Below are 57,671 nucleotides of genomic sequence, written 5' to 3'. Positions count from 1 at the left end.
AGAAAATCATCGTTGAGCAACTAGGTGTTAAAGAAGAAGAAGTAAAATCTGAAGCGTCTTTCGTTGATGATCTAGGTGCGGACTCTCTTGATACTGTTGAGCTAGTAATGGCGCTAGAAGAAGAATTTGATACTGAGATCCCAGACGAAGAAGCTGAGAAGATCACTACAGTTCAAGCTGCTATCGATTACGTTACAGCTCACGCTGAGTAATCAACGCATTTCTTTTAAGGGCAGCATCCGCTGCCCTTAGTCTATCTGAGACCCCCATCTTTTATTCCCTTTTTGGAGGACACCGTGGCTAAACGTCGAGTCGTAGTTACTGGCTTAGGTATGCTTACGCCGCTGGGTAATGATGTAGCGTCAACCTGGCAGGGCTTATTGAATGGTCAAAGTGGCATAGGTGCTATAACCCATTTCGATACAACAGATTTTGGTACCAAATTTGCTGGTTTAATCAAAGATTTTGATGCCGAAGCATACATGGCGAAAAAAGATGCCAAGAAAATGGATTTGTTTATCCAATATGGTATCGCCGCTGGTATTCAAGCCTTAGATGATTCAGGCTTGGAAGTGACCGAAACCAATGCCGACCGTATTGGTGTTGCTGTGGGCTCAGGGATCGGTGGTTTAACACTGATCGAAGAAAACCATGAAAAACTTTTAAATGTTGGGCCGCGCAAGTTGTCGCCATTTTATGTGCCGTCAACCATCATTAATATGATCTCAGGTCACCTTTCTATTATGAAGGGCCTGCGTGGACCGAACATTTCTATCGTTACCGCCTGTACAACCGGCCTGCACAACATTGGCCATGCGGCACGAATGATCGCTTACGGCGATGCGGATGCCATGGTTGCCGGTGGTGCTGAGAAAGCCTCTACGCCTATGGGCATGGGTGGCTTCAGTGCGGCGCGTGCCTTGTCAACGCGTAACGACAACCCGCAAGCGGCGTCACGCCCTTGGGATAAAGACCGTGACGGTTTTGTACTGTCTGACGGTGCCGGTGTTGTGGTTCTTGAAGAGTATGAACACGCCAAAGCACGTGGTGCGAAGATTTATGCCGAGCTTGTTGGTTTCGGTATGAGTGGTGACGCTTATCATATGACCTCGCCGCCAGAAGATGGCGCCGGTGCGGCACTTGCTATGGCTAACGCTATTAAAGATGCAGGCATCAATGCTGAGCAAGTGGGTTACATCAATGCTCACGGTACTTCAACACCTGCGGGTGATAAGGCCGAAACCAGTGCGGTTAAGAGCATCTTTGGCGCCGCTGCCGACAAAGTGATGGTAGGCTCGTCTAAGTCTATGATGGGTCACCTGCTAGGTGCTGCCGGTTCGGTAGAATCAATCATCACGGTACTGTCGCTACAAGACCAAAAAGTATCACCAACCATCAACCTGGATAACCCGGATGAAGGCTGCGATCTGGATTACATTGCCCACACTGCGCGTGATGTAAAACTAGACTATGCGCTGTGTAACTCGTTTGGTTTCGGTGGCACTAACGGCTCACTGCTATTTAAAAAGATCTAACAGTGAAATCAACTGCCTACCAGCGTAGACCAAGTTAGGACTAAGCTGGTAACATAAGCTCGGTTATGACCGAGCTTTTTTTATGACTAAAACTATTATAAATGGCCAGCCGGGGCACCTAATCAATATTAATGACCGCGGTTTAAACTACGGCGATGGTTTTTTTACTACGGCCAAAGTGGTCGACGCCAAGGTGCAACTATGGCCCTTACACCGTGCTCGTCTAAGTGAATGTGCCCGTCGTTTAGGCTTTGGGGATTTGGACTTTGCCGCCCTTGAGCAGGACGTGGCGCAGCTGCTCAATAGCCGCGAAAACGCCCTTGATGAGCCGGCGGTCCTTAAGGTGCTCTACACCCGTGGCAGTGGTGGGCGAGGTTATGCGCCTCCGAGTGATGTTCAGCCTACGCGCATACTTAGCTTGTTGCCTTATCCCGATGCATACCGAGAGATAGCGCAAAAAGGCCTGAGTCTTGCGGTGGCCAAAACACGGTTAGCGCAACAGCCTTTATTGGCCGGTCTAAAAACCCTCAATCGTCTTGAGCAAGTCTTTATCAAGCAAGAAGCGGCGCAGCAAAACAGCGACGATTTGTTGGTATTAGACACCACAGACAAGGTGATAGAAACATCCAGCGCAAATCTGCTGATGTATAAGCAGGGGCAGTGGTACACACCAAGCCTAGATCAGGCCGGAGTGCAGGGCGTGTATTTAGCCCATCTGCAAGAGCGTATGCCGGTGATCAGTTGTCAGCTCAATTTGGCCCAGGTATTGTCGATGGATGCGGTGTTTTGCTGTAATAGCCTGATGGGCTTGGTGCCCATTACCCGCATCGCTCACCATGATTTTAATTTGGATGTCGCTCATAGCCTGCTAGCAAAACAAGGGATCAAGATATGATAAGGGTCATTGTCGGCGTTGTATTGCTGGCGTTAGTACTTACTTCTGCTGGATATTATCAATTGCGTCAAGCCATGCTAGCGCCCTTTAATATTGAGCACACCCAATTAGTTGAAATCCCAAGCGGCACTGGTTTCAACCAGTTATGCCGTCAGTGGCAGCAAAAACAATGGGTCGAAGAGTGTTGGCCGCTGCAGGTGCTCGCCAAGCTCGATCCCACTCTGACCGATTTAAAAGCCGGCGTGTATCAGTTGGTACCGGGCACAGCGCTTGGTGCCTTTAGACAGATAAGTCAGGGTCAGGAGCATGAATTCAGCTTCACCATTATCGAAGGTGACAACCTGCGTCAGGTATTGGCACGATTGGCCCAGTCCGCATATGTGAGCGCGCCATTGCAATGGGGCGATAGCTTTATCGACCAGCCCCTGGATGAGCGTTTCGAGGGTAAGTTGTTTCCCGACACCTATCATTACCATGCTCATGAAGATGCCGAGCAGATCCTAATGCGCGCCTACAATAAAATGGAATCGCAGTTAGCCCAGATCTGGCAGCAACGTGACGAGAGCACGCCACTGAAAAGCGCTTATGAAGCCTTGATCTTGGCGTCTATTATTGAAAAGGAAACCGGTGTGGCCGGCGAGCGCGCCTTGATTGCATCCGTGTTCGTAAATCGTTTAAACAAGGGTATGCGTTTGCAAACGGATCCCACAGTGATCTATGGGATCGGTCCGGATTTCGATGGCAATATTACCCGTGCCCATTTACGCCAGACGACGCCGTACAATACCTACCGTATCCATGGCCTGCCGCCGACGCCTATTGCCATGCCATCGCGCAAAGCGCTGTTAGCAGCTGTGCAACCGGCACAGTCGGACTATTATTATTTCGTCGCCAAAGGCGATGGCAGTCATCAATTTTCCAAGCAACTCGCGGAGCATAACCGCGCCGTGCGCCAGTATCAGTTAAGAAGAGCAAATGACAGCTAAGTTTATTGTGATTGAAGGCCTTGAAGGCAGTGGCAAGTCCACCGCCATGAAGGTCTGTGCCGAGCTATTAAAGAATGCCGGCATTGACTTTATCACCACGCGGGAGCCGGGCGGTACGCCTGTGGCCGAGCAATTGCGCAGTGTGGTAAAGGAATGTCAGGGTGAGCAAATCAGCACCCAAACCGAATTGCTGCTTATGTATGCGGCGCGCTCTCAGTTGCTGGAAAATGTGATCCGCCCGGCCCTGACACAGGGCACCTGGGTGCTGGGCGACCGCCATGACTTATCGTCTCAGGCCTATCAGGGCGGTGGCCGAGAAGTTGACGCCGAGGTGATGAGTTTTCTTGGCAAATATGTATTAGACGGGCTGCGCCCGGACTTGACCTTGTATCTGGATATCGACCCGGCGTTGGGCCTTGAGCGTGCGCGAGGCCGTGGTGAGCTGGATCGCATCGAACAAGAAGACCTGTCGTTTTTTGTCCGCACCCGAGAGCGTTATCTGGCTTTGGCGCATGCGGATGACAGCATATATATTATCGATGCCAGTCAAAGCATGGAGCAGGTGCATCAGGCTCTTGCCGATGTGCTTGTGCCCTTTATTGCGGAGCAATAATGTATCCCTGGCTTAGCACAGTACAGCAACAATATGCCCAACAGCAGCAGCAAGGGCGATTGCACCATGCCCACCTGCTATACGGCGCTGAAGGTGTGGGAAAACGCGCCTTGGCCGAGCAGCTCAGTCAGGCGCAACTGTGCGAACAACCGCTGCAGATGCAGCCCTGCGGCCAATGTAAGGGCTGTAAGCTAATCGCTGCTGGCACCCATCCGGATTTACTTATGCTCAGCGGCGACGGCAGCAGCATAGGCGTGGATGCCATACGTGCGATCAGCGACTTTATCCAACACAGTGCCCAGCAAGGCGGCGCCAAATGCGTGATTATTCCCAATGCCCAGCGTATGACGGTAGCGGCGAGTAATGCCTTGCTGAAAACCTTGGAAGAGCCCAATAATCATTGTTATTTATGGTTATTAAGTCCAGGCACTGCCAATTTATCGGCCACCATCTTGAGTCGCTGTGCTAAGCAACAGATTAGGGTGCAGGACAATGAAGCCTTGGATACCTGGCTGCAGAATCATGCCTCGTTGGCGATACAGCAGCCCTTTGCCGTACATTTTAAAACTCAGCCCTTGTTATTACGCCAATGGCAGGAAAACGATGAACTAGGGCAAATCCAAACCTTATACCAGGCGCTGTATGAACAGCAATTGGCGGGTGACGAACAAAAGCTGGTTGATATTTTGGCGCAAAACTCACAATATATTGCTATCTTTAGGCTGTTCGTCAGCCAGTTTTTATTACATAAGTCTCAGCAGGGGTTAAGCTTTACGGCTTTTGAACGCTGTTATAGGCAATTACAACACTTTAGTGAGCAGGTAACGCAAACCCCAGGGCTAAATATGTCCTTAGCACTGGCAAAGCTGTTGCGTGTATTAAAGCAAGAATTAGGATAACAAAGGAGCCGTTGTGCAAGAGTTACTTGTAGAATTAGACGATCTGGACGAATTATATCGTTGTTATATGCCTTATCTAAAAACCGGTGGTTTGTTTGTACGCACAAACATGAGCTACGAAATGGGTCAGTCTTTGGCGCTGCGCGTAAGTCTACCCAATTCCCTCGAAGAAGAGGTGGTAACAGGCAAGGTAGTATGGGTGACGCCCATTGGTGCTCAGAGCTCCAACCCGCCGGGTATCGGCATTGGCTTCGTTGATGATAAAGTACATCTGCGTGATAAAATCGAAAAGCAGCTCGGAACCATGCTAAACTCCGGACATCCCACGTACACCATGTAAGGCCTTCGGCCTTACATTCATATTGCAGTAACACATGATTGTAGACTCCCACTGCCACCTGGATAGGTTGGATTTCGATAAGCTTGGTCAAGACTTGCCAAGTGTATTAGCTCAGGCACGCGCCAAAGATGTTGAACACTTCTTATGTGTCAGCGTGACCTTGCAGCAGTTTCCACAAATGTTGGAAAAAATCGCCGCTTTTGATGATGTTTCCGCTTCCTGCGGTGTGCATCCTTTAGACCAAAAAGATGCCTTGGATATCGACCTGCTGCGCCGTTTGGCGGTGCATGATAAGGTGGTTGCCATAGGTGAAACCGGGCTAGATTACTACTACAGCGGCGACACCAAACAGGTGCAGCAAGACAGCTTTGTCGGTCATATTCAGGTGGCCAATGAGCTTAATAAACCGCTGATCATTCATACCCGAGATGCCAAAGCCGACACCATTAATTTGATGCGTGAGCATAATGCTGAGCGCTGCGGTGGCGTCTTGCATTGCTTTACCGAAGACCTGGATATGGCTAAAAAGGCCATGGATCTAGGCTTTTATATTTCCATTTCAGGTATAGTCACTTTCCGCAATGCAGAGCAATTGCGGGATGTGGTCAAACAGGTGCCTTTGGATCGCTTGCTTATTGAAACCGACTCACCCTATTTAGCGCCGGTGCCGCATCGGGGTAAAACCAATCAACCGGCCTATGTGCAGGATGTGGCCTACTTTATTGCCGACCTCAAAGGGGTGAGTTATAAAGAGCTGGCCAGCGCAACAACGGATAACTTTTATCGTTTGTTTAACGGTATCAACAGGCGTTAAGGATTGATGGGGCCAATATTGTGACAGAACTTCCTCTGCTGCTGCTTGGCCCTTTGCTACGGCGCGCCGAGCCCGAGCTTATTCGTCTGCAACTGGCGACCTCTAAGGCGATTAACCCAAGATTAGAGCTCAGCGGGGTCGAGCTTTATCAGCAGGTGGATATGTGTCGCTTGGGCGAGCATTTATACCTTTACAACCTGACCATAACGCCCGTCAACGGCACCTTTGTAAGCGATCTTGCCATTGCCTACGAGTTGTTTGATGGCCTAGAGCGCATCGATTTAAATGCGTTTTGCTACCCAGGCCAAGCCAGCCCGACCTTATTAATACCCCAGCTATTACACTCAGTGCTGCACGGCTCTTGTCGCAATCCCCATCATTATAGTGACGATGCCCTGGTGCAAGCCGATGCCTTACTGGCACGCTCAATGGAGCACGGCAGTGAGACTCAGCGTCCGCAGCTGCTCCTGCTCTCTGGTGATCAGGTGTATGCCGATGATGTGGCGGGTCCCATGTTAATGGCGATTCATCAGTTGATTGCTAAGCTGGGGATTTACACCGAATCGGCGCCACTGTTAGCTGTGAGCGAGCAGGTTGTGGATGAGCTCTATAGGCGCGCCGAGTTGCTGCCGAAAACCCCTTGGCAGCAGCTGTCAAAGTGGCATAGCGGCTATTGGCTGCGCAAAGACGAGGCGCACTTTAGCAGCATTAAAAGTGCCAACCATTTAATCCACTTTGAAGAGTTTATTGCTCTGTACTTGTTGAGCTTTAGCGCTGCGAGTTGGCAATTGGTCGACTTTGCCCGCTTAGATCTTGCCGCCGAGCACCCTCAGCATGCCCAGTTTAGCGCCGAGCGTGAGCATTTGCGTAAATTTGCCGCCAGTCAGGCTCGAGTGGCGCGGCTGTTGGCCCATACCAGTACCTTAATGATCTTTGACGATCATGATGTTACCGATGACTGGAACCTCACCGCCAATTGGGAGCAAGCTGTGTATACCCATGGCGCCAGCCGCGGCATTATTTGTAATGCCATGTTGGCGTATGCTCTGTTTCAGGGCTGGGGAAACACGGATGCGAAACAGGACTGGCCATTTTTATCCTTGCTCAATAGCGCCTCGCGAGAGAATCACTGGCACTTGAAGGACGTGTATAAGCCCTTACTGCATTACGACTACTGGCATTATGAGCTTCCCACCGTACCTAAGGTGGTGGTGCTCGATACCCGCACCCATAGATGGCGTAATGAGCAGGACTTTAATGAGCCCTCGGGCTTATTGGACTGGGAGCGATTACTCGAGCTGGAGAGCACCTTGGAAGGATGTGACAAGGTCTTGCTGGTTTCTGCCGCCCCCGTATTTGGGGTTAAGTCTATTGAGGCGATACAGGCGCTCTTTACCTTGTGCGGCAAGCCGCTGATGGTGGATTGTGAAAACTGGATGGCCCATGAGGGCTCGGCGAAAAAGTTACTCGATATCTTCCGGCGTTTAGAGACACCGGTAGAAACCATTATTCTCTCCGGCGATGTTCATTACTCCTTTTGCTTTTCAGTAAAGGCGCGCTTTGGTGAGCGTGATAACCGTATTTGGCAGCTGACCGCCAGTGGCATTAAAAATGAATTTCCTCGTAAGCTGATTAACTTTTTGGATAGGCTCGACTCCATACTCTATTCGCCGCGCAGCCCCTTGAATATGTTTACTAAACGTTGGCAAATGAAGGTCGATAAGCACGATACCACCACGGGTCCACAAAAGCATTTGGTGAGCCAGGCAGCGATCAGTCTGATTGAGTTGGAGCAGGGCGAGCTGAGTCGCTATCGCTTGCTACACAGTGATGGCAGCTGCACCGAATATGAACTCGATTAAGGACGCAGAAACGCCGCAAGAATCTCTCGCAACAGCTTGAAGTTTATTGTGAAAATTTAAAAGTGGAATAAAAAACGCCCAGGACGAATCCGCATTGTCCTGGGCCTAGGGGAATGGCTCTTGATGAGCCGTGCGCTAACTAAATAAACTGTTCACATTCGTACGGGAGAAGCGAAAGTCTTCTTAATTGTAGTTAACACACTGCAAAAAGTGAAATAAATGAACAAGATTAAAATGCATTTAAAACAGTGTGTTACTGGTCTTTGTGAAAAACTGTAAAAATAACTGGTGTTTTTTTATACCCCTTATACCCAAGTTATACCCAAGTTATTAACCGCCCATCCAGCACCAAATCCCGAGCTAGGGAGTTTTTTATTTTATTCTTCTGCCACTTACCAAGACCGACACTGGCCCCATTTAAGCGGATGATCACCTCGCCTTGAGCCGCACTTGGCTCGCTTAGGCGCACATCTTTGCCATTAAAGTAGTCGGCGCCTTGCTCGGCGGTCAATTCAATGGTGTTTTTGTTGGCCAGTTTACCTAGGCAACTGCCAAACTCGTGCTCTAGGCGCACGCCATTTTTGTGTGTGGTGCCGATCAAGATACCGATGCGGGAGTATTTAACCGCCTCAAACAATTGCACATTCTCTGCATCCGGGAACAGCCATACTTCTTTATCGCGGACATACAGGGTGCCGGGTAAGGCTTTTATCCCAAACTGCTTTTTAAGATACTGCATAAATTCTTGCAGTTGTTTCGCTGGCATTGGCGCAAAAGGGAAAGCGCCTTTTTTACGTTTCGGCTCGCTGACCGCTTTGGCTCCGGTTTTCTTAAACTTGGCAATAAAGAAACCTTCGCTGTCGAACAGCTGTGGCCAGATATGCAGATAGCCTTCCTGTGTCGCCGCTTTTTCTGCGCCGGTAAACAAATCATTCAGCGGCTCTACTTCGATTAAGCCATCAAACTCGTCGAGCAGGTACTGGCACACCGCCTGATTTTCTACCGGAGTCAGAGTACAGGTGGAATAAACCAAGGTGCCGCCAACCTTAAGGGCATGGAAAGCACTTTTGATCAGCGATTTCTGTACCTCGGCGATGTCGATATTCGATTGCAACGACCAGTTTTTTAACGCATCGGCATCTTTACGCACCGTGCCTTCGCCGGAGCATGGGGCATCCAATAAAATGGCGTCGAACATCTCCGGCATATAATCGCCAAACACGGCGCCATCAAAATGCGTGAGCCCAACATTATGGGCGCCGACGCGTTTAAGGGTAGCGCTCAGTGCCTTTAAACGTGACGAGGAATATTCGTTGGCGACTAAGAAGCCCTCATTATCAAGCATGGCCACTAACTGTGAGGTTTTACTGCCCGGGGCCGCAGCCATATCCAGTACTGTATGGGTAACGCCAAAGGCATTGTCTAAGGCATCTTTCAAGGCGGTGGGTGGCAGCATGGAGCTGGCCTCTTGTACATAGATGCAGCCACTTAAGTGCAAATCGGTTCTGCCCAAAGGCAGGGCCTCTTCTTCCTGCTCGGGGCGCTCTAACCAATAACCTTCTTCACACCAGGGCACCTGGACTATTTGCCAGTTGCGCTCACTACATACTTGCTCAAACTCCTCGGTCGACATCTTTAGCGTATTAACCCGCACCGCGCGTTTTAGCGGGGTTTGGCAGGCGTTAATAAAGTCTTCTAGTTCAAGGTGATCGGGCAAATAGCTTTTAACATCTTCAATAAAAGCATCAGGGATATAGGTGTTGATGTTCATAGATAGGTTAATGACGGGCAAATAATCTGGCGATATTGTATCGCATCACCATAGTGAATGCCGATGTTTTTAAAGTGTCGACATTTTTTTTTAATTTTACACAAAGTGCTAACTTCAGCCGGTATAAACGGGATTTATGTCGACAATACAAGGTGGCTACGGTTGACAATATCCCCATCCTCTCCCATAGTAGGTGCCAAGATTGTCGACAATTTGAGAAAGGCGTGAGCAATCAATCCGTGACTAATGAATCAATAGAACCGCAAAACCAGGTGACAACCGCAGTAGACCAAGTCTTTGTGGAGCTGCGCCGCGCCATCGTTGAGGGAGACGTGGCACAGGGGTCGAAAATTTCCGAACCGGAATTGGCAAAACGCTATGGTGTATCGCGCGCAACTCTGCGCGATGCCTTAAACCGTTTAGAGGCCTGCAATCTGGTTGAGCGCAAAGCCAATGTCGGTTGTCGCGTGGTGGCCTTGACGCCGGAGCGCCTTATCGAGGTGTATCAGGTGCGTGCCGCCCTCGAAGGTTTGGCCTGTCGGCTTGCCGCGCAGAACATGAGCGACGAGGAAATTGCCAATATTAAAGCCTTGTTAAACAAGCATCTTAATGAGCAACGAGTGAAAGAGGGGGAGTCTTATTACCAAGAGGCCGGCGACCTGGATTTTCACTACCGCATCATTAAGGGTTCAAAAAACGAGCACCTATTTAATTTGCTAATTCACGATTTATATCAGCTTATTCGCATGTACCGAGTGCAAATGGGGATGACGGGCCCTCGAGTTTCCAAAGCATTTGACGAGCATTTGGCTATTATTAACGCCATTGAAAATCGTGATGGCGAATTGGCTGAGATGTTGATGAAGCGACATATCAGCTATTCAATGAATAACATAGAAAATAAATTTAACGCGGCGCAATAACCGCAACCGTTCAAAGAGCAGGAGTTTACAATGTCCGCAGGAAAAAAATTTAGAGATGCATTAACAGCCAATCAGCCATTGCAGATTGTCGGCACTATCAATGCTTACTGTGCCATGATGGCCAAACAACTAGGCCACCAGGCTATTTATCTGTCCGGTGGTGGCGTGGCCAACGCCTCATACGGTCTGCCTGACTTAGGTATGACTTCATTGAACGATGTGATTGCCGATGTACAGCGTATTACCTCGGCCTGCGACTTACCGCTAATGGTAGATATCGACACGGGTTGGGGCGGTGCATTTAACATTGCCAAGACCATCCGCGATATGGAAAAAGCCGGTGCCGCTGCGGTGCACATCGAAGACCAGGTGGCGCAAAAGCGCTGTGGTCACCGTCCAAATAAAGAAATCGTTCCCGTTGAAGAAATGGTCGACCGTATTAAAGCGGCGGTAGATGCCCGTACCGACCCAGATTTCTTCATCATGGCCCGTACCGACTCATTTGCCCAAGAAGGCTTAGAAGCCGCTATTGCACGTGCCAAGGCTTATGTGGCCGCCGGTGCCGACGGTATCTTTGCCGAAGCGGTACAAACCGAAGAGCATTACCGCGCCTTTGCCGACGCCTTAGACGTGCCAATCCTTGCGAACATCACCGAGTTCGGAAAAACCGAGCTGTGGAACTGCAAAGAGCTAGGCGAGTGGGGTGTGGACATGGTGCTTTACCCATTGTCGGCATTCCGTGCCATGAACAAGGCGGCAGAAAACGTATACAAATCGATTCTGGCTAACGGCGATCAAAAAGCCGTAATAGACACCATGCAAACTCGTATGGAGCTGTACGATTATCTTGGCTATCACGAATACGAACAAAAACTCGATGCCCTTTTTGCCGAAGGCAAGAATAAGTAACCGAGTTTCAACAGGAAAAATTCAGGAGAATTATTATGGTAGATAAAGCATTAGGTGGCGCGGGTCTGCGCGGTCAAGAAGCGGGTCAAACAGCCCTTTGTACGGTAGGTAAAACAGGTTCAGGCCTAACCTATTGTGGTTATGACATCAGCGAGCTGGCGGATAAAGTACAGTTCGAAGAAGTGGCCTTTTTACTTTCGCGCGGTGAGCTACCTAGCGCGGGTGAATTGGTTGAATACAAAGCCAAGCTTAAATCACTGCGCGGCCTACCGGCGGCACTTAAAACCGTGCTAGAAGCCATTCCAAAAGATGCGCACCCAATGGATGTGATGCGTACCGGCTGTTCTATGCTGGGTAACCTGGAAATGGAAACCGACTTTGACCAGGCTAATGATGCCATCGACCGCATGGTTGCTATTTTCCCAAGCATTATTTGTTACTGGTACCGCTTTAGCCACGATGGCGTGCGCATTGACGTTGAAACCGATGACGATTCGGTGGGTGCTCACTTCCTACATCTGTTACACGACAAAGCGCCATCGCAGTTGTTTGCAGAAGTGATGAATGTGTCTTTGATTCTCTATGCAGAGCACGAGTTTAACGCCTCAACCTTCACCGCTCGCGTATGTGCGTCAACCCTGTCTGACATTCATTCATGCGTAACCGGTGCTATCGGTTCACTGCGTGGTCCATTGCACGGTGGTGCTAACGAAGCGGCGATGGAACTGATTGAGCGTTTCAGCAATGCCGATGAAGCCGAGCAGGAGCTGATGGGCATGCTTGAGCGCAAAGAGAAGATCATGGGCTTCGGTCATGCGATTTACCGTGAAAGCGATCCGCGTAATGTGATCATCAAAAAATGGTCAGAGCGTTTGGCTCAAGAGGTAGGCGATGATGTGCTTTACCCTGTGTCTGTACGTTGTGAAGAAGTGATGTGGCGCGAGAAGAAGCTATTCTGTAATGCCGATTTCTTCCACGCTTCGGCCTATCACTTTATGGGCATTCCAACCAAATTGTTTACGCCTATCTTTGTAATGAGTCGCGTAACGGGCTGGACTGCACACGTGAAAGAGCAGCGTGCTAACAACCGTATTATCCGCCCAAGTGCGGGTTATATCGGCCCAGAAGCGCGCCCTGTACCTGAGCTAAGCGAGCGCTAAGCCACGGCTTAGCCACCTTGCCTGTCGGTGCGGCACATTCGTTGGCGCACCACATCCATTCGCAATGTAGAGATGATTATGAATACCCAATACCGTAAGACGCTGCCGGGCTCAGAGCTGGTTTATTACGATACCCGAGCGGCCGTTGATGCAATCGAACCTGGCGCCTACGATGGCTTGCCTTATACCTCTAAAGTGCTTGCCGAGAATCTGGTTCGCCGTTGTAACCCAGAAGATTTAACGCAAAGCCTAGAGCAACTTATTTATCGTAAGCGCGAGCATGATTTCCCTTGGTTCCCGGCCCGCGTGGTGTGCCACGATATCTTAGGTCAAACGGCGCTGGTGGATCTTGCCGGTCTGCGAGATGCCATTGCTGCCAAAGGCGGCGATCCGGCCAAGGTAAACCCAGTAGTACCAACTCAATTGATCGTTGACCACTCGTTGGCGGTCGAAGCACCGGGCTTTGACCCAGACGCGTTCGAGAAGAACCGTGCTATTGAAGACCGTCGTAACGAAGACAGATTCCACTTTATTAACTGGACCAAAACAGCGTTTAAAAACGTTGATGTGATCCCGCCGGGTAACGGCATCATGCACCAGATCAACCTGGAGAAGATGTCGCCGGTGATCCAGGTACGCGATGGCGTCGCCTTCCCAGATACCCTGGTAGGTACCGACAGTCATACCCCGCATGTTGATGCGCTGGGCGTAATCGCCGTGGGTGTGGGTGGTCTTGAAGCCGAAAGCGTGATGCTGGGTCGTGCCTCTTACATGCGCCTGCCGGACATTATTGGTGTTGAGTTGACGGGTAAGCCGCAGCCGGGCATTACCGCCACAGATATCGTACTGGCGCTGACCGAATTCCTACGTAAAGAGCGTGTGGTTTCAAGTTACCTTGAATTCTTCGGTGAGGGTGCCTCGCATCTGACTCTGGGCGATCGTGCCACCATCTCGAATATGACACCGGAATACGGCGCCACGGCGGCCATGTTCTATATCGATGAGCAAACTATCGACTATTTGAAACTGACGGGCCGTGAAGACGAGCAGGTGAAGCTGGTTGAGCAATATGCCAAAGAAACTGGTTTGTGGGCCGATGCCATGACGGGTGCGAAATACGAGCGCGTATTAAGCTTTGATTTGTCCTCTGTGGGTCGTAATCTGGCCGGTCCATCAAACCCGCATGCCCGTTTAGCGACAGCGGACTTGCAAGCCCGTGGTATCGCCAAGCATGTTGAGCAAGAAGAGGGCCTGATGCCGGATGGCGCGGTCATTATCGCCGCTATCACCAGCTGTACCAATACCTCTAACCCGCGCAACGTGATTGCCGCAGCCTTGTTAGCCCGTAACGCCAACAAGTTTGGCTTAGTGCGCAAGCCTTGGGTTAAAACCTCACTGGCACCGGGTTCAAAAGCGGTAAAACTTTATTTAGAAGAAGCGAACCTTCTTCCTGAGCTGGAAGCCCTGGGCTTCGGCGTAGTGGGTTTTGCCTGTACCTCATGTAACGGCATGAGTGGCGCGTTAGACCCGAAAATCCAGCAAGAGGTGATCGAGCGCGACCTTTACGCGACGGCGGTACTCTCAGGTAACCGTAACTTTGATGGTCGTATCCACCCCTATGCTAAACAGGCCTTCCTGGCCTCACCGCCATTGGTGGTGGCGTATGCCATTGCCGGTACTATACGTTTCGATATCGAAAAAGATGCCCTGGGATATGATAAGCAAGGTCAGCCTATTACCTTGAAGGATCTATGGCCAAGCGACGAAGAAATCGATGCGGTTATTGCCAAGAGCGTGAAGCCAGAGCACTTCCGTCAGGTGTACGAACCCATGTTCGATTTAGACGTGGATTACGGTGAAAAGAACAACCCATTGTACGACTGGCGCGAAATGAGCACCTATATTCGTCGTCCACCTTATTGGGAAGGGGCGCTTGCGGCACCGCGCACCATGAAAGACATGCGTCCACTGGCGGTGCTGGGTGACAATATCACCACCGACCACTTGTCGCCGTCGAATGCGATTCTGGCCAGCAGTGCGGCGGGTGAATACCTGGCGAAAATGGGTCTGCCTGAAGAAGACTTTAACTCGTACGCCACGCACCGTGGTGACCACCTAACGGCCCAACGTGCAACCTTCGCTAACCCTAAGCTGTTTAACGAAATGGTGCGCGATGAAAACGGTGAGGTGAAGCAAGGTTCACTGGCGCGTATTGAGCCAGAAGGCCAGGTTACTCGTATGTGGGAAGCCATTGAAACCTATATGGAGCGTAAGCAACCGCTATGTATCGTTGCCGGTGCCGACTATGGTCAGGGTTCAAGCCGTGACTGGGCAGCCAAAGGCGTTCGCCTAGCGGGTGTGGAAGTGATCATCGCCGAAGGTTTCGAGCGTATTCACCGTACCAACTTGATTGGCATGGGTGTGTTACCTCTGGAGTTTAAAGCGGGTGAAAACCGTAAGACCTTTAACCTTGATGGTAGCGAGACCTATACGGTGTTAGGCGAGCCAGCACCGGGTGCGGATATGCAAGTGCAGATCACCCGCGCCAATGGTGAACAGCTGACTATTACCACCAAATGCCGCCTTGATACCCAAGAGGAATTGTCCATCTACAGTGCAGGCGGTGTATTGCAACGCTTTGCGCAGGACTTCCTTGAAGGCTCAGTATAAATTGCAGAAGGTGAGAGCCCATTTTTAGAGGTGGGATCTCACCTTTTTTTGAGGTTAATAATGACACAACAGCTAAAAATACCGGCAACCTATATGCGCGGAGGCACCAGTAAAGGGGTGTTCTTTGCACTGCATGACTTGCCTGCACAAGCGCAGCAGCCGGGCGCCTATCGTGATGCCTTGCTTTTGCGGGTCATCGGCAGCCCTGATCCGTACGGCAAACATACCGATGGCATGGGTGGGGCGACATCCAGTACCAGTAAAACGGTGATCTTATCCAAAAGCGATAAGGCGGATCATGATGTTGACTACCTGTTTGGCCAGGTTGCTATCGACAAGCCGTTTATCGATTGGAGCGGTAACTGTGGCAACCTAACCGCTGCGGTGGGTGCTTTCGCCATTAATAATGGCTTGGTGGATGCAGCACGCATTTGTGAAAATGGCATCACCGAAGTGCGGATCTGGCAGGCCAATATTCACAAAACCATTGTCGCTCATGTGCCTATGTGTGATGGCTTGGTGCAAGAGCTTGGTGACTTTGAACTCGATGGTGTGACCTTTCCCGCCGCTGAGGTGAAGGTCGACTTCTTATCGCCTGTCGGTGATGGTGCAGTACTGCCAACGGGTAACCTGGTCGATACCTTAGTGGTGCCGGGCGAGGGCGAGCTACAGGCAAGTTTTATCAATGCCGGTATCCCTACTATTTTCGTGAATGCCAGCGAGCTGGGTTACAGCGGGGCAGAGCTGCAGGACGATATCAATAATGATGAGCAGGCCTTAGCACGCTTTGAGCGTATTCGTGCTTATGGTGCGGTGCAAATGGGGCTGATCAGTGATATTGAAGAGGCGAAAACGCGCCAGCATACGCCGAAAATCGCCATGGTGGCACCGGCAAGCAGCTATGTGGCATCCAGCGGCAAGCGCATTGATGCGGCAGATATAGATGTACAGGTTCGCGCCTTGTCCATGGGTAAGCTGCACCATGCCATGATGGGCACCGCCGCCGTTGCCATCGCTACCGCGGCCGCCATCGAAGGCACCTTGGTGAACCTGGCTGCAGGTGGTGTAGCACGCCAGTCGCTGACCTTTGGCCACCCTTCAGGCACGCTGCAAGTGGGTGCAGCGGTAAATATGCTTGATGGTCAGGCTGATGTGCACAGTGTCAGCATGAGCCGCAGTGCCCGCCGCTTAATGGAAGGCTGGGTGCGTGTACCAGATCCTGAATTAGGCGAGTAGACATAAAAAAAGCCGCTTTAAGCGGCTTTTTTTATTAAAGCAGAAGGTGAATTAGACAACGCCGCGCGGTAGGCGACAGTCGTGCTCTTTCTCTGCAAGCTCTTTAATCCAAAATTCTTCGGCAGTGAAACCATCTTTGTTTTCACTAACGACAGTAAAGGCAGCCTTTTTCTCAGTTGCTTTTGCCGCAGGAGCCGCTTTTTTGGTTGTTGTTTTTTTGCTTGCTTTGGCAGGAGCCTTTTCTTCTACTTTAGCGACTGTTTCTGTTTTACCAGAAGTAAGCTCTTCAGTAAGTTCAGCTACCTCAGCAAGGCGCATGTTTTTGCCGCCATCAATGCTGTACCAGCCAGGCTTGGTGGTGATTTCTGGCTTTTTGCCATTCGCCGCTTCATACGCAGCTTCAAAAGCAGCTAACACTTCTGTTTTGTCTAGTTTACTCATCAAAAGATCCTAGTCGTTAACGCAGGTTAATTTTATTACAAGTATATATTTATACCCATTTGTCCTGGGATTTTCAATTTTTTGTGGCGAAATTGCTAATTTCCTTTATTTTTTCCGCCAATGACGGGAAAATTTAGGCCTAAATTAGGTCATGAGGTGATTATGAAACGCAACGAGCTACTCGCTATTTTGAATGCCAAGCTGGCACCGGAGCAAATCAAAGACTTTTGTCCCAATGGTCTGCAGGTTGAAGGCACCGAGCAAATTAAAAAAATCGTCACCGGAGTGACCGCCAGTCAGGCCCTGGTCGATAAGGCCATAGAGCTGCAAGCCGATGCCCTGGTTGTGCACCATGGCTACTTTTGGAAGGGGGAGTCGCAAGTGATCAGTGGCATGAAAAAGCGCCGCCTAAAAGCGCTGCTGGCGGCGGATATCAACCTGTTCGCCTACCACTTACCCTTGGATGTGCATCCCGAGCTAGGTAATAACGCCCAGCTTGCTAAGCTACTGGGCATCGAGATCCTTGGCGGCATGGAGCCGGGACCAGTTAGCGTGCCGGTGTGGGGTAAGCTCAACGAGCCTGTCAGTGGCGATGAATTTGCCAAGCGCATTGAATCCGTGCTCGGGCGCACGCCGCTCAGCTCTGTGGTGCGCTCTGAGGTGATTGAAACCATAGGCCTGTGTACCGGCGGTGGTCAGGGTTATATCGACTTGGCGGCGGCGCAAGGTTTGGATGCCTACCTGACCGGCGAGGCCTCGGAGCAAACCATACATAGTTCCACCGAGCAGGGCATAGATTTCTTTGCCGCCGGGCACCACGCCACTGAGCGCTATGGTGCTAAGGCCTTGGGGGAATTTTTAGCGGATGAGTTTGGTTTGGATGTAACCTTTATCGACATCGACAATCCGGTATAAAGATTATACCAATTCACTTAAATAGCTAATCACCCTAGCGGGCTAAATATCGTGCTAACTGTGTTGAAATTTTTCTATGTACGCCTACACGGATGTAGGCGGTAGAGCGGCGCAGGAGCCAAAGCCGAGAATAACTACATAAAAAATTTCCGCCTTGTTATCACATCATTTATCCAGCGCTATATCTGATCACATACTTAACAGAATTGGTATTAAAAGGAGCCAGGGGCTCCTTTTTTATTGTCGCTGCAACAAATTATTTGCGGCTGTTATTTTGCTTACAGGTATTAAGGAAGTGGCGGTAAACCGGGTTATCCTTCATTTCTTTTTTCATCGCCAAATACATGGGGCGGTTCAATCCCAGGGCGCCTAAAGGAATTGACTTGATCAAGCCCTGAGCCTCATAGGGCGTCACCAGCCAATCCGGCAGGGCGGCCACGCCCATGCCTGCACTGACCAATTGGAAAATCAACAAGCCCTGATCCACGGTTTTTAAGGTGCCATCGAAACGGGCATTTTGAATAAAGTGTTTGAATATATCCTGTCGTTCCCGCGGAATAGGGTAGGAGATGATGGTCTCATCTTTTAAATCTAAGGCGGTCACATAAGCTTTATTGGCCAAGGGGTGGTCCGGCGCCACGATAAGCTTGAGTTTAAAATCAAACAGGTGGGCAAATTCCAAGCGATCCGGCTCACGAATGTCCGAGGTCAGAACCAGATCTAAATCCCCATCAAGCAGCTCGGGAATGGCGTCATAACTAAACCCGCGCTCATAATCTACATGGATATCCGGCCAGAAATTATTGAATTCTTTAATGGTCGGCAGCAACCAGTGAAAACAGGCGTGGCATTCCACACTTAGGCGCAGTTGCGAAATAGGCTGATTTAAACTTTCTTTCAGGCGGCATTTGGTGGCTTCGACCTTAGGTAACACATCCTGCGCCAGTTCTAATAGCAGCATGCCTTGGGGGGTAAAGCGCACCGGATGGGTTTTACGCTCAAACAGCTGACAATCCAGCTTGTTTTCCAAGTCTTTGATTTGGTGAGATAAAGCTGACTGGGTTAGAAATAATTCACGGGCGGTATTCACTAAAGAACCGGTTTCTTTCAAGGTGGCTATGGTTTTAAGGTGTTTAATTTCAATCATCTTTAGTAAATCTCATAAAAGCCAGTCACATATCTCATAATGATTGCGACTAAACCGCGCTGGATAAATCTATAAAAGTCTAGACGGCTAAAAAATTATCACTTTTATACTCAGTTGGCTATTAAAAGATAAAATTCATTGTGAAAAATGTCTATTTTCTCTGTTTTTAAATTTATTCAGCGTTGAGTTAACGCGCTGATATGAATTTAATTCATTAGCAATGTGAGTAAGCTTCGTTTGTGTCCCCAAGATCTGAGAGGTAATGTTTGGCCATCTAAACAGCTAAACGGATATTTACATCATGGCACGTATACATAACTTAGGTTTTCCCCGTATCGGCAAACGCCGCGAATTGAAATTTGCTATCGAGGCCTACTGGGCTGGCGATATTACTCAGGAAGAGCTGCGCCAGCGCGGTGCGCAAATCCGCCAAGAAAATTGGGCAATGCAAAGCGAGGCCGGCATAGAGCTTGTGCCGGTGGGCGATTTTGCCTGGTACGATCAGGTGCTATCTACCTCTATGCTGGTAGGAGCCATTCCGGCGCGCCATCAAAGCGACAGCAGCAATGCACTGGATACCCTGTTCCGTATCGGCCGTGGTCGTGCACCAACGGGCTGCGCCTGTGCCGCCAGTGAGATGACCAAATGGTTTAATACCAACTACCACTATATCGTGCCTGAGCTAAGTGCCGAGCAGCAGTTTGCCCTGAGCTTTAACGAACTTTTTGAGCAGGTAGAAGAAGCGCAGAATTTGGGTCACAACGTTAAGCCCGTGCTGGTTGGCCCGGTGACTTATTTGTACCTGGCTAAATGCGCCGGGGACGAGTTCGATAAGCTCACCTTGTTGGAGCGCCTATTGCCTGTGTATCAACAGGTGCTGGCCAAGTTGGCGGCACAAGGGGTGGAGTGGGTGCAAATCGATGAGCCAATTTTGGCCTTGGAGCTGGATACCCACTACCGCAGCGCTTTAACTAAAAGCTTCGCCGCCTTGGCAAATCAGGGCGTGAAGCTGCTGCTGGCGACTTATTTTGATGAGGTGAGCGCCTACTTAAAAGATATCAGTGAGTATGCCATCGATGGCGCGCATTTCGACTTGGTGGCTACACCGCAAAACATTGAAGCGCTGGACAAAGCCCTTGGCGAGCAGCGGGTGTTGTCTCTTGGGGTGATCAACGGCCGTAATATTTGGCGCGCCGATCTCAGTGCCATCTATGAGCAGGTGCAAGATATTGCCGCCCAGCGTGGTGATTCATTGTGGCTGGCGCCATCTTGCTCTTTATTGCATACCCCGGTGGACTTGGAGCAAGAGCAACTGCTGGACGGTGAATTGAAAAGCTGGTTGGCCTTTGCCAAGCAAAAAGGCGAAGAGCTTAATTTGCTGAAAGTGGCTCTGGAGCGCTGCAACACGCAAGATATCGACACCTATAGTGCACCGGTGAAAAACCGCCGTACTTCAAGCAGGGTAAACAACGCGCAAGTGCAGCAGCGTGTGGCTCAGTTAAGTTTGGATCACGGTCAACGTCAAAGCGAGTTTGCGGTGCGTGCTGAAAAACAGAAGGCGGCCCTGCAATTGCCACTGTTGCCGACTACTACTATTGGCTCCTTCCCGCAGACATCGGATATTCGTAAGGCCCGTCGCGACTTTAAGGCTGGGGAGTTAAGTGCCCAGGCTTATGAGCAGCAGATGCAGGAGCAAATTCAATATGCGGTGCGCGAGCAAGAGGCACTGGATATAGATGTATTGGTGCATGGTGAGGCGGAGCGTAACGACATGGTCGAATACTTCGGTGAATTGCTCGATGGTTTTGCCTTTAGCCAGTTCGGTTGGGTACAAAGTTATGGCACCCGCTGTGTGAAGCCGCCTTTGATCTGGGGTGATGTGTCTCGCGCCGCGCCTATGACATTACAATGGACCCAGTATGCGCAGTCGCTCACCGACAAGCATATGAAGGGCATGCTCACGGGTCCTGTGACTATTTTGTTCTGGTCTTTTGTGCGCGATGATCTGGATAAGCCGACCATTGCCAAGCAAATCGCCCTGGCGCTGCGTGATGAGGTGGTGGATCTGCAGGATGCGGGCATTAAGGTGATTCAAATCGATGAACCGGCGTTTCGCGAGGGTATGCCACTTAAAGCCAGCCAGTGGCAAAGTTACCTTGATTGGGCGGCCTATGCCTTCCGTGTGTCGGCCAGCGGCGTTGATGACAGCACGCAAATTCACACTCATATGTGTTACAGCGAGTTCAACGACATTATTGGCGCCATTGCCGCCATGGATGCGGATGTGATCACCATAGAGACATCGCGCTCGAACATGGAGCTGCTCGATGCCTTTGAACACTTCGATTACCCCAATGATATTGGCCCTGGGGTGTATGATATCCATACCCCGAATGTGCCTGAGGTCAAATGGATCAAGGACTTGATCCACAAGGCGGCGGCGAAAGTTCCGGTTGAGCGCCTGTGGGTGAACCCGGATTGCGGCTTGAAAACCCGAGCCTGGCCGGAAACCCGTGAGGCCCTGCAAAACATGGTGATTGCCACCAAGGAGCTGCGCCAAGAATTAAGCGCCTAGCAAAAAGAGTCATAAAAGAGCGGACGTTATAAATGTCCGCTCTTTTTTAAGCCTTTCTCACCCTTTACTTTCACAGCCTTCCCTCATAAGATCACACTAAATTTCTAGTGGATAAGCGCAATGACACATACCCCGCAACGTATTACCCTTACTCGTCCTGATGATTGGCACATTCACCTTCGTGATGGCGAGCAACTAAAAGACACGGTAAGAGACGCCAGCCGCTATATCGGCCGCGCCATCATCATGCCTAATTTGGTGCCACCGGCGACCTGTACCGACACGGCGCTAGCTTATCGTGATCGCATTATGGCTGCGGGGCCAAAGGCGCATTTTGAACCCCTGATGGTGCTGTATCTCACGGATAACACCACGGCTGATGAAATTCGCAAAGCCAAGGCATCGGGTAAAATCGTTGCTGCCAAGCTGTATCCAGCCGGTGCGACCACCAACTCGGACTCAGGTGTGACCGATATCGAAAACATCTACCCTGTGCTTGAAGCCATGCAGGAAGTAGGCATGCTGTTGTTGGTTCACGGTGAGGTGACCGATTCAAGTATCGATATTTTCGACCGTGAAAAGGTCTTTATCGAAACCAAACTGAAGAAGGTAGTGAAGGACTTCCCTGAGCTTAAAGTGGTGTTAGAGCACATCACTACCAAGGATGCGGTTGAGTTTGTAAGCTCGGCCTCGGCCAATGTGGCGGCGACCATTACCGCGCATCACCTGCTTTATAACCGCAACCATATGCTTGCCGGTGGCATTCGTCCGCATTATTACTGCTTGCCTATCCTTAAGCGTAATACCCATCAGGAAGCCCTGATCGAAGCCGCCACCAGTGGTAACAGCAAGTTCTTCCTAGGTACCGATTCGGCGCCACACCTTAAGGACAAAAAAGAAGCGGCTTGTGGTTGTGCTGGTGCATACACGGCGCACGCGCCACTTGAGCTATATGCTGAAGCCTTTGAACAGGCCGGTGCTCTGGACAAGCTTGAAGCCTTTGCCAGCCACTTCGGTCCTGATTTCTACGGCATTGCCCGCAATACGGATACAGTGACCCTGGTACGTGAGCCGTGGCAAGTGCCGCAAAGCTACCCGCTGGGAGAAGACAAGGTCATTCCTATTTGTGCCGGTGAAATGCTGAACTGGCAGGTAAAGGACTAAGCTCCAGATTACTCTTAGAAAAAGCCCGATTTGTTATCGGGTTTTTTTATGCCTGTAAGGATTAGCCGCCAAGATGGATGGCGGGGTGTTGATCTGCCGCAAGCAAGTTGCAGAGCCCTGCCTTTAGCGGACAATTGTCCTTATGATCTAAAGTGGCTTTGACTAAGCTCTGGCGCTAAAATTAAGCACAGTCAGTGCTTCTCGCGCTATAACAAACAGGTGAAATAACCATGCACTTACCGACAGTGGACTATCAATCGCCGAACGCGCCAGCCGAATTTGTCGAATCGCTTCGCAATACCGGTTTTGGGGTGTTAACCAACCATCCGATCCCACAATCGCTGGTGGAGTCAATTTATCAGGATTGGCAGGCTTTTTTTAACTCAGAGCAAAAGCATGAGTTTCTTTTTGATAAACAAACTCAGGACGGTTATTTCCCACCCGAGATAAGTGAAGTGGCCAAAGGCTGCAAGGTTAAAGACATCAAAGAATACTACCATGTCTATCCTAAGGGCCGGGTACCTGAGCAGCTGGAAGAGAAAATTCGTGAGTATTATCGCTTGGCCAATGAGTTTGCCAGCGAATTACTGAGCTGGGTGCAGGCCCATGCGCCGGCTGATGTGCAGGCTAAGTTCTCCATTGACCTTAAAGACATGATCAAAAATTCGGAGCAAACCTTACTGCGTATTTTGCACTATCCACCGATGACGGGCGATGAAGAGCCGGGCGCCATTCGTGCCGCCGCTCATGGCGATATCAACCTGCTGACCGTGCTGCCTGCGGCGAACGAGCCGGGGTTACAGGTGCAAACCAAAGAGGGTGGCTGGCTGGATGTTCCAAGCGACTTTGGTAATCTGATCATCAATATCGGCGATATGCTGCAAGAGGCATCTGGTGGTTACTTCCCATCGACTATTCACAGGGTAATTAACCCAACGGGTAAGGCTTCGACCAAGTCGCGTATCTCGTTACCCCTGTTTTTGCACCCACGCCCAGATGTGGTGCTGTCTGAGCGTTACACCGCCGACAGTTATTTGCAGGAGCGTTTACGCGAACTCGGCGTAAAATAACGCCCATAGAGTGACCACAAAAAAAGCCCGTTAAAAACGGGCTTTTTTGTTTTGGATTTGAAAGTTTAGCTTATCAGTAAGGCACGGGCCGCCAGGCCGATACCGAGTGTGATCACCACGCTGAGTAGGGTGCCTAACATCACATACTCGGTAAGTTGTTTATCCTTGGCATTGGTTAAATCGCCAAAGCGAAAGACCGACTTGGCTGCAAGCACAAATCCCACCCCAGCCAATTCATCGATTATGATAAAGGTCAGCATAAGCAGGCGCTCTAACAGGCCGATGCTGTGCCCGGCCTGTGGCAGCGTTGTTCTCTTATCAGCAGCGATGCTGGCGGGCAGGTGCCAGCGCTCCAGCAGCATACGAATGGCCACGGAACTGGGGTTAAGCACTAATAAATAGGCGAGCAACAGCACATAAGTATTACTGTGCATCAGCTGAGCGTTAAACCACAGGCCGAGTGTATCGGCATCCGTTAAATAGCAGCTTAGCGCCACAAGAATAAGAATATGCGCGCCTTGGTCGACAATAAAGGGCACAAAGCCACGGCTGCTGTAGGATTTGGCAACATCAATCAGCCAGTGGCTGGTCATAATAAGTGCGGTGGCCGCCAGCACAGGGAGCCAATCACCGAGGCCGTAATAGCACTCCCAGGCCCACAATAAGGCGCCGCTTAGTGCTCCGTGCACCAAGGTATGCAACACCAACTTAGGGGATTTAAAATGGCGTTTATTGCGCTGGTGAACCCAGCTTAAGGGTTGTAAAAAAAAGTCGGAGACCACATGGGCCAACAACAGCCCAAGCAGCAGGGCGATTTGCTCATTCATGTGTGTACTCCTTGGCGGCGACCGCTAGAAATTCATCGAGCAAATGATATTGCCCGGCATTGAGTAATTTGGTGACATTGGCTCGTGAGCTGCCCAGCTGAGCAGCAATAGCGGCATGATCCTTGTTTTCCAGCCAGTGATACCAGTACAGGGCCTGGGCTGCTTTTGACTAGTGTGGTTAATTAGATGGTCAAGGAAGCGGATGTTTAAGGCAAAGCTGGCGCTCAAGGGGCTTTGATAGAGGCTTAGACTCAGGCGCTTGTTTTTAATCGTATCCAGTCCCTTACCGGAGAGCATCAGGGCGGCGCCGGTGGCGGTTTTTACATCCTGGCGATAGTTATCAATTGGCCCTATAGCTTCGCTAACACGGGCATCAAGGGCATGGCTGCGCAAATAAAGACGTAACATCAAGGTCGCTTGTAAAGGGATAGGGGCCTTGCCAAGAATGCATTGAAAAGCATCGCCGCGGTAAATGTTGAAGTGCCCATCAAAGCGTTCGCACAGGGCGCGCAAGCCTTGCTCCAAGGTATAAAGCAGACCGTCGTATTGTGCGCCTGCCTGCTCGCTGGAGCCGACAATATCGCCGCTCAGTACTGTGTAATTGGCCGTGGACATAGATCTCCGTGCAGTTTGGTTACTTAATTGAAAGTAACTGAAAATGGTTACATCTTTATTTGTAACTAAATATAGTTACTCCCCCTTAAAAGTACAAGCTTTGCTTTTTCTTGCCAGGAATGCCTGTCTTTTTGGTGTATTTAGCCAGGTGCTTAAAATTAGCAAACCATAACGATATCAGATAGCTATACCGCAAATGGGGTTTTTGTTGATAAATTCTAAAAAAGTTAATGACAACGCTGTCATTAATTGGGTAACATAATTTCAACATGAAAGAGCAGGTGGTTTGAGGCAAGGTGCGTACAGCGTTTTTGCCCGGATTGAATTAAGGTATAGAGGTCTGGTAATGAGGGTAGACGCGGCAACGCAGGAACAGCTATTTATTGGTATCGACGGCGGGGGAACCAAATGCCGGGCGACCATTTATAGCCCCACGCATGGAGTCTTGGGCACTGGCCTTGGCGGGCCCGCCAACCCCTTGCATGGTCTGGAGCGCACCTTGGAGTCGATCATGATGTCGACCCAACAGGCGTTGCGCGATGCCTCTATGAATTTGCACAGCGTTCATGAGCTGGTGGCCGGTTTAGGCCTGGCCGGGGTTAATTTGCCAAGCTTGTATGAACAGATCAGTGGTTGGCAGCACCCCTTTAAAAAAATGTACCTGACCACGGATTTGCACACCGCCTGTATTGGTGCCCATGAAGGGCAGGATGGGGCGGTTATCATCACGGGCACTGGCTCCTGTGGGTATGTCACCGTTCAGGGCAAGAGCAAAAGCTATGGTGGTCATGGTTTTGCTCAAGGCGATAAGGGCAGTGGCGCCTGGCTCGGTCTTGAAGCATTAAAGGCAGTGTTGCTCGATTTGGATGGTTTAGGGCCCCATACCCAGCTTACGGCTATGTTTACCTTACACTTTAATACGCAATCGGCGATGGTGATTGCCGAACAAATGGCAGGCCAACCCTCAAGTAGTTATGCTAAATTGGCACGTATGGTCTTGGATGCGGCGCAACAGGGCGATCCTTTGGCCACCGAGATAGTTAAAGATGGTGCCCGATATATCAGCATGATGGCCAAGCGCTTGTTGGCACTTGAGCCGCCGCGTTTATCCATGATTGGCGGCCTGGCAGAGCCCCTGCAGCCGTGGCTGGATGCGGATATTGCCGCGCGTGTCGCAACGCCCAAACAGCCGCCGGAATTAGGGGCGGTTTACTTTGCGCAACAATCGTTGGCACAGGAATAAATCGGCGCAAGAATAAATTGGCACCACAGACTCTAAGGTTATAAATAAAATGAATACAGCCTTCCATGCTCAGCGCTTATTTGATGGTGAACGTTTTTTAACAGACGTCTATTTTCAGGTGCGTGCGGGAAAATTGCATTTCCTGACATCGCCACAAGATCAGGCCACTCGACTTGAGGGCTTAGTGGTACCTGGGTTTATCGATGTTCAGGTCAATGGTGGTGGCGGTGCGTTTTTTAATGCCGAGCCCAACCTTGCCTGTCTCAAGAAGATGGTGCATGCCCATGGTCAATTTGGCACCACGGCCATGATGCCGACCCTGATCACAGATGATATTAAGGTGATGGGCGCTGCGGCCGACGCCATTGCTCAGGCTATCAGCGCTCAGGTGCCGGGTATTGCCGGCGTTCATTTCGAAGGGCCGCATCTGAGTTTGCCCAAAAAAGGCACTCACAGTGAGCAGTTTATTCGTCCTATCAGCGCCGCAGAAATGGCCATTTACGAGCGCGATGATCTGGGTCTGAAAATGCTCACCCTGGCGCCGGAGCATGTCAGTATCGCCGACATCAAGCGTCTGGTGGCCTTGGGTGTTAAAGTCTCCCTTGGCCATACCAATGCGGATTATGCCACCACCATGGCGGCTCTCGATGCCGGCGCCGATGGCTTCACTCATTTATTTAATGCCATGTCACCTTTTACCTCCCGAGAGCCCGGTGTGGTGGGTGCAGCCCTTTGGCATGACAACAGCTGGTGTGGATTGATAGTGGATGGTCATCATCTGCATCCTGACTCTGCCAAGCTGGCCATTCGTACCAAGCAGCGCGGCAAAATCATGCTGGTGACAGATGCTATGCCGCCGGTTGGCACAGACGCCACCGAGTTTGATTTCTTCGATGGTCGTAAGGTGTACCGCACCGGCGATCGTTTGAATTCCAGTACCGGAGAGCTGGCGGGCAGTGTGCTCGATATGGCCAGTGCCGTGCGCAATACGGTCAATACCCTGGATATTAGCCTTGGCGAAGCGCTACGAATGGCCTCCCTTTATCCGGCGCACTATTTGGGCTTACAGAATACTAAGGGGCGTCTGCTGGAAGACTTTGATGCCGACTTTGTGGTGCTTGACCAGCAACTGCAGGCACAGGCAACCTACCTGGGCGGGCACTTGCTTTAAGGTTAATCCCTGGAGACCCCGCAGGCAGTAACGCGGGGCTTTTTATTGTGCCCAGCCAGAAATGCGAGCGGGCAACTAGTGAGAGTATATGACAACAACTGACACGGTTAAAAAGAAGCAACGCCTGGCCTCTTTGGATGCCTTACGCGGCTTCGACATGTTTTGGATCCTTGGCGGTCAAGGCATATTTGCCGCACTTTTGGTGTTAACGGGTTGGCAGGGTTGGAAGGCATTTGAGGCCCAAACAGTGCACTCACCTTGGCATGGCTTCACCTTTTATGATCTGATTTTTCCGCTCTTTATATTCTTATCGGGCGTGGCCATGGGCTTAAGCCCTAAACGCATCGACCATTTACCTCTTAAGGAACGACTGCCTTATTACCAAAAGGCGCTGAAACGACTGGTTATTTTATCAGCCTTTGGGGTGCTCTATAACCATGGCTGGGGCACCGGCATGCCTATGGCGCTGGATGAAATTCGCTACGCCAGTGTGCTTGGCCGCATTGCTATTGCCTGGTTTATTGCCGCCATGCTGGTCTGGCACACCTCGATGCGCACTCAGGTGATGGTGCTGGTTGGCATCTTAGTGGGTTATTGGCTTTGGCTTTGTTTTATTCTCGTGCCCGGTGGCCTTGCCGGTGACCTCAGTGCCGAGGGCAGTTGGAACGCCTGGATTGATCAGCGCCTGTTACCGGGCATTAGTTATCAGAATAGGCCGGTTGATCCTGAGGGGATATTGTCGAATATTCCCGCCGTGGCCAACGCCATGATGGGAGTCTTTGCCGGGCGTCTGATAGCTCAGGCACAGGAGCGCGGGCAGTGGCGAATAGCCGCTATTTTATTCGGCAGCGGGCTTGTTAGCCTGATGCTTGGCTGGTTATGGGATGGAATTTTTCCCGTTAACAAAGAGCTTTGGACCAGCTCCTTTGTGCTGGTGACCGTGGGCTGGAGTGCCATGCTGCTGGCACTGTTCTATGTGCTAGTGGACGTACTTGGCTTGCAAAAATGGGCGTATCCCTTTGTGATTATCGGCGCCAATTCCATCATTATTTACCTGGCCTCAAGCCTGGTGAGCTGGAGCCATATATCGAAAAGTCTGTTCGGCGGCGTAATACGTGCCGTGCCTGAGCCCTGGCAGCCCTTGGTCGGTGTAATAGCGCTGCTGGGCGTACAGTTGCTGGTGCTACACTGGATGTATAGGCGCAAGATCTTTGTCAGTGTCTAGGCCTTTATCCGGCGTAGGTAACAGCGAACAAAGCTAAATCAAAAATCCATGCCTGTTTCGTCGCTTTGGCTTTACAAGGGGAAATGAAAAAGGTAAAAATGACAACGTTGTCATAATGGTGTGACCTAATAACCATCCCTATTAGGTGCTGATCTATGGTCACGGGCCAATTGCACGGAGCGCTTGACCATAGATCCCATTTTTTTCAACTTTAACAACGAGCTAGACATGCAAATTGTGATTCTAAAAGACGCGGCGGCGGTTGCTCACTATGGCAGTGAGTTGTTTGCGGCGCAGTTAAACAAACAGCCTGCCTCGGTATTGGGTTTAGCGACCGGTTCAACGCCGGTGGCCTTGTATCAAAACCTTATCAAGCTAAACCAGCAAGGGGACATAAGCTTTGCTCAGGCGCAAAGTTTTAACCTCGATGAATACCTGGGCTTGCCCGGTGAACATCCGCAAAGTTACCGCTACTTTATGAATCAGCAGCTGTTTAATCATATTGATATAGATATTAACAACACCCATGTGCCGCCAGGCAATGCGGACGATCCCATTGCGGCCTGCGAGCAATACGAGCGGCAAATAGCAGAGGCAGGTGGGATTGATTTGCAACTACTTGGCATTGGTCGCAACGGCCATATCGGTTTTAATGAACCCTCGTCCGGCTTGACCTCGCGTACCCGGGTAAAAACCCTGACCAAAGCAACCATTGCCGATAATGCGCGCTTCTTTGCTGAAGGAGAATACCAGCCCCATTTATCCATCACCATGGGCATAGGCACCATATTGGATGCCAAGAAGGTGGTATTACTGGCAACTGGTGAGAGTAAGGCTGCGGCCATTGCCGCCACGGTCGAAGGGCCACTCAGTGCCGCTTGCCCGGCATCGGCGCTGCAAATGCATCAAAACGCCGTGCTGGTGATAGATGAGGCTGCGGCAAGTCAATTGGCGGATGTGGATTTCTACAAACATATTGAAGCCGAAAACCAAAAGCTGTTAAAGCGCCTTGGCAAAAGATAACTTCTTCATTAGCTAGATTAAAATGAGCTTTTATTGTCGCTGTCGATGGGCCGCAAATATGCTAGGGTAGGGGCATTCGATTTTTTGGCCCGTGTTTAGATTTAGATGTTGCAATACTCCCAGTTGCCCCTCGACCGTCACTCCAGTGACCGCAAAGACCCAAATTGGCTTATTAACAAGCGCCAAGGTGGGCGTTATGTGCTTATCAATAACGACCATAATTTGTTTATCGCAGACTCTCCCATCGCCGCTTTTGTCGATTACCAAGCCGTAAAAGAGTTTGATGTGGATAATGCCATCTATCTGGGCGAGCATGAGCAGCAGCATTATTTTGCCCTGGATGTAAGCGTGCCTCAGGCCGAAGAGAAGCAGTTCGCCGGCTATGAATTCGTTGATATCCGCAAATACGGGCCTGTGGTTGATGCTCATGATGCGGCCATTTTAGTGCTGGCCCGAGGTCTGTGTCACTGGCATAAAACGCATAAGTTTTGTGGTCGCTGTGGCACCCAAAACTTTATTGCAGAAGCCGGTCATGCGCGTAAATGCAGCAACAAAGACTGCCGTCATTTAACCTTCCCAAGAACCGATCCTGCGGTGATCATGCTGGTTCATTATCCCTTTAGCGATGGCGTTGAACGCTGTTTACTGGGCCGTCAGGCGAGTTGGCCCCAAGGTGTTTACTCAACCTTGGCCGGATTTGTAGACCCGGGCGAAACCTTAGAGGCTGCAGTGGCTCGTGAGGTGATGGAAGAGGCTGGAGTGGCTGTTGAAAATCCCAGGTATATCGCCTCTCAGCCTTGGCCTTTTCCAAGCTCTCTAATGCTGGGTTATATGGCTAAGGCAAAAAGCACAGATATATTTATCGACCAGGATGAAATAAGTGAGGCGAGATGGTTTTCCCGCCAGGAGCTGCGCGATTTTGGTAACTGGGGGGATGAGGGCGAGCATTTCAAATTGCCCCGTAAAGACTCCATTTCACGATTTTTAATCGACTCTTGGATAGCACAGAATGAGGACCAGGAATGAAAAAAGAAACGCAGCTGATCGCCGCCGGGCGCAGTAAAAAGTACACTCAGGGGGTTGTGAACCCGGTATTGCAGCGGGCATCCACCGTGGTATTCGACAGCGTGGCCGAATTTAAAGAAGCGGCTAAAAATCGCGGTAATCGCGCCTTATTTTACGGTCGTCGTGGCACCAATACTCACTTTGCCCTGCAAGAAGCCATTACCGAGCTTGAAGGCGGCGCTGGTTGTGCCCTGTACCCAAGCGGCGCAGCGGCCATCGCCAATACCCTGCTGTCATTTGTGAAGGCCGGGGATCATATCCTGATGATGGATACCGCTTATGAGCCGACTCGTGATTTTTGCAACAAGGTACTGAGCGGATTGGGCGTGAGTACCACCTATTACGATCCCATGATAGGCGCAGGCATAAGCGAACTAATTCAAGACAACACCCGAGTGCTGTTTATGGAATCTCCCGGTTCCATCACCATGGAAGTGCAGGACGTACCGGCCCTGGTTAAGGTGGCCAAAGATCATGGCTTAATTACCATGCTCGATAATACGTACGGCAATGGCCTGCAGTTTCGTCCCTTAGATCACGGTGTTGATATCAGCATCCAGGCGGCAACCAAATATATCGTCGGCCACAGCGATGTGATGATGGGGGTCAGCGTTGCTAACGAGCACTATTGGCCAACCTTGCGCGAGCAATCCTACCTGCTTGGTCAGTGTTGCAGCGCCGATGATGCTTATATGGCACTGCGTGGCCTGCGCACCATGGCGGTACGTTTGGCGCAGCATGAGCAGGCGGCGTTAGAAGTAGCAAACTGGTTAAGCACGCACCCGCTGGTCGACCATGTGCGTCATCCTGCATTATCAACGTGCCCAGGACATGAGCACTTTAAGCGCGACTTTCACGGCAGCAATGGGTTGTTTTCCGTGGTGATGAAAGAGGGCAATCAGGCGGCGTTGGATGCCTTGGTTGAGGCCTTGCATCACTTTAAAATGGGCTTTTCCTGGGGCGGCTATGAGAGCCTGATCACCACAGGCCTTACCATGGCACCGCTGCGCAGCGTCACCGGTTGGGCGCATGGGCCAATTATTCGTCTGCATATTGGTCTAGAGAATGTTGATGACTTGATTGAAGACCTGAGTCAGGGCCTGGATGTGTACGCCAAGGTTTGTGCTCAGGCTTAGTGTCCATAAGCCGTAGACTTTACTGAAACATCTTTTTACAAGCGCTCATACTTTTGAGCGCTTTTTTCATTTATAGTGGTAAGCAACTAATAATACCAATTGCATTAAATAGATGGTCTATTATGGCGTCAGATAAATGGCCCAATGACAAGGCGAAAATTTCAGTATGTAGTTGTTCTACATCTGTAATTTTAAACGATGTAAGTGGGTTATTTAGCTCGCAAGAATGATAAGAACTTTAATAAAATTGGTATAATAATAAGGATAACGCCATGGACCCTGTGCGTATCGGCAAGCTTATGCAGTTTGAGCTAGCGCGGCATTTTTTAACTAAGAAAGCCTGGCTGGCACTGTTGGCCTTTGCCCTAGTGTGGCTGATGATTTACCGCTATGGCGTGTATGAAGCGGTGAATATTCTCGCTCAGCCGGAGTTTGAGCAGTTTATTTTAGCCGTGTTTGGCAACCTGGGTCTGCAAAGCCTGTTACATTGGCCCGATGCCGAGATGGCGGTGTATTGCCTAATCGCCATGCTCACCTTTCCACCCTTTATCATTTACTTGTGCAGCGATCAGTTTGTCAGCGATCGCGAGCGCGGCACTCTGCGTTTTATTGCTTTGCGCGCCACACGTTTGGAAATTGTACTGGGACGTTTTTTCGGTCATGCCTTAAGTACGGCATTCTTGATTGCCATTAGTTTGTGTGGGGCACTTATTTTGGTGGCGCTGCGCGATATCAGTATTCTTCCACAAGCGCTTTGGCATGCCCTGCAGTTTGAACTCTTGCTGCTGGTTAATTTACTGCCCTTTATTGCTCTTATGTCTCTACTTAATACCGTGGCGCGCTCATCGCGAATGGCACTGATTTACGTGATCTTGCTCTACACCCTGGGCTTACTGATCTTATCCATACTGCAGGTGAAACTGGGTGTGCCCGAGGCGCTGGATTATTTGTTCCCCGGCGAGCCGCTCGACCAGATTGCGACCTTACGCCCGCCCTTAATGAGCGCGGTGCTGTGGCCACTGGTGCAAACGGGGCTCTTCCTAGGGCTAGGTTTTTACAAATTTCAGCGAGGCAGTCTATGAGTTTGTTAATAGAAGCCAAGGGCGTCAGCCATTTCTTCGGTGCCAAGCAAGCGCTGCAAGACGTGAATATCGAATTGACTGCGGGTAAGCCCATTGCCCTGGTCGGCCCTAACGGTGCCGGTAAGACCACCTTATTCAGTTTAATCTGCGGCTACTTGCAACCGAGCCGGGGTGAGTTGCGCGTGCTTGGTCATAAGCCGGGCAGTGCTGCCTTGTTTGGTCAGCTTGCGGCCTTGCCCCAAGATGCCTTGCTAAGCCCGGATTTCAGCGTTGGTGAACAGTTAAATCTGTTCGCGCGATTGCAAGGATTTAGCCGCGCCGAGGCGCGAAGCGAATGTGAGCGGGTATTGGAGCTGGTGAGTCTGTCCGAGACTTTAAATAACCGTCCCAATGAGCTGTCACACGGCATGAAAAAACGTATCTGCATAGCGCAGGCGCTGATCGGCTCGCCTAAACTGGTGATGTTGGATGAGGCCACCGCGGGGCTTGATCCGGTCAATGCCAGGGCTATTCGTGAGCTGGTGAGTATGCACAGCGACCACACCACCTTTGTGCTCAGCTCCCATGATTTATCCGAGCTAGAACGCTTATGTGATCGCGTTTTATATTTACGCCAGGGGCAATTGGCAACCCACGAACTTAATCAAGGCGGCACGCAGCTGAGGTATCTTACCCTGCAACTGCGAGAGCAAGATGCGCAGGTGGTAGAGCGACTAAAAACCCTTGAACGGGTGATTGAGGTGAGTAATAGTCAAAGTAATGAATTTGTGATCGGCTACGAACATCAGGTCAATTCTGAGGCCATGGACATTCAGGTGCTAAGATTATGTCATCAACAAGGGTGGCAGTATCGTGCGCTGGTTAATGGTCACACTCTAGAAAATCAACTTTTTGCAACAGGAGCCTAATATGGGACTTTTAAGCGGACTAATGGGTAATGCCAGTGAAGTGGATGGTGAGGAGCTGGAAACCCTGCTCGAAGAAATTCTTGCCCCGGGAGAGAACTTGGAAAAAGCGTACAAGGTGATCCGCGATTTATTCTTGTTTACCAACAAGCGCTTAATCTTGGTGGACAAACAAGGTATGACAGGGTCAAAAATGGAAGTGTTGAGCATTCCTTACGGCAAAATTACTAAATTCAGTAAAGAAAGCGCCGGTCACTTCGATATGGATGCGGAGCTGAAAATCTGGATTGGCTCGGATAAGGAGCCGTTGACGAAAAACTTCAAGGCTGGCGACAACATTAATGAGGTTTATCGAATATTGTCACGCTATGCTTTGTAAGAATTTGTACCCATATCTAACAATCCCTAACATTTAATTAAAACAATCAAATGGTTAGTTAAGTTATAATTCAGTTCAGCGGCGCTAGAGTGGCGCTGCTTTATTTAGATATAGGGAAATCTATTATGAAAAAACTAACTGTTGCCATCGCATCTGTACTTTTCTCAGGCGCTGCATTCGCCCAGTCTTATCAGTCTATCACCGACCTTGAATACGTTAACTTCGACTCTGATGACTTTGTTTCTTTAAGCTCTAAGTACTATTTCGCGCCTAAGCAAGTACTTGGCCCGTTGGATCAGTTTGAATACATCAACAAAACCACCAATGTATACGGCGGTCTTGCTGATAGTGACTTCGCCACTAGCTACAATGTAGGCGGTGAGTACTTCTACAATAGCTTTGTATTTGGCGCATCGTTCAACACCACAGACTTTGATGATGCTGGTGATGTTGATGGCTACACATTAAGCCTAGGCTACCTGGTAAACGACAACTTGTTGTTCAAAGTTGAACGTGAAGATTATGAACAGGCAAGCGACGTTTTCTACTTTTCAGGTCAATACAATCACGCGCTAAACGCCACCGATTACATCGGTTTCACAGCCAAAGTGGATGACGGATTCGATCATCGTGAAGTAAGTGCAAAATACTTTAAAGACCTGCAGCACGGTAACTACCTAACGGTTGAAGGGACATTTATCGACATTGAAGATGGGGACAGCTACTGGCAACTTGGCTCTAGCTATTACTTCAGCAAAGCAACTTCGGCATTCGTTCAGTTTGATGAAGAAGACAATTACGGTTTTGGTGCTAAGCACTTCTTCACTACTAACTTTGCTGTGACTGCTGGTTATGGTAACAACTGGGATGACTCAGGCCTAGATCAGTACTACCTAAAAGCCACGGCGCAGTTCTAATCTGCTTCGCTTTAGGAATAAAAAAAGCCGCGATTATCGCGGCTTTTTTGTTTTCAACCTTTGGTTAGAAAATTACCAGCCGCACTGACGGCCTTTGTTTTGCTCATCAAGGTAAGCTTGAAGCGGGGCAAAGTAATCCAGGATGGCGGTGGCATCCATTTCTTCTTTACCCGTCACGCTGGCCAGGGCTTCTTGCCATGGGCGGCTTGAACCCATCTCTAGCATGGCGTTAAGCTTTTCACCGGCTTCTTTCGAGTTGTACACCGAACAGCGATGAATCGCTTCTTCGTTACCGGCGATTTCACACAGGCTACGGTGGAAGTCGAACTGCAGAATATGCGCTAGGAAATAACGCGTGTATGGCGTATTGCCTGGTACATGGTATTTCGCTCCGGGATCAAAGTCGGCTTCAGAGCGGGCGATAGGCGCTTGTACACCTTGATACTTCTCACGCAGATCCCACCAGGCTTGGTTATAGTTCTCAGGAGTAATTTCACCTGAGAATACCTGCCAGCGCCATTGGTCAACGAGCAGACCGAAAGGAATAAAGGCTACTTTATCCAATGCCATCTTCATCAGCAGGCCGATGTCTTTTGACTCATCCGGCACTTCATCAAGCAGGCCGATTTCTTTTAGGTAAGCCGGAGTCACAGACAGGGCTATGGTGTCGCCAATGGCCTCATGGAAACCATCGTTGGCGCTTTCCTGATAATAAAGCGGCTGCGTGTTGTAGGCACGCTGGTAGAAATTGTGGCCCAGTTCGTGGTGAATAACAGAGAACTCTTCACCGGTGCGCTGAATACACATCTTAATGCGCAAGTCGTCCTTGCTGTCGATGTTCCAGGCCGAGGCATGACATTGCACATCACGGTCCTGAGGCTTAGTGAACAAGGAGCGCTCGTAGAAGGTTTGTGGTAGCGGTGCAAAGCCCATAGAAGTAAAGAACTTCTCAGCGCCTTTGACCATCTTGATCTCGTCATAGTTATGCTTGGCGAGCAGTTCGGTAACATCATAACCAGGATCGGCATTTTCCGGGGCGACCACGTCATAAATGTTACCCCAGGTTTGCGCCCACATATTACCTAGCAGGTGAGCCGGGATAGGTTGATCTTGCGGTACCTTGTCTTCGCCGTATTTTTCGCCCAATTTGGCGCGCACATGGCAGTGCAGTGAATCATAAAGCGGTTTTACCTGACCCCAGATGCGATCTAGCTCTTTGGCGAAGTCATCGGCTGGCATATCGTATTTGCTGCGCCACATGGCGCCGGTGTCGGCATAACCCAACTCCTGTGCACCTTCATTGGTAAGTGCTACTTGCTGCTCGTAAAGCGGGCGCATGGGTTTAGACACCTGGCGCCAGCCCTGCCATAAGTCCAGCAGTTCGTTGTAATCACGGCTGGTGGCCATGGTGGCGGTCATCTCGCCTAGGCTTAAACAGGTACCGTCTTCTTTACAATATTTGCCTTTACCGTATAAACCGCCTAACTCGGCAACCAACTGAGAAAGTTTGGCTGTTTTCTCGGCATCCTGAGGTGCGGGCAAAGTTAAAGCAAGCTTAAGCTTGTCGAGCTTACGACGGGCATCATAATCAAGTTCCAAGCTGTCAAACTTAGCCGCTTCGTTGGCAAGACGCACCACGGTTTCTGTCATCTTGCGGTTTACTTCGGCAGAAAGCTCGGCGGTATCATGAGTAATAAAGTTGGCGTAAATCCACTCGGCACGGCTTGACTCAAGATATAGGGCGGCTAAGTCTTGCTCGGTTTTATCTAAGAAACGCTGAGCATCGGCAACACTCACCTGGGTTTTAGCAACACCTTGTTGTTTTGTTTCTGCGGTGTTGGCATCCGAGCAGGCAGTTAGGCCGAGCGCCGCGCAGACAACCAAGGCGCTTAGGCTTGGTTTAAATGGCAAATTGGTCATGAAGATTCCTCTTGTTGTTTGACCCGGGTTAAATATCCCGGTTAAAGCAGCAGAATAATAGCAGTGCGCTGCGAATTGGTACAATGCAGATGTCGCAAATGATTGTAAATCTTGATAGTTCGTCCATACTGAGGGCTAAGATCGAGTATCAAGGAACAAAGCAATGAGTTGGTTATTTATCCTTATTTTGGTCGCCATTATTGTGGTGTTTGGGGTGCGTGATATTCGCATGAATATTATTACCCGGCCGTTGTTTAAATGGTTTAAAAATGCATTGCCGCCGCTGTCGCAAACCGAGCGTGATGCTATGGAAGCGGGGGATATCTGGTGGGATGGCGAGCTTTTTCGCGGCAATCCCAACTGGCATACCCTGCATCAATACGCAACCACCATATTAAGCAGCGAAGAGCGTGAGTTTATCGACAATCAGGTGGCTACCTTGTGCAGCATGCTTGATGACGAAGAGATCACCCGGAATCAGGATTTAAGCGAGCCCGTGTGGCAATACCTTAAAGACCAAGGCTTTTTTGCTTTGATCATTCCTAAAGAGCACGGTGGTCATGAATTTTCGGCCTTAGCAAACTCCACCATAGTGGCGAAAATTGCCACTAAGAGCTTAAGTGCGGCGGTAACCGTGATGGTGCCCAATAGTTTGGGCCCGGCTGAGTTGTTATTGCACTATGGTACTTTGGAGCAGCAAAACCTTTGGCTTCCTAAGCTGGCCAAGGGCGAAGAATTGCCTTGCTTTGCGCTAACCGCACCGGATGCGGGCTCCGATGCCGGCGCCATCCCGGATACGGGCATCGTTTGTAAGGGCGAATACCAGGGGGAGGAAGTACTGGGTTTAAGACTCAACTGGTCAAAACGCTATATAACTCTGGCGCCTAAAGCCACGGTGCTTGGCCTGGCATTTAAGATGTTCGACCCAGATGGCCTATTGGGGCACACCAAGAATATCGGTATCACCTGCGCCCTGATCCCCACGGATCACCCCGGGGTGAATACGGGTATGCGTCATAAGCCCATGAATATGGGGTTCCTTAACGGCACCACCACGGGTGAAGATGTATTTATTCCCCTTGACTGGATTATCGGTGGTGAAGTGCAGGCCGGTAATGGCTGGCGTATGCTGGTCGAGTGTTTATCAGCGGGGCGGGGCATTTCCTTACCCGCGCTTAGTACCGCAACCGGACATTTAAGTGCCCGCACAAGTGGTGCTTATGCGGCGCTGCGCCAACAATTTGGTGTGGCCATTGGCGAGTTTGAAGGCGTACAGGAAGCCCTTGCGCGTATCGGTGGCTTAACCTATCAGCTTGAGGCCACCCGGGTGCTAACTGCCACGGCCATAGATCAAAAACTGAGCCCCGCTGTGATCACTGCTATCGCCAAATACCATATGACGGAAATGGGTCGCCAGGTGATCAATGATGCCTTGGATATTCATGCCGGCAAGGGCATTCAAATGGGACCCTCGAATTATTTGGCACACTGCTATATGGGCACACCAGTTTCGATCACAGTTGAGGGCGCGAATATTCTTACTCGCAACCTGATGATTTTCGGTCAGGGTGCCATTCGCTGTCACCCTTATGTGCTCAATGAAATGGCGGCCGCTGCACATGAGGATGGCGAAAAAGGGGTGAAGGAATTTGATCCTCTCTTGTGTCAGCATATCCTCTATAGCGCGAACAATGGCGCCATGGCCTTTGTGCACGCCTTGACTTGCAGCTACTTTGCCCGCACCCCCGTAGGTGGTGCCACAGCACATTACTATCGTTATCTGGGCCGTTTCTCCAGAGCCTTGGCGTTTTGTTCTGACATCGCCATGCTGCGCTTTGGTGGCGAGCTTAAGCGCAAAGAAATGCTTTCGGCCCGTTTGGGTGATGTATTAAGTCACCTTTATCTTGCTTCTGCTGTGCTGAAGCGTTTTGAAGACGAAGGGCATCAGCATGCTGACCTGCCTTTTGTGCAATATTCGGTAGAACGTAACCTGTATCTGTGCGCCAAGGCCTTTGACGAGTTCATTACTAATGTTGGTGGCTTAGCGCTACGTAGCCTGTTACGTCTGGTGGTGTTCCCCTTAGGCAATCACTTTAAGATGCCAAAAGACGAGGTTGCTAGAGCTGTGGCCAAGCACATGACTCAAATAGGTGTAGTGCGCGAGCGCTTAACCCACTTGTGCGTGGTTGATGAAAAAAATGGCACTGGCGTGCTTGAAGCGGCACTCGAAGCCCAGCATCAAGCTGCATCTGCTTACAAAGCACTGAATAAACTTAAACGCGACAAAGAGATCCGTGGACTTACCGTATTAGAGCTTATTGAGGATGCAAAAGAAAAAGAGAAGATCACCGAGGAGCAATATAATTTGTTATCCAAGGCTGAGGAATTAAGGCAAAAAGTGATAGCCGTCGATGTTTTTGACGCCGATGAGTTTGCCTAGCCAAGTTCAATAACTACTAAAAAGGGCCATTAGGCCCTTTTTTAATGTCCGGCTCAGATTTAGCCGCTGTAGGATATTAGCCCGAATCACAAGCAAAGAAAAAGGCGCCTGAGCGCCTTTTAATTACGAATAAAGAATCATAAGCTGAGTTATTGTACTAACTCTTGGTCGCTAAATTCATCGGCAAACAGGGCACTAGATAGATAACGCTCAGCTGAGCTAGGTAAGATAACCACAATGTTTTTACCTGCGTTTTCAGGACGCTCCGCGATGCGCTTGGCAGCTACCACGGCAGCACCAGATGAAATACCCGCAAGGATACCTTCACGTTTCATCAGCTCATGGGCCATCTCCATGGATTCTTCATTACTGACTAGTTCAACGCCATCAAGCAATTCTAAATCCAGGTTGCCAGGAATAAAGCCGGCACCTATGCCCTGAATTTTATGGGGGCCAGGTTTTACCTCTTCACCGGCCATGGTTTGGCTGATCACTGGTGAGTCGCTTGGCTCAACGGCGATAGACTTAACATCCACGCCTTTTTCCTGCTTCAAGTAGCGGCTCACACCTGTGATGGTGCCGCCTGTGCCAACACCGGCAACAAAGAAATCAATCTTGCCATCTAGGGCATCATAGATTTCCGGGCCTGTGGTTTCGAAGTGAATCTTAGGGTTAGCTGGGTTTTCAAACTGTTGCAATAAAATATATTTTTCAGGGTTACTATCGCGAATTTCTTTGGCTTTCTCGATAGCGCCTTTCATGCCTTTGGCGCCGTCGGTAAGTACCAGGTTTGCACCTAATGCCTTCAACAGCTTACGACGCTCTAAGCTCATGGTGTTGGGCATGGTCAGGGTTAGCTTATAGCCACGAGATGCAGCAACAAAGGCCAGGGCGATACCTGTATTACCTGATGTCGGCTCGATCAATTCTTTGCCTTCGGTTAATTCGCCAGATTTTTCGGCTTCCCAAATCATTGACGCACCGATGCGGCATTTAACACTAAAGCTCGGGTTGCGAGCTTCGATTTTGGCGTAAACATTACCAGAGGTGACGCGGTTAAGTTTGACTAACGGGGTGTTTCCAATTGAAAGCGAATTATCTTCGTAAATCTTTGACATATTCAGTACCTAGCTAAATGTGACCGTATATTCGGTAATGCCTTCACTTTACTATTTGAAGCGCAAAACTAAAGGAAAGATTGGCTATATGATATAGCTAATCGGTTATAACAGCAGGGTATAAAAACAAAGTTTGATATTCCTGATGCTTTAATTTTATTCGCAGTTCCTTACCAGAAGGTGAAATAATTCTGGCGCATGCTAGGGCGTTTTGCCAGTTCTCTATATACATAAGTGGCATGCGTATAAGGCAGTTGTTTGTTCAATCCTTACTCATCCGATGCGTGATTGAACGGATTTATGCGTACATAAGTGTTAAAAGATGGTAAAACATCAGTATTGTTAAATTAGATTCTAATATTATGAAGCTTATTGTTAAATTGATAGCCGGCATCCTGTTGGGGATTGTTATTGGTGCCTTTGCTCCTGAATTGGTGGCGCGGGTGTTGTACACGGTGAAAGCCCTGATCGGCGAGCTGATTGGTTTTACCATTCCTTTGATCATCCTGTTTTACATTTGTTCAGGTATTGCCGGGTTGCCCCGTGGAGCCAATCACTTGTTGGGTAAAACCGTTGGGTTTGCCTATGGCTCAACGGTTATCGCCGGTACTTTGGCCACTTTAGTGATGATCTGGGCGGCGCCACACCTAAGCGGTAGCATCAGTTTTTCCGGCTCTGAAGAGAGCGCACTAAAAAGCTTTATTGATATTCAAATCCCACCCTTAATGGGTGTGATGACGGCTTTGGCCACCGCTTTTACCTTTGGTATAGCCATCAGCCAGCGCCAGTTAAGTGAGCTGCAAACGGTTGTTGACCAAGGCCGAGAAGTGATCGATGCCTTATTGGCCAAGGTGATCATTCCGGCCCTGCCTTTTTATATCGCCGGCGTCTTTGCCGATATGACGGTCGCCGGTACCGTGGCCTCGACCTTGCAAACCTTTGCTGTGGTATTGGCCATTGCATTGGTAATGCACTGGTTATGGCTGACCGTGTTGTATGTGGGCACGGGCATTTTGCTTGGCCGCTCTCCGCTAGAACTAATTAAAAACATGTTGCCTGCGTATTTTACCGCCTTGGGTACCATGTCCAGTGCAGCAACTATTCCTGTGTCCTTGCAGGCAAGTAAAAACAATGGTGTAAAAGAAAATATTGCTAACTTCAGCGTGCCCCTGTGTGCCACCATTCACCTGTCCGGTTCGACTATTACCATAGTGACCTGTGCCATGGCAGTGATGGCCTTGTCGCCGGGTATGAGCGTTGGTAGTTTAACCGAGATGCTGCCCTTTGTGTTTATGCTAGGCATAGTGATGATCGCGGCTCCTGGCGCTCCTGGTGGTGCGGTGATGTCGGCCTTGGGTCTGCTAACTAGCATGTTGGGCTTTAATGATGCGGCAATTGCGCTTATGATCGCCTTGTATTTAGCTCAAGACAGTTTTGGTACCGCTTGTAATGTTACCGGTGATGGCATCATAGCATTGTGGGTCGACCGTTTTTCTGTTAAAACAGAGGCTTGAGTAAGGTGTTTACAGGTACGCTCGGGTAACAAGGAATTACTTGAGCGTAACTAGAGAGGGTAATCCTGTTGATTAATGTATTACTTGTAGATGATCACGAACTGGTACGTACAGGAATTAGACGTATTCTTGACGATGTTCGTGGCTTTAAGGTGATAGGCGAAGCTAAAACCGGTGAAGAAGCGGTGCAGTTTTGCCGTCAGAATGAGCCGGATATCGTCTTGATGGATATGAATATGCCCGGTATTGGTGGCCTGGAAGCGACCAAGAAGATCTGCCGGTATTGCCCCGATGTAAAGGTCATCGTATTGACCGTACACTGTGAAGATCCTTTCCCTAGCAAAGTGATGCAAATAGGTGCCCATGGTTATCTCACTAAGGGCGCCGGCTCGGAAGAAGTGATCCAAGCCATTCGCTCCGTGAATGCCGGTCAGCGCTACATTGCTCCGGAAATCGCCCAGCAGATAGCTTTGGCCAAGTTTAGCGGTCGTACCGATGAGAGCCCTTTCCAGACTCTGTCCGATCGTGAACTGCAAATTATGCTGATGATCACTAAGGGTGATAAGGCGCAAAGCATTGCCGAGCAGCTGAATCTGAGTTCGAAAACCGTCAACAGTTATCGTTATCGAATTTTCGAAAAGCTTGCGGTGAACGGCGACGTAGAGCTGACACATTTGGCTATCCGCCATAAAATGATCGATATTGATAGCGATCACTGATCAAACCTTATGACCTTTGCTGCTGACCAGTTTCTTAAAACGGTCTCTGAAGAACCCGGCGTATACCGTATGCTCGACAAAGAAGAGCAGGTGATATACGTCGGCAAAGCTAAAAATCTAAAAAAACGCCTTTCCAGTTATTTTCGTAAAACCGGTTTAGATACTAAGACACAGGTCTTGGTGAGTAATATCTGTGATATCCAGGTAACTCTGACTAACACCGAAACCGAGGCCTTGCTGCTCGAAAATAACCTGATCAAAAAGTATCAGCCGCGTTATAACATTCTGCTGCGTGACGATAAGTCTTACCCTTATATTCTGTTGACTAAGCACCAGCACCCTCGTTTAGCTTTCCACCGTGGCGCCCGTAAAATTCAGGGCGAATATTTTGGTCCTTTTCCCAGTAGCAGCGCGGTGTCCGACAGCTTACGCTTAATGCAAAAGCTGTTTCCGGTGCGTCAGTGCGAGGATAGTTACTATAAAGCGCGCAGTCGTCCTTGTTTACAGTATCAGTTAAAACGCTGTAGTGCCCCTTGCGTGGGTAAGGTCAGTGATGAAGATTACGATGCTCAGGTAAACTTTGTGCGCAAGTTTTTGGGCGGCAAATCTCAAGAGGTGATCGCCGAGCTGGTAGCAAAAATGGAGCAGGCCAGCGAGGAGCTGGCGTTTGAGAAGGCAGCCAAATATCGCGACCAAATCCAGCTGCTGCGTAAGGTGCAGGAGCAACAATCGGTATCGGGTAAGCATGCCGAGCTCGACGCCATAGGTTATTACTCCCATAATGGCTTGATCGCCATTCATATTCTTATGGTGCGCGATCATAAGGTGCTGGGCAGCAAGACTCTGTTTCCTAAGGTACCTAAAAACAGCAGCGACGATGAAGTGCTCACCTCTTTTATTGCTCAATACTACTGCACGCCGGGAGCCAGTGGACGCATCGCCAAGGAGCTGATCTTACCCTTTGCCATTGATGAGCAAGCCGAATTGGCAGCGGCCATGAGTGAGCTAAAATCGGCAGCGGTCAAGCTGGTGACGGTGCAAAGGGGGGAGCGTGCACAATACCTGCAACTGGCAAATAAAAATGCCCGTAGTAGCCTGGAGGTGAAACAAAGCACCCAGGATTCCATCAATAAACGCTATGCGCTGTTAAAAGATGCGTTGAATCTAGATGATATTAGCCGCATGGAATGTTTCGATATCAGCCATACCATGGGGGAGAACACGGTTGCCTCTTGTGTGGTGTTTGACGCCCAAGGGCCAAATAAGTCCCAATATCGGCGTTTTAATGTAACCGATATCACCCCTGGGGATGACTATGCGGCCATGGCATTTGCTTTGAAAAAGCGTTATTCCAAGCTGGTGGATGAAACCAAGATCCCCGACGTGATTTTTATCGACGGCGGTAAAGGGCAGTTAAATCAGGCGGTTGAATTTTTTAGTGAATGGCCCTTTGAAAAAGAGCCATTATTGGTTGGGGTGGCCAAAGGCACCAGCCGAAAGCCAGGCCTAGAAACCTTGTTGATCGATGCCGGGCGTAAAACAGTGAATTTAAGTAGTGATTCGCCTGCGCTGCATCTGATCCAGCATATACGGGATGAGTCCCACCGATTTGCCATTGCCGGGCATCGCAACAAGCGCCAGAAACAGCGTAACCGCTCGGTGCTAGAAGAAATCAGTGGCGTGGGCCAAAAACGACGCCAGGCGCTGCTCAAATACCTAGGAGGAATGCAGGGAGTTAAGAATGCAACAAGGGAGCAGTTGAGCCAAGCTCCGGGGATCAGCCAGGCCATGGCTGAAAAGATATTTAACCATTTGCATGACAAGGCATAGCCCTTCGTGCGAATATTAAAAAAAAGAAGACGCTGCTAGTAGTTATGTGGAACATTCCCAATACGTTAACAACCTTTAGGTTGTGCCTTATTCCAATTTTTTTAGTTATTTTTTATTTACCTTATCAATGGGCGTTTTTCGCAGCGGCATTTGTATTTTGGTTGGCGTCGATCACGGATATTCTCGATGGCTATCTGGCGCGACGCTTAAATCAGTCGACTCCCTTTGGTGCCTTTTTGGATCCTGTAGCCGATAAGGTCATGGTCAGTGTTGCTTTGGTGTTGCTGGTTAGTCATTATCAGAGTTTATGGATGACGGTGCCGGCGATCATCATTGTTTCTCGGGAAATCGTTATTTCCGCATTGCGTGAATGGATGGCCGAACAGGGTAAGCGTGGTCAAGTGGCCGTATCCCAGCTAGGAAAAATTAAAACCGCCGCTCAGATGTTAGCCATTATCGGCTTGATTTGGCAGTTTCAGCCCTGGATGGTGAGTTTAAGCTATGTGTTGTTATACATTGCGACCTTGTTGACCTTTGGTTCTATGGTGCAATATTTAATGGCAGCACGTCATAGTTTACTGGCTGATAACGGTTAAATGTATAATTACACACCGTTTTAGATAAAAATTAAGCAAACGATTCAAAACTGATATTTTTTGTATTGACGCGTTTAATAATCTCTGTAGAATGCGTCGGTGTTGAGAGGGCGCTAGCCCAATCAAAGTAAACGAAAAGCCAAGCTTTTCGTGCAGTGAGAATGTCTAACTGTAGGATGCGAGTATAGCTCAGCTGGTAGAGCGCAACCTTGCCAAGGTTGAGGTCACGAGTTCGAACCTCGTTACTCGCTCCAATCTTTGATGGCGGAATGGCAGAGTGGCCATGCAGCGGATTGCAAATCCGTCCACCTCGGTTCGACTCCGGGTTCCGCCTCCATTTTCTCAACACTATCCACATGCGCAAGCAACCCGATGCCCGGGTGGTGGAATTGGTAGACACAAGGGATTTAAAATCCCTCGCTGGTAACAGCGTGCCGGTTCAAGTCCGGCCCCGGGCACCATTTTAACACTATGTGTTTTCGGATTTTGCGAGTATAGAACAGCTGCAAGAAGGTAAGGACGCAACCTTAAACTTCTAGCAGTTAAACTATTCTCACTATGGAACGCGAGTATAGCTCAGCTGGTAGAGCGCAACCTTGCCAAGGTTGAGGTCACGAGTTCGAACCTCGTTACTCGCTCCAATCTCTTCCGCTTCGTATGTACGACTCTTGAGTCGACCATCCGCCCGGGTGGTGGAATTGGTAGACACAAGGGATTTAAAATCCCTCGCTGGTAACAGCGTGCCGGTTCAAGTCCGGCCCCGGGCACCATTTGACTACTTAGTCAAATGACCTATGACTACAGAATTGTTTAGCTGCTAGAAGGTAAGGCAACCTTCATATAAAACGGCGGTAAACTTTCTTTTTGGAACGCGAGTATAGCTCAGCTGTAAGAAGGTAAGGACGCAACCTTTTTCTTATTGCGGTGCGAATATTCCCATTCCGATCATGGAACGCGAGTATAGCTCAGCTGGTAGAGCGCAACCTTGCCAAGGTTGAGGTCACGAGTTCGAACCTCGTTACTCGCTCCAATTTCCTCTGATTCATAATCAAATCCCTCTCTTAATAAAATAATAAAAAACGCCATATAAAATTGTCGAACGCTTAATTCTACCTAAAGTTAATAAAACCCCTGGTGTTTACTGCATTACTAAACCTAACTGCTCCGGCTGTTAGTTATACTGGACCTCCCGTCGTTTATTTCACACATTGCCTTGATAACAGAACTTAGTAACCATATGACTCATTGATACTTTTTATCTCTGTGCTCAACCTGGCATCGTATTTTTATTGCGGGTGGCGCCCAGGAGCGGGTTAATATTTGTTGCGGTGACGATAATTATTTAAGGTTAGCCTTACTATTATCTTCCCCCTAGACCTATTGTATTCTTTCATTGCAAGCCTAGCTTATCAGCCGATACTTACTCGCGGGTTGCCTAAACTCTGAGGTGTTAGTTTGAGTAATGGGCGGGGCGCCCAGCTTTTTTGAGCTATCTAGGTATGGCATTCACAGTGACTCAAAACCTTGGCCAATTAACCTTTCATTGCCCTGGTAGTTTGGAAAAACCTCACAAAGTAACTTTTATTTTCAATTTAAAATTCTTCTAGGTCAGGGTGTTATTTTTTGAATATAATTTAGTCATTTCGCATTCATCTAGCTGCATTATTATCCATCACACTAAAAAACAGCATGAGTATCGACGGGATAAAAAGGTGTTTATTGCCTGGTGTCGATTCTCTGCTTAATTTTATTTTTGCTTCTTTTCTATTCTTAAGCTTTTGATTTGGTTGTTTTTATTTTATTTTCAGCCATGCAGTTCAAGCGAGTGCGCTTTATAACTATAAGAAAAGTTTTTCGTTATAGATTTGAGTCTTAAATTTAAGTAATTGATGTGGCAAGCTTAATTTCCATTGGCGAAAATCTATTCAATTTCACACCTTAAATCGGTTGAATTTTGACCTTTCGTCTTGCTATTATGCCGCCTTTTTTATTCTGGTTGTGATTTAGCAGCTCAATAAAAGCATTCAGTTTTTGGTTCAATTTCTTATGGGCCAAGGGTTTTTATTGTCTTAATTCACTACCTTTGCCGTTTTTTGATTTCTCTTTTATCTGAGATTTCAATTATTTACATAAATTATTTCAGGTGTAGCGATGACAGCAAAACTTAAAATAACTAAGGCAGGGATGTATAAGAGTTTATCTTTTTTACTGGTACTGTTCGTATATTTCCAAAGTGTGCAACCTGCACTAGCTGCAAGTGCGCTAGGGCAACAAAAGACTCTGGTAATGTTGCTTAACTTTAAAGAAAATCCAAATGAGAAACCAGTGACCTCGGGTGAAGCACATGACCTAGTGTTTGGAACTGTGAACGATTTCTACAAGGAAAACTCCTTTGGTCAAACCTGGTTTTCGGGTCAGGTAGTGGGTTGGTATACATTACCGCTTTCTAATCAGGAATGTAACTTCCTTGCCGTTCAAGATGCCGCCGATCAAAAAGCCATAGCCTCAGGTATTGTTCTGTCCAACTTTGATCGTATCGTTTATTTGATGACCAAAACAGCTTGTACGAGTTCTGGTCAAGGTACAATGCAGGGCAGCCCAACACGTGCCTGGATTAATGGTAACTTCTCCGCTAAGACGACTGCTCATGAGTTGGGGCACAATTTGGGTTTGTATCACTCACGAGCGTTAGACTGCGGTGCCAAAGCCATTGGCGAGCAGTGTAAGACACTTGAATATGGCGACACCTATGACGCTATGGGTGGTCCGGATATCGGTTATTTCAATACGTTCCAGAAAGAGCGATTGGGCTGGTTGGAAGGTGCCCATGCCGCTAAAACAATCGAAGTGACTCAAAGTGGTACTTATTCAATCGCTAACTATGAAACGCAAACCAATCAACCTGTGACCATCAAGGTGCCACGTGGTATAGACTCAACTACAGGCAAAAAGAGCTGGTTTTATATTGAATACCGTCAGTCGGTAGGCTTTGACGACTTTTTGGATGCCCGTTCATACAGATCTTCGCGGGATGATGTAACGGCTGGCATCATTGTTCGCTCGGCTATCGAGGGTGACGGACGTAGCAGCAATTTACTTCACTTTAAACCGGAGCCTGACTCTAGCTTTAATGACTGGTTTGATCCTGCACTGTCTATTGGTGGCAGCTTTACCGATCCTGTTTCTGGTGTTTCCTTTAGCCTGGTTAGTGCAAACGGCAGCTTGGCCGAGGTAAAGGTTACTTTAGATGACTCTGGCTCAGGCGGTGATAACGGAAGTTGCGCAATTAACGCGCCGTCCATAAATGCACAGGCCATCACGGGAAGTTCGGTATTCGCTGGCGCCGAAGTACAGTATCAGGTGACGGTTACCAATAAGGATTCGGCAGATTGTGCCAGTGCCAGTTTCGATATCAGCACCGCTGTACCGTTCGGTTGGCAAGTAACTAATGACCGAGTAACTTTAGCGCCGGGTGCGTCTGGGCAAGTTGTTATCGCTGTGACTTCAGCGCAAGAGGCCACAGCAAAAGATTATTCCTTGTCAATTAAAGCGACTCACGGTTCTGATTCAGCTTATAGCGCCGCGACATCGGTACGTTATACCGTAGTTGCCGATGAAAGCACTGCACCTGCGGTGGTTGCGGTTGACGACTCGGTAGCCTTAAGTGCAAAGGTGTCGGTAGTTATTGATGTGTTGGCCAATGATATGGTTGATGCACAAGCCTCGGCGTCAGTAACATCATTCACTCAGCCTAACAAGGGCAGTGTAGAACTGTTGTCAGATGGGACCTTGCGTTATACGCCGGGCCGACGATTTAAAAACAACGACAGTTTTAGCTATACGATTAGTGATGGGAATACGCGTTCGACAGCCTATGTTTCTGTAAGGCTACAGTCAGACGGTGGTAGCAATACAGGGCCTGGGAAGGGCAAAAATAAGTAAAGATAGATATAAAAAAGCCTGACTCGTAAGAGCCAGGCTTTTTAGTTTTTCGATTTAACTTTGCCTATTCAAGGTTAATTGCTGAAGCAGGTGCAGGGCACATCTCCATGTCCACACACTGAGGACACAGCGTACAAGTTGCCATTGCGTCCGGAGCATCCACAGGCAAGCCAAAGGCTGTTATGCCACTGGCCGAAACAGTGTCCATAAAGGCTCCTACGTCAAACCCAGGGGTGCCTTCACCTAATTCACCTTCTCCTGGTACAGGAACATAGCTACCATAGTAGTCTGTACAGGCCCCAGGGCTACCAGTAGGGGCTAGTTCATAATTGTCGACGGTAGGGCCATCATTGTCTTTGTTATCTGTAACACTAGTGAGTGTGATCGCAACGGCAGATTCATTACAGATTTCACCGCTGTAATTTACTTGTAGTCCATAGTCACCGTAATCATTCAACACCACGACCACATCACAGTCTTTTGTGAGCGATAACTCACCAGGGATTTCTTGAGGGGGGCAAATCCCCATTCCACTATCTTCAACGTCTTTTTCGCCGCCATCTTCTACAGCAGCTTTCACACTGGCGTGATTATCAAATCCATTATCATTGGTAGTAAAAGAGCCCTCAAAATCATGCTTTTCTCCCGGCTCTAACATTTCTAGGGTGTACGTATGACTGCCTGCTCCATCAATAGCTTCAGCGGTATCATCGACTGCTACGATATCATAGAGTGTAAAGTCGCCGGTGTTTTCCACTGTAAGTTTGTAGCCGTATACGAGTGCCGTACCTGCACCATCAGGCCCATTGCCTGTACAGGTTTTAGTGATTTCTATGTCAGCTTCACCTGGGACATAGCAGAATGACACATGACTAAGGCCATAGTAATTGCCATTGTTTTCATTAACGGGAGAATGAAGTCCCCCGTCCCATGTAAAACCAGTGCTTTCGTAGTCATAAAGGTTGCCATTAGGGCCACCTTTAACGAAAATGGAATAGATAACCCCGCCGCTGGACGTCCAGTCAAACGTTTTGTCTGGTTTAACATCTATAGTTACACTTAGGTCGCCATCGCCGAGGTTCATATTACCCAACTCGCTCCCGTCGATGCGGTACTCTACGAGTCCATCGATAGGACCTATTAGATCACTACAGGTGGGGTTTCCGGATTCAAACATAGGTTGAATACCTCTGTCGGATGCCGGTCCAGGATCCCCAGCAAACGCATTTTGTGCGCAAAGGGTAAACCCTAAGACTAAAAAAAGAGCAAGTAACTTGCTGGTACTGAAGGTAGAACAACTAAAACCGCTTGTGCCCCACCATGAATTCATTTTGGTTTTCATAAAAGCTCCTTTGAGTACGGACAACAAACTGCGGCCCTATACACAGTGATAGTTAGTTATTGCCTAGTGAAACTTTTTACTTCGTACTTTAAGTACGTCACTTTGCTTAAGAGCACAGACCATGCCAATTATTAACTATCTGTATTTATTAAAAATTATTTCAATTTGATAAGAGGCGAGGTCTATGTTGTTTCATAGCCGATACACCCTAATTTGCTGAACTGCTCTCGGAATGCGATTAACTGTATGAATTTCATAAAGTTAAATCTTGGCGGGGTGATGTGTACAGCAACGGACACAGTGTTCACCAGTGTTACACTTCTTAAGACACATAATTTATTGAGCGCTTCTTAATCATTCAGATCAGAAAGTTAAAATTTATAGTTGACCGAATTCAGTAATTCGTTAGACTACGCGCTCGTTCATACGGTTTAGTCCGTAGGGATGGGTAGTTAGGATGTAAGATGTGAATGGTTTACTGCTCAAGTTGAAGACACAACCTTTAGCTAGTGAGGCAGATAAGCTTTCTCAATATGGAACGCGAGTATAGCTCAGCTGTAAGAAGGTAAGGACGCAACCTTTTGTCTTATAGCGGCACGAATATTCTCTTTCAGACCCAGGAACGCGAGTATAGCTCAGCTGGTAGAGCGCAACCTTGCCAAGGTTGAGGTCACGAGTTCGAACCTCGTTACTCGCTCCAACTTCCTTATTTCTGTTGCTACAATCATTTCAAGAGGGCGGAATGGCAGAGTGGCCATGCAGCGGATTGCAAATCCGTCTACCTCGGTTCGACTCCGGGTTCCGCCTCCATTTACTTCTTCTCTCCTTTATTTTCAAATAATCCCTTTAATAATTCCATGGGTAATGGAAAGGCGATGGTTGAGTTTTTCTCGCCGGCAATTTCCGTTAATGTCTGCAGGTACCTTAATAAGATGGCGTTAGGTTCTTTTGATAAGGTTTCTGCCGCTTCAACCAGTTTTTCTGAGGCTTCCATTTCCCCAGAGGCGTGAATTACTTTTGCTCTACGTGTACGTTCTGCTTCGGCTTGTTTGGCTATGGCCCGAATCATGGTTTCATTAAGGTCGACGTGTTTAATTTCGACATTGGCAACCTTGATCCCCCAGCCGTCGGTGCGGGCATCTAAGATCTCCTGGATATCGGCGTTCAGCATATCTCGATTCGCCAGCATTTCATCCAGTTCATGTTGCCCCAGCACAGATCTTAGGGTTGTTTGTGCCAGCTCCGAGGTGGCCTGGAGAAAGTTTTCTACATTAATAATGGCTTTTTGTGGGTCGAGCACGCGAAAGTAAATAACCGCATTGACACGCACCGAGACATTGTCCCGACTTATTACATCCTGGCTGGGCACATCCATGACTATGGTACGTAAATCCACGCGAACAATTTGTTGAATAAAGGGAATGACGATAATGAGCCCCGGCCCCTTTACCTTGTAAAAACGCCCGAGCAAAAATATCACGCCGCGCTCATATTCGCGCAAGATACGAAATGCGCTGAGGATGATTAGAATGAGCAAGAGTATTATGGTGCTCGAGAAGATCTGACTATTGGTTAAGAAGATTTCCATGGCTTACTCCTTGGCTGTAGGTGGCGAAACATACAATGTTAAGCCCTGAACTGATTCTATGGTGACCTGAACACCCTGTTTGATGGGGGTATCGCTGTGTGCAGCCCAACGCTCACCGTCAACGTCTACAAATCCCTGGCCGCAAAAATCCTGTTCGGCTATGGCTACTTTCCCAATCAGGCTTTCTTGACCTGAAACTATTGCTACATTTCGATTTCGCCATAAATAACCGAGCATAAAGATCACCACTAAGACGGTGGTAAAGGCGACGCCGGCTATTAGCGGAATGGAAATCTGAAAGTAGGGGCTTTGAGTATCGATTAAGAAAATTGAGCCTAAAACAAAAGCAGCAATGCCACCGAGCCCAAATATGCCAAAGCTCGGCACAAACGATTCGGCAACCATTAAAGCAATGCCTAACGCGATCAGCGCCAGGCCGGAGAAACTTAGAGGTAACATTTGAAAGGCATAAAGGGCGACGATAAGGCTGATGGCGCCAACGACACCGGCGACACCAATGCCTGGGCTGTAAAATTCCAGCAGTAGGCCATAAACGCCTATGAGCATTAATATATACGCTATGTTTGGGTCGGTAATGGTGGCAATAAAGTTAAAGCGCCAATCCGGCTCGACTGGCTGCAATTGAGCTCCCGCTAGCGTCAGCTTCATCTGTTGCTCACCGCTTTTGATGCTAAACCCCTCAAGCTGAGCCAATAGATCTGTGGGGGAGTCGGCCAGATGAGTGATGACGTTTTCTTTCATGGCTTCCGATGCCGTCAGGGTTGCCGCTTCGCGCACCGCTTGCTCTGCCCATTCGGGATTGCGTCCGCGTAGCTGCGCCAGTGAGCGAATATAGGCAATAGCATCATTGAGCATCTTCTTATCCATGGCGCTTGGGGTTTGCTCTTTTTCTCCTTGAGGCTGACCTTGCCCAGGCGCGGCGATATTCACCGGCGTTGCGGCGCCTAAGGTGGTGGCCGGTGCCATAGCGGCAATATGGCAGGCGTATAACAGGTAAGTGCCGGCACTGGCGGCGCGAGCACCTTGAGGATACACCAGACAAGCGACGGGAACAGAGGAAGTTAATACCGCTTGGTTAATTTGCCGCAAACTGCTGCTTAATCCGCCAGGAGTGTCCAGGGTGATCATCAGTAGGGGCTGTGATAGAGCATTGGCCTTATTGATTTGGCGAACGACAAAATCCGCCACTGCGGGACCGATAGCCCCCTCTATGCGGATCTCCTGGACTATGTTTGTTGGCTGCTGCTCTGTTGGTTGTTGCGCCAAAGAGTAAAATGTGGTCAACAGCAAGACTAAGGCGAAAATTCGTATCATGATCACAATGAACTTGATGCTTTTGTCAAAGTATAGTCCCAGTTGGAGTGCTGCGTTATTTACAACTAATATCAAAGCAATACCGACAATACGCTAAGCAGGGCGTAGTGAGTTGATTAACAATGACCATGATCGAGACCTATCATCTCCTTAAAGCGCTAGGCGGGTTGGGGCTTTTTTTACTGGGCATGACCATAATGACCGATGCCTTATATCAACTTGCTGGTCAGCGGATCCGTAATGCCTTGATGTCCTTAACACGTAGCCCTGTGTCCGGAGCGTGCACTGGAGCCTGCAGCACGGCTATCCTTCAGTCTTCAAGCGCCACTACTGTGGCCGCCGTCGGTTTTGTTTCAGCCGGGTTGTTAACCTTTAAAGAATCCTTGGGGATTATCTTTGGTGCCAATGTAGGCACGACCATAACCGGCTGGTTAGTGGTGTTGATAGGTTTTAAGCTTCAACTGACCAGTTTGATCTTGCCTTTATTGCTGTTTGCCATGGTTGCTAAGTTGTTTTTAAAGGGAAAGCGAGCCTCACTGGCCATGGCGGTAGCGGGATTTTCCGTTATTTTTGTTGGCATCGGCATGATGCAAAGTGGTCTGTCCGGGTTTGAGCAGGTATTAACACCAGAAACCTTTGGTCCGGATACCTGGCTTGGCAGAATACAACTTTTGCTCCTTGGGGTCGCCATTACCCTGGTTACCCAGTCCTCAAGTGCCGGCGTAGCGGCGAGTCTCACCGCCTTGTATGCAGGTAGCATTAACTTTCATCAAGCCGCCGCCTTGATCATAGGCATGGATTTGGGTACTACGGTGACTGCTTTGGTTGCGACCTTGGGTGGCTCGGTTGCATCGCGACGGACTGGCCTTTCGCACGTAATTTATAATGTCTTAACGGCAATGATGGCGCTGCTGCTTATCACACCCTTTGTGCATCTTTGGCAATGGCTGTTCACACAATCGATTGAAACCCAGGCGCAACTGGCTCTGGTGGCCTTTCATACGCTCTTTAATGTCTTGGGACTGTTTTTGGTTTTGCCTTTTACCAATCAGTTTGAGCATCTTATGCGAATGCTGGTTCCTCAACGGGGGCAGTCATACACTGAGGCATTGGACAACACCTTATTGCGGGATGTGGACCTTGCTTTAAAAACGGTTCATGCCAGTGTGTATTGGCAATTTCATGATCTCCTCTGTTATCTTCGCACCCGGCTAAAGCCGGGAGACTTTGTTAATGCTCCCCCTTTTCCCGAGCTTCAAAGTGCACTGGACGAAACCCATGTCTATGTTGACCTGATCCATTTACAGCAAAAAGATAAACCGAGCTGGTCTCAGTTACTGGAGCTGATTCATATCCTAGATCATATGCAGCGTTTGCATGAAAGATGCAAAGTCTTGGGCGATGACCCATGGTATGACAGAGGTGGCGAGCTTATTATGAGAAACGGGCATTTTAGCGCACTCCTTATAAATACGGAGCAAGCCCTGAATAATATGATGCTGAGTATTAATGAAGGTGACAACCTCCGTTTGTGGCAACAGGCGCAGAGCCTGGGTGACGAAGTGGACAACGAGTTAGCGAGGGCCCGAGCTCAGCGGATGCATGATATAGCCGTAGGCCGGCTGGGGGTACCAGAGGCCGAGGACTACTTGGAGCAATATCGGCATCTGCAAAAAACTATCTACCATATTCGCCGGGTTTGTTTGCATCTTAATCGGTGGCAAGAAATTAAATAACAAAAAAGGCCGCAAGTGCGGCCTTCATTTGATTACTCCCAAATTCCCGGGGGTAAGTCCTTATCCAGCTTTTTATGGTCGCGACGATTAAAAGTGGGTACGTCTCCAGCCTTAAGTTGTCTGCGATAGTCTTTAGCTAACCAGATCACCACGCCTGAAAGCATAAACAGAGCGATAACATTGACGATGGCCATCATCCCCATGGAAATATCTGCAAGTGTCCACACCAGCTTAATTTCACCGAGCGAGCCAAACATAACCATGGCGAGCACCAATAAGCGGAAGATCAACATGCCTTTTTGGTGGTTGTGCTCCAAAAACAGCAGGTTGGTTTCTGCATAAGAGTAGTTAGCAACGATAGAGGTAAAGGCAAAGAATAAAATAGCGATGGCGATAAAGGTTGAGCCCCATTCACCAACGTGTGTCACTAATGCTTGTTGGGTTAAGGCAATGCCGGTCAGGCCAGAGCCAGGTTCAAGTTGACCCGATAATAAAATCAGCGCCGCCGTGGCACTACAGATCACTAAGGTATCAATAAATACGCCAAGCATCTGCACATAACCCTGAGAGGCCGGGTGAGGCGGGTTAGGCGTAGCCGTGGCGGCGGCGTTGGCAGCACTACCCATACCAGCTTCATTTGAAAACAGGCCGCGCTTTATGCCTTGTATCATAGCCTGCATAACGCCATAACCAATGGCGCCGGCACCAGCCTGCTCAATACCGAAAGCATGATCAATGATCAGCATAAATACGCCGGGCAATTGCTCCGCGTTGACCGCACATACATATATAGCCAATAGAAGATAAGCAATGGCCATAAAGGGCACCACGATTTCGGCAAAGCGGGCAATGGTTTTAAGGCCGCCGAAAATAATAAAGCCGGAGCCAATCACCAGGGCTATGCCAACAGCATACTTGGGAATATCAAAGGCCACATTAAAGGCTGCGGCAATGGAGTTAGCCTGTACGGCATTAAAGACCAAGCCAAAAGCCAGGATAAGGCAGAGTGAAAATAGCACCCCCATCCAGCGCTTACCTAGACCAAGCTCCATATAATAAGCTGGGCCACCACGGAAGTTGCCTTCTTCATCTTTTATTTTGTAGGCCTGGGCCAGGGTGCTTTCAGCGAAACTGGTGGCCATACCTATTAGTGCGATAAGCCACATCCAGAAAATCGCGCCCGGACCACCTAGGTATAAGGCAACGGCAACGCCGGCCATATTACCGGTACCAACACGAGCGGCAAGTGAAGTACAGAAAGCCTGGAAGGATGAGATACCGCCTTTGGCTCCTTCACGACTAGCGAACATGACTTTAAAAGAGTACCCAAAGTCTCGAAATTGAATAAAGCCCAAACGAACAGTGAAAAATACACCTGCAGCTATCAGCAGATAGATAAGTACATGCCCCCAAATAAGGCCGCTAATAGCGTTAGCGATTTCGGTCATAACAAGAGTACCTTTGAACGAGTAAAAAATTGAGGCGCAATCTAGCATATAGACGAGCAAACTTTTAGTGCCTTAGTACATAAGATAGCTAATTCATTTGGTTATCCACAGGAATTTGTGAATAACTGGTGGGTAGGGTGTAGTTAAAAGTGGGGATGAAATCTTTTTGTCATTTTCTTTAAAAAAGGGGTTGCGTCGAAATCGTTTCTCCCTATAATGCGCATCCACCGACACGGAGCACAACGCTGAAAAGCAACGAGCAAAGTGGTCGGGAAAGTTAGACGGAAAAGTTACTTCTCTTTGAGAAAAAGAAAATTAAATTTTCTAGTTGACTTTGAGTCAGGAAGGCTTAATATACGCAGCCCTGACGCGATGAAGAGTCATCGCAACGTTCTTTAAAAATATGAAGCAATCATCTGTGTGGGCACTCGTACAGGTTGAGTTCTAACAGCAGATTCTAGTTCGCTAGATGACGCAAAAAAATTTAGAGTCTCAATTGAACTGAGTGACCAACGGAATAATCTCTCTTTATAAGAGAAGTTATTCAGCACAGTCAATTCGATTCGAAAGAATCAAAATCAGAATTCAATGAGCGCCGTTCTTCACTCTTTATGGGTGGGAACAAAAAAA

The 57,671-nt window shown here is 49.1% G+C and carries 46 protein-coding genes and 8 tRNA genes (1 of these 54 running past the window's edge); 43 read left to right on the top strand and 11 right to left on the bottom strand.

From position 1 onward, the window contains the following. The 9 genes from acpP to C2M24_RS13170 all read left to right on the top strand — a co-directional run. Positions 1 to 212: the 3' portion of an acyl carrier protein gene (acpP, locus tag C2M24_RS13210; RefSeq protein ID WP_010374019.1), read on the top strand. It extends 25 nt beyond the left edge of the window; 212 of the gene's 237 nt are visible here — the last part of the coding sequence; the start codon falls outside the window, past its left edge; its stop codon occupies positions 210 to 212. Positions 213 to 296: 84 nt separating this feature from the next. Next, the gene (gene fabF, locus C2M24_RS13205) at positions 297 to 1,535 is read left to right on the top strand and encodes a beta-ketoacyl-ACP synthase II (protein WP_105215444.1); all 1,239 of its coding nucleotides are present in this window, start codon (positions 297 to 299) and stop codon (positions 1,533 to 1,535) included. A gap of 82 nt (positions 1,536 to 1,617) precedes the next feature. Beyond that, positions 1,618 to 2,430, top strand: coding sequence for an aminodeoxychorismate lyase (gene pabC, locus C2M24_RS13200; RefSeq protein ID WP_105200468.1), 813 nt, complete (start codon positions 1,618 to 1,620; stop codon positions 2,428 to 2,430). Then, the gene (mltG, locus tag C2M24_RS13195) at positions 2,427 to 3,416 is read left to right on the top strand and encodes an endolytic transglycosylase MltG (protein ID WP_105200467.1); all 990 of its coding nucleotides are present in this window, start codon (positions 2,427 to 2,429) and stop codon (positions 3,414 to 3,416) included. The genes pabC and mltG overlap by 4 nt, the downstream gene beginning before the upstream one ends. Beyond that, a complete protein-coding gene (tmk, locus tag C2M24_RS13190; protein WP_105200466.1) occupies positions 3,406 to 4,029 on the top strand; it encodes a dTMP kinase in 624 nt (207 codons plus the stop codon). The genes mltG and tmk overlap by 11 nt, the downstream gene beginning before the upstream one ends. Continuing rightward, entirely contained in the window at positions 4,029 to 4,928 is a 900-nt protein-coding gene (holB, locus tag C2M24_RS13185; protein WP_105215442.1) for a DNA polymerase III subunit delta', read from the top strand. The genes tmk and holB overlap by 1 nt, the downstream gene beginning before the upstream one ends. Before the next feature lie 13 nt (positions 4,929 to 4,941). Next, positions 4,942 to 5,268 carry a PilZ domain-containing protein gene (locus C2M24_RS13180; RefSeq protein WP_105200464.1) on the top strand — a complete coding sequence of 109 codons (327 nt, stop codon included), beginning with the start codon at positions 4,942 to 4,944 and terminating at the stop codon, positions 5,266 to 5,268. A 34-nt stretch (positions 5,269 to 5,302) separates the two neighbouring features. Continuing rightward, entirely contained in the window at positions 5,303 to 6,082 is a 780-nt protein-coding gene (locus C2M24_RS13175) for a TatD family hydrolase (RefSeq protein ID WP_105200463.1), read from the top strand. Positions 6,083 to 6,102: 20 nt separating this feature from the next. Continuing rightward, entirely contained in the window at positions 6,103 to 7,944 is a 1,842-nt protein-coding gene (locus tag C2M24_RS13170; RefSeq protein WP_233999555.1) for an alkaline phosphatase D family protein, read from the top strand. A gap of 316 nt (positions 7,945 to 8,260) precedes the next feature. On the opposite strand, the gene rsmF is transcribed toward C2M24_RS13170, so the two are convergent. Continuing rightward, positions 8,261 to 9,715: a 16S rRNA (cytosine(1407)-C(5))-methyltransferase RsmF gene (gene rsmF, locus C2M24_RS13165; RefSeq protein WP_105215438.1), complete on the bottom strand. Its 1,455-nt coding sequence runs from the start codon at positions 9,713 to 9,715 to the stop codon at positions 8,261 to 8,263. Positions 9,716 to 9,939: 224 nt separating this feature from the next. Here rsmF and C2M24_RS13160 point away from each other — a divergent pair, with 224 nt between their 5' ends. The 5 genes from C2M24_RS13160 (at position 9,940) to prpF (ending at position 16,613) form a co-directional block, all read left to right on the top strand. After that, positions 9,940 to 10,638, top strand: a complete 699-nt coding sequence (locus C2M24_RS13160; RefSeq protein ID WP_233999554.1) for a GntR family transcriptional regulator — start codon at positions 9,940 to 9,942, stop codon at positions 10,636 to 10,638. Between the two features lie 30 nt (positions 10,639 to 10,668). Continuing rightward, entirely contained in the window at positions 10,669 to 11,547 is an 879-nt protein-coding gene (gene prpB / locus C2M24_RS13155; RefSeq protein WP_105200460.1) for a methylisocitrate lyase, read from the top strand. 35 nt (positions 11,548 to 11,582) lie between these two features. Beyond that, complete coding sequence (gene prpC, locus C2M24_RS13150; RefSeq protein WP_105215435.1) at positions 11,583 to 12,707, top strand: bifunctional 2-methylcitrate synthase/citrate synthase; 1,125 nt, start codon at positions 11,583 to 11,585, stop codon at positions 12,705 to 12,707. A 78-nt stretch (positions 12,708 to 12,785) separates the two neighbouring features. Further along, positions 12,786 to 15,377 carry a Fe/S-dependent 2-methylisocitrate dehydratase AcnD gene (gene acnD / locus C2M24_RS13145; RefSeq protein ID WP_105215433.1) on the top strand — a complete coding sequence of 864 codons (2,592 nt, stop codon included), beginning with the start codon at positions 12,786 to 12,788 and terminating at the stop codon, positions 15,375 to 15,377. A gap of 60 nt (positions 15,378 to 15,437) precedes the next feature. Next, positions 15,438 to 16,613 (top strand): 2-methylaconitate cis-trans isomerase PrpF, encoded by a 1,176-nt coding sequence (prpF, locus tag C2M24_RS13140; RefSeq protein ID WP_442792517.1) that lies wholly within the window; start codon positions 15,438 to 15,440, stop codon positions 16,611 to 16,613. A gap of 51 nt (positions 16,614 to 16,664) precedes the next feature. Here the strand turns inward: prpF and C2M24_RS13135 are convergent, their stop codons facing one another. Further along, the gene (locus C2M24_RS13135) at positions 16,665 to 17,054 is read right to left on the bottom strand and encodes a hypothetical protein (protein WP_105200458.1); all 390 of its coding nucleotides are present in this window, start codon (positions 17,052 to 17,054) and stop codon (positions 16,665 to 16,667) included. A 162-nt stretch (positions 17,055 to 17,216) separates the two neighbouring features. Between C2M24_RS13135 and C2M24_RS13130 the strand changes: the two genes are divergently transcribed. Beyond that, on the top strand, positions 17,217 to 17,969 hold the full coding sequence (locus C2M24_RS13130; RefSeq protein WP_105215431.1) for a Nif3-like dinuclear metal center hexameric protein: 753 nt from the start codon (positions 17,217 to 17,219) through the stop codon (positions 17,967 to 17,969). Between the two features lie 256 nt (positions 17,970 to 18,225). Here C2M24_RS13130 and C2M24_RS13125 read toward each other — a convergent pair whose 3' ends face one another. Continuing rightward, positions 18,226 to 19,116: a LysR substrate-binding domain-containing protein gene (locus C2M24_RS13125; RefSeq protein WP_105200456.1), complete on the bottom strand. Its 891-nt coding sequence runs from the start codon at positions 19,114 to 19,116 to the stop codon at positions 18,226 to 18,228. Between the two features lie 301 nt (positions 19,117 to 19,417). Here C2M24_RS13125 and metE point away from each other — a divergent pair, with 301 nt between their 5' ends. From metE to C2M24_RS13110, 3 genes are all read left to right on the top strand, one after another. Further along, positions 19,418 to 21,691 carry a 5-methyltetrahydropteroyltriglutamate--homocysteine S-methyltransferase gene (metE, locus tag C2M24_RS13120; protein WP_105215429.1) on the top strand — a complete coding sequence of 758 codons (2,274 nt, stop codon included), beginning with the start codon at positions 19,418 to 19,420 and terminating at the stop codon, positions 21,689 to 21,691. Between the two features lie 120 nt (positions 21,692 to 21,811). Further along, on the top strand, positions 21,812 to 22,855 hold the full coding sequence (gene pyrC, locus C2M24_RS13115; RefSeq protein WP_105200454.1) for a dihydroorotase: 1,044 nt from the start codon (positions 21,812 to 21,814) through the stop codon (positions 22,853 to 22,855). Between the two features lie 230 nt (positions 22,856 to 23,085). Next, complete coding sequence (locus C2M24_RS13110) at positions 23,086 to 23,925, top strand: isopenicillin N synthase family dioxygenase (RefSeq protein WP_105200453.1); 840 nt, start codon at positions 23,086 to 23,088, stop codon at positions 23,923 to 23,925. A gap of 65 nt (positions 23,926 to 23,990) precedes the next feature. Here C2M24_RS13110 and C2M24_RS13105 read toward each other — a convergent pair whose 3' ends face one another. Beyond that, positions 23,991 to 24,752: a DUF3307 domain-containing protein gene (locus tag C2M24_RS13105; protein WP_105215427.1), complete on the bottom strand. Its 762-nt coding sequence runs from the start codon at positions 24,750 to 24,752 to the stop codon at positions 23,991 to 23,993. A gap of 24 nt (positions 24,753 to 24,776) precedes the next feature. Next, positions 24,777 to 25,367 (bottom strand): hypothetical protein, encoded by a 591-nt coding sequence (locus tag C2M24_RS13100; RefSeq protein WP_105215425.1) that lies wholly within the window; start codon positions 25,365 to 25,367, stop codon positions 24,777 to 24,779. Between the two features lie 346 nt (positions 25,368 to 25,713). On the opposite strand from C2M24_RS13100, the gene nagK reads away from it, so the two are divergent. From nagK to C2M24_RS13050, 10 genes are all read left to right on the top strand, one after another. Next, positions 25,714 to 26,610, top strand: a complete 897-nt coding sequence (nagK, locus tag C2M24_RS13095) for an N-acetylglucosamine kinase (protein WP_105200450.1) — start codon at positions 25,714 to 25,716, stop codon at positions 26,608 to 26,610. Between the two features lie 49 nt (positions 26,611 to 26,659). Continuing rightward, positions 26,660 to 27,781, top strand: coding sequence for an N-acetylglucosamine-6-phosphate deacetylase (gene nagA, locus C2M24_RS13090; RefSeq protein ID WP_105215423.1), 1,122 nt, complete (start codon positions 26,660 to 26,662; stop codon positions 27,779 to 27,781). Between the two features lie 88 nt (positions 27,782 to 27,869). Next, entirely contained in the window at positions 27,870 to 29,006 is a 1,137-nt protein-coding gene (nagX, locus tag C2M24_RS13085) for a transmembrane glucosamine N-acetyltransferase NagX (RefSeq protein ID WP_105215421.1), read from the top strand. A gap of 228 nt (positions 29,007 to 29,234) precedes the next feature. Then, complete coding sequence (gene nagB, locus C2M24_RS13080; RefSeq protein ID WP_105215781.1) at positions 29,235 to 30,029, top strand: glucosamine-6-phosphate deaminase; 795 nt, start codon at positions 29,235 to 29,237, stop codon at positions 30,027 to 30,029. A gap of 105 nt (positions 30,030 to 30,134) precedes the next feature. Continuing rightward, on the top strand, positions 30,135 to 31,055 hold the full coding sequence (gene nudC, locus C2M24_RS13075) for an NAD(+) diphosphatase (protein WP_105215419.1): 921 nt from the start codon (positions 30,135 to 30,137) through the stop codon (positions 31,053 to 31,055). Further along, positions 31,052 to 32,230: a cystathionine beta-lyase gene (locus C2M24_RS13070; RefSeq protein ID WP_105215417.1), complete on the top strand. Its 1,179-nt coding sequence runs from the start codon at positions 31,052 to 31,054 to the stop codon at positions 32,228 to 32,230. The genes nudC and C2M24_RS13070 overlap by 4 nt, the downstream gene beginning before the upstream one ends. Positions 32,231 to 32,502: 272 nt before the next feature. Next, positions 32,503 to 33,312 (top strand): ABC transporter permease subunit, encoded by an 810-nt coding sequence (locus C2M24_RS13065; protein ID WP_105200445.1) that lies wholly within the window; start codon positions 32,503 to 32,505, stop codon positions 33,310 to 33,312. After that, on the top strand, positions 33,309 to 34,220 hold the full coding sequence (locus C2M24_RS13060; protein WP_105215415.1) for an ABC transporter ATP-binding protein: 912 nt from the start codon (positions 33,309 to 33,311) through the stop codon (positions 34,218 to 34,220). Before C2M24_RS13065 ends, C2M24_RS13060 begins: the two co-directional genes overlap by 4 nt. A 1-nt stretch (position 34,221) precedes the next feature. Continuing rightward, positions 34,222 to 34,596 (top strand): PH domain-containing protein, encoded by a 375-nt coding sequence (locus C2M24_RS13055; RefSeq protein ID WP_105200443.1) that lies wholly within the window; start codon positions 34,222 to 34,224, stop codon positions 34,594 to 34,596. 125 nt (positions 34,597 to 34,721) lie between these two features. Next, complete coding sequence (locus C2M24_RS13050) at positions 34,722 to 35,513, top strand: putative porin (RefSeq protein WP_105215413.1); 792 nt, start codon at positions 34,722 to 34,724, stop codon at positions 35,511 to 35,513. Between the two features lie 72 nt (positions 35,514 to 35,585). Here C2M24_RS13050 and C2M24_RS13045 read toward each other — a convergent pair whose 3' ends face one another. After that, a complete protein-coding gene (locus C2M24_RS13045; protein ID WP_105200441.1) occupies positions 35,586 to 37,433 on the bottom strand; it encodes a M2 family metallopeptidase in 1,848 nt (615 codons plus the stop codon). Positions 37,434 to 37,596: 163 nt separating this feature from the next. Between C2M24_RS13045 and C2M24_RS13040 the strand changes: the two genes are divergently transcribed. Beyond that, positions 37,597 to 39,873, top strand: coding sequence for an acyl-CoA dehydrogenase (locus C2M24_RS13040; RefSeq protein WP_105215411.1), 2,277 nt, complete (start codon positions 37,597 to 37,599; stop codon positions 39,871 to 39,873). Between the two features lie 149 nt (positions 39,874 to 40,022). Here the strand turns inward: C2M24_RS13040 and cysK are convergent, their stop codons facing one another. Continuing rightward, complete coding sequence (gene cysK, locus C2M24_RS13035; RefSeq protein ID WP_105200439.1) at positions 40,023 to 40,991, bottom strand: cysteine synthase A; 969 nt, start codon at positions 40,989 to 40,991, stop codon at positions 40,023 to 40,025. A 362-nt stretch (positions 40,992 to 41,353) separates the two neighbouring features. On the opposite strand from cysK, the gene C2M24_RS13030 reads away from it, so the two are divergent. The 11 genes from C2M24_RS13030 to C2M24_RS12980 all read left to right on the top strand — a co-directional run bounded on the left by C2M24_RS13030 (position 41,354) and on the right by C2M24_RS12980 (position 49,592). Beyond that, positions 41,354 to 42,505, top strand: a complete 1,152-nt coding sequence (locus C2M24_RS13030; RefSeq protein WP_105200438.1) for a dicarboxylate/amino acid:cation symporter — start codon at positions 41,354 to 41,356, stop codon at positions 42,503 to 42,505. A gap of 68 nt (positions 42,506 to 42,573) precedes the next feature. Next, the gene (gene uvrY / locus C2M24_RS13025; RefSeq protein WP_105200437.1) at positions 42,574 to 43,224 is read left to right on the top strand and encodes a UvrY/SirA/GacA family response regulator transcription factor; all 651 of its coding nucleotides are present in this window, start codon (positions 42,574 to 42,576) and stop codon (positions 43,222 to 43,224) included. A gap of 9 nt (positions 43,225 to 43,233) precedes the next feature. Then, positions 43,234 to 45,054, top strand: a complete 1,821-nt coding sequence (uvrC, locus tag C2M24_RS13020; RefSeq protein ID WP_105215409.1) for an excinuclease ABC subunit UvrC — start codon at positions 43,234 to 43,236, stop codon at positions 45,052 to 45,054. 44 nt (positions 45,055 to 45,098) lie between these two features. Beyond that, complete coding sequence (pgsA, locus tag C2M24_RS13015) at positions 45,099 to 45,650, top strand: CDP-diacylglycerol--glycerol-3-phosphate 3-phosphatidyltransferase (RefSeq protein ID WP_105200435.1); 552 nt, start codon at positions 45,099 to 45,101, stop codon at positions 45,648 to 45,650. A 178-nt stretch (positions 45,651 to 45,828) separates the two neighbouring features. Beyond that, positions 45,829 to 45,904 (top strand) — tRNA-Gly (locus C2M24_RS13010). 9 nt (positions 45,905 to 45,913) lie between these two features. After that, positions 45,914 to 45,987, top strand: a tRNA-Cys gene (locus tag C2M24_RS13005). A gap of 37 nt (positions 45,988 to 46,024) precedes the next feature. Further along, positions 46,025 to 46,111: transfer RNA gene (locus tag C2M24_RS13000), tRNA-Leu, on the top strand. 104 nt (positions 46,112 to 46,215) lie between these two features. Beyond that, positions 46,216 to 46,291, top strand: a tRNA-Gly gene (locus C2M24_RS12995). Between the two features lie 42 nt (positions 46,292 to 46,333). Continuing rightward, positions 46,334 to 46,420, top strand: a tRNA-Leu gene (locus C2M24_RS12990). A 184-nt stretch (positions 46,421 to 46,604) separates the two neighbouring features. Beyond that, positions 46,605 to 46,680, top strand: a tRNA-Gly gene (locus tag C2M24_RS12985). Positions 46,681 to 47,936: 1,256 nt separating this feature from the next. After that, positions 47,937 to 49,592: an Ig-like domain-containing protein gene (locus tag C2M24_RS12980; RefSeq protein WP_199775724.1), complete on the top strand. Its 1,656-nt coding sequence runs from the start codon at positions 47,937 to 47,939 to the stop codon at positions 49,590 to 49,592. 64 nt (positions 49,593 to 49,656) lie between these two features. Here the strand turns inward: C2M24_RS12980 and C2M24_RS12975 are convergent, their stop codons facing one another. Then, positions 49,657 to 50,934, bottom strand: a complete 1,278-nt coding sequence (locus C2M24_RS12975) for a DUF7507 domain-containing protein (protein WP_105215405.1) — start codon at positions 50,932 to 50,934, stop codon at positions 49,657 to 49,659. A gap of 624 nt (positions 50,935 to 51,558) precedes the next feature. On the opposite strand from C2M24_RS12975, the gene C2M24_RS12970 reads away from it, so the two are divergent. Both C2M24_RS12970 and C2M24_RS12965 read left to right on the top strand, forming a co-directional pair. Next, positions 51,559 to 51,634: transfer RNA gene (locus C2M24_RS12970), tRNA-Gly, on the top strand. A 36-nt stretch (positions 51,635 to 51,670) separates the two neighbouring features. After that, positions 51,671 to 51,744 (top strand) — tRNA-Cys (locus C2M24_RS12965). A 1-nt stretch (position 51,745) separates the two neighbouring features. On the opposite strand, the gene C2M24_RS12960 is transcribed toward C2M24_RS12965, so the two are convergent. Further along, positions 51,746 to 52,522, bottom strand: coding sequence for a slipin family protein (locus C2M24_RS12960; protein ID WP_105215403.1), 777 nt, complete (start codon positions 52,520 to 52,522; stop codon positions 51,746 to 51,748). Positions 52,523 to 52,525: 3 nt separating this feature from the next. Further along, complete coding sequence (locus C2M24_RS12955) at positions 52,526 to 53,857, bottom strand: NfeD family protein (RefSeq protein ID WP_199775723.1); 1,332 nt, start codon at positions 53,855 to 53,857, stop codon at positions 52,526 to 52,528. A gap of 122 nt (positions 53,858 to 53,979) precedes the next feature. Here C2M24_RS12955 and C2M24_RS12950 point away from each other — a divergent pair, with 122 nt between their 5' ends. Next, entirely contained in the window at positions 53,980 to 55,593 is a 1,614-nt protein-coding gene (locus C2M24_RS12950) for a Na/Pi cotransporter family protein (protein ID WP_105215399.1), read from the top strand. A 32-nt stretch (positions 55,594 to 55,625) separates the two neighbouring features. Here C2M24_RS12950 and C2M24_RS12945 read toward each other — a convergent pair whose 3' ends face one another. After that, a complete protein-coding gene (locus C2M24_RS12945; protein WP_105200430.1) occupies positions 55,626 to 57,041 on the bottom strand; it encodes an alanine/glycine:cation symporter family protein in 1,416 nt (471 codons plus the stop codon). Between the last annotated feature and the right edge of the window lie 630 nt (positions 57,042 to 57,671).

It is taken from the genome of Pseudoalteromonas sp. T1lg22, from assembly GCF_002964645.1.
Lineage (GTDB): Bacteria > Pseudomonadota > Gammaproteobacteria > Enterobacterales > Alteromonadaceae > Pseudoalteromonas.
The sequence above is the reverse complement of the archived record's forward strand: the minus strand, read 5'-3'. Positions and strand labels throughout refer to the sequence as shown.

Excerpts from the sequence above, each read along its gene's own strand:
- pabC (WP_105200468.1), top strand. The coding sequence starts at position 1,618 with ATGACTAAAACTATTATAAATGGCCAGCCGGGGCACCTAATCAATATT.
- mltG (WP_105200467.1), top strand. The coding sequence starts at position 2,427 with ATGATAAGGGTCATTGTCGGCGTTGTATTGCTGGCGTTAGTACTTACT.
- tmk (WP_105200466.1), top strand. The coding sequence starts at position 3,406 with ATGACAGCTAAGTTTATTGTGATTGAAGGCCTTGAAGGCAGTGGCAAG.
- holB (WP_105215442.1), top strand. The coding sequence starts at position 4,029 with ATGTATCCCTGGCTTAGCACAGTACAGCAACAATATGCCCAACAGCAG.
- C2M24_RS13175 (WP_105200463.1), top strand. The coding sequence starts at position 5,303 with ATGATTGTAGACTCCCACTGCCACCTGGATAGGTTGGATTTCGATAAG.
- rsmF (WP_105215438.1), bottom strand. The coding sequence starts at position 9,715 with ATGAACATCAACACCTATATCCCTGATGCTTTTATTGAAGATGTTAAA.
- prpB (WP_105200460.1), top strand. The coding sequence starts at position 10,669 with ATGTCCGCAGGAAAAAAATTTAGAGATGCATTAACAGCCAATCAGCCA.
- prpC (WP_105215435.1), top strand. The coding sequence starts at position 11,583 with ATGGTAGATAAAGCATTAGGTGGCGCGGGTCTGCGCGGTCAAGAAGCG.
- acnD (WP_105215433.1), top strand. The coding sequence starts at position 12,786 with ATGAATACCCAATACCGTAAGACGCTGCCGGGCTCAGAGCTGGTTTAT.
- prpF (WP_442792517.1), top strand. The coding sequence starts at position 15,438 with ATGACACAACAGCTAAAAATACCGGCAACCTATATGCGCGGAGGCACC.
- C2M24_RS13135 (WP_105200458.1), bottom strand. The coding sequence starts at position 17,054 with ATGAGTAAACTAGACAAAACAGAAGTGTTAGCTGCTTTTGAAGCTGCG.
- C2M24_RS13130 (WP_105215431.1), top strand. The coding sequence starts at position 17,217 with ATGAAACGCAACGAGCTACTCGCTATTTTGAATGCCAAGCTGGCACCG.
- C2M24_RS13125 (WP_105200456.1), bottom strand. The coding sequence starts at position 19,116 with ATGATTGAAATTAAACACCTTAAAACCATAGCCACCTTGAAAGAAACC.
- metE (WP_105215429.1), top strand. The coding sequence starts at position 19,418 with ATGGCACGTATACATAACTTAGGTTTTCCCCGTATCGGCAAACGCCGC.
- pyrC (WP_105200454.1), top strand. The coding sequence starts at position 21,812 with ATGACACATACCCCGCAACGTATTACCCTTACTCGTCCTGATGATTGG.
- C2M24_RS13110 (WP_105200453.1), top strand. The coding sequence starts at position 23,086 with ATGCACTTACCGACAGTGGACTATCAATCGCCGAACGCGCCAGCCGAA.
- C2M24_RS13105 (WP_105215427.1), bottom strand. The coding sequence starts at position 24,752 with ATGAATGAGCAAATCGCCCTGCTGCTTGGGCTGTTGTTGGCCCATGTG.
- C2M24_RS13100 (WP_105215425.1), bottom strand. The coding sequence starts at position 25,367 with ATGTCCACGGCCAATTACACAGTACTGAGCGGCGATATTGTCGGCTCC.
- nagK (WP_105200450.1), top strand. The coding sequence starts at position 25,714 with ATGAGGGTAGACGCGGCAACGCAGGAACAGCTATTTATTGGTATCGAC.
- nagA (WP_105215423.1), top strand. The coding sequence starts at position 26,660 with ATGAATACAGCCTTCCATGCTCAGCGCTTATTTGATGGTGAACGTTTT.
- nagX (WP_105215421.1), top strand. The coding sequence starts at position 27,870 with ATGACAACAACTGACACGGTTAAAAAGAAGCAACGCCTGGCCTCTTTG.
- nagB (WP_105215781.1), top strand. The coding sequence starts at position 29,235 with ATGCAAATTGTGATTCTAAAAGACGCGGCGGCGGTTGCTCACTATGGC.
- nudC (WP_105215419.1), top strand. The coding sequence starts at position 30,135 with ATGTTGCAATACTCCCAGTTGCCCCTCGACCGTCACTCCAGTGACCGC.
- C2M24_RS13070 (WP_105215417.1), top strand. The coding sequence starts at position 31,052 with ATGAAAAAAGAAACGCAGCTGATCGCCGCCGGGCGCAGTAAAAAGTAC.
- C2M24_RS13065 (WP_105200445.1), top strand. The coding sequence starts at position 32,503 with ATGGACCCTGTGCGTATCGGCAAGCTTATGCAGTTTGAGCTAGCGCGG.
- C2M24_RS13060 (WP_105215415.1), top strand. The coding sequence starts at position 33,309 with ATGAGTTTGTTAATAGAAGCCAAGGGCGTCAGCCATTTCTTCGGTGCC.
- C2M24_RS13055 (WP_105200443.1), top strand. The coding sequence starts at position 34,222 with ATGGGACTTTTAAGCGGACTAATGGGTAATGCCAGTGAAGTGGATGGT.
- C2M24_RS13050 (WP_105215413.1), top strand. The coding sequence starts at position 34,722 with ATGAAAAAACTAACTGTTGCCATCGCATCTGTACTTTTCTCAGGCGCT.
- C2M24_RS13045 (WP_105200441.1), bottom strand. The coding sequence starts at position 37,433 with ATGACCAATTTGCCATTTAAACCAAGCCTAAGCGCCTTGGTTGTCTGC.
- C2M24_RS13040 (WP_105215411.1), top strand. The coding sequence starts at position 37,597 with ATGAGTTGGTTATTTATCCTTATTTTGGTCGCCATTATTGTGGTGTTT.
- cysK (WP_105200439.1), bottom strand. The coding sequence starts at position 40,991 with ATGTCAAAGATTTACGAAGATAATTCGCTTTCAATTGGAAACACCCCG.
- C2M24_RS13030 (WP_105200438.1), top strand. The coding sequence starts at position 41,354 with ATGAAGCTTATTGTTAAATTGATAGCCGGCATCCTGTTGGGGATTGTT.
- uvrC (WP_105215409.1), top strand. The coding sequence starts at position 43,234 with ATGACCTTTGCTGCTGACCAGTTTCTTAAAACGGTCTCTGAAGAACCC.
- pgsA (WP_105200435.1), top strand. The coding sequence starts at position 45,099 with ATGTGGAACATTCCCAATACGTTAACAACCTTTAGGTTGTGCCTTATT.
- C2M24_RS12980 (WP_199775724.1), top strand. The coding sequence starts at position 47,937 with ATGTTGCTTAACTTTAAAGAAAATCCAAATGAGAAACCAGTGACCTCG.
- C2M24_RS12975 (WP_105215405.1), bottom strand. The coding sequence starts at position 50,934 with ATGAAAACCAAAATGAATTCATGGTGGGGCACAAGCGGTTTTAGTTGT.
- C2M24_RS12960 (WP_105215403.1), bottom strand. The coding sequence starts at position 52,522 with ATGGAAATCTTCTTAACCAATAGTCAGATCTTCTCGAGCACCATAATA.
- C2M24_RS12955 (WP_199775723.1), bottom strand. The coding sequence starts at position 53,857 with ATGATACGAATTTTCGCCTTAGTCTTGCTGTTGACCACATTTTACTCT.
- C2M24_RS12950 (WP_105215399.1), top strand. The coding sequence starts at position 53,980 with ATGACCATGATCGAGACCTATCATCTCCTTAAAGCGCTAGGCGGGTTG.
- C2M24_RS12945 (WP_105200430.1), bottom strand. The coding sequence starts at position 57,041 with ATGACCGAAATCGCTAACGCTATTAGCGGCCTTATTTGGGGGCATGTA.